The sequence below is a fragment of the Shewanella sp. HN-41 genome (genome assembly GCF_000217915.1).
Taxonomy (GTDB): Bacteria; Pseudomonadota; Gammaproteobacteria; order Enterobacterales; family Shewanellaceae; genus Shewanella.
The window spans coordinates 115,343-173,013 of sequence record NZ_AFOZ01000043.1 but is presented as its reverse complement, the minus strand read 5'-3'; the positions used below and the strand labels follow the sequence as shown (position 1 = coordinate 173,013).

The 57,671-nt window shown below is 47.5% G+C and carries 52 protein-coding genes, 1 other RNA gene and 2 pseudogenes (1 of these 55 cut by a window edge); 25 read left to right on the top strand and 30 right to left on the bottom strand.

All coding sequences use genetic code 11. From position 1 onward, the window contains the following. The 3 genes in view from rpe to trpS are tightly spaced (at most 44 nt apart) and all read left to right on the top strand, a layout consistent with a single transcriptional unit that may run on beyond the window. On the top strand, positions 1 to 116 hold the final stretch of the coding sequence (gene rpe / locus SOHN41_RS17275) for a ribulose-phosphate 3-epimerase (RefSeq protein WP_007651537.1). The gene continues 559 nt to the left of window position 1, outside the view; 116 of the gene's 675 nt are visible here — the last part of the coding sequence; its start codon lies beyond the left edge, outside the window; the stop codon is at positions 114 to 116. A 3-nt stretch (positions 117 to 119) separates the two neighbouring features. Continuing rightward, a complete protein-coding gene (locus tag SOHN41_RS17270) occupies positions 120 to 800 on the top strand; it encodes a phosphoglycolate phosphatase (RefSeq protein ID WP_007651535.1) in 681 nt (226 codons plus the stop codon). 44 nt (positions 801 to 844) lie between these two features. Continuing rightward, positions 845 to 1,843, top strand: a complete 999-nt coding sequence (gene trpS / locus SOHN41_RS17265) for a tryptophan--tRNA ligase (RefSeq protein ID WP_007651529.1) — start codon at positions 845 to 847, stop codon at positions 1,841 to 1,843. Between the two features lie 56 nt (positions 1,844 to 1,899). Here trpS and SOHN41_RS17260 read toward each other — a convergent pair whose 3' ends face one another. Then, positions 1,900 to 2,772 (bottom strand): LysR substrate-binding domain-containing protein, encoded by an 873-nt coding sequence (locus tag SOHN41_RS17260; RefSeq protein WP_007651526.1) that lies wholly within the window; start codon positions 2,770 to 2,772, stop codon positions 1,900 to 1,902. A gap of 120 nt (positions 2,773 to 2,892) precedes the next feature. Between SOHN41_RS17260 and SOHN41_RS17255 the strand changes: the two genes are divergently transcribed. Continuing rightward, the gene (locus SOHN41_RS17255) at positions 2,893 to 3,813 is read left to right on the top strand and encodes a DMT family transporter (RefSeq protein ID WP_007651524.1); all 921 of its coding nucleotides are present in this window, start codon (positions 2,893 to 2,895) and stop codon (positions 3,811 to 3,813) included. Positions 3,814 to 3,833: 20 nt separating this feature from the next. Here the strand turns inward: SOHN41_RS17255 and dolP are convergent, their stop codons facing one another. The 4 genes from dolP to SOHN41_RS17235 form a co-directional block, all read right to left on the bottom strand. Then, positions 3,834 to 4,400 carry a division/outer membrane stress-associated lipid-binding lipoprotein gene (gene dolP / locus SOHN41_RS17250; RefSeq protein WP_037459525.1) on the bottom strand — a complete coding sequence of 189 codons (567 nt, stop codon included), beginning with the start codon at positions 4,398 to 4,400 and terminating at the stop codon, positions 3,834 to 3,836. After that, on the bottom strand, positions 4,397 to 4,990 hold the full coding sequence (locus SOHN41_RS17245; protein ID WP_007651521.1) for a phosphoheptose isomerase: 594 nt from the start codon (positions 4,988 to 4,990) through the stop codon (positions 4,397 to 4,399). Before SOHN41_RS17245 ends, dolP begins: the two co-directional genes overlap by 4 nt. Before the next feature lie 93 nt (positions 4,991 to 5,083). After that, entirely contained in the window at positions 5,084 to 5,410 is a 327-nt protein-coding gene (locus tag SOHN41_RS17240) for a YraN family protein (protein ID WP_007651519.1), read from the bottom strand. Further along, entirely contained in the window at positions 5,407 to 7,281 is a 1,875-nt protein-coding gene (locus SOHN41_RS17235) for a penicillin-binding protein activator (protein ID WP_007651517.1), read from the bottom strand. The genes SOHN41_RS17240 and SOHN41_RS17235 overlap by 4 nt, the downstream gene beginning before the upstream one ends. An 88-nt stretch (positions 7,282 to 7,369) precedes the next feature. On the opposite strand from SOHN41_RS17235, the gene rsmI reads away from it, so the two are divergent. The 4 genes and pseudogenes from rsmI to SOHN41_RS17220 all read left to right on the top strand — a co-directional run bounded on the left by rsmI (position 7,370) and on the right by SOHN41_RS17220 (position 9,826). After that, the gene (rsmI, locus tag SOHN41_RS17230) at positions 7,370 to 8,212 is read left to right on the top strand and encodes a 16S rRNA (cytidine(1402)-2'-O)-methyltransferase (RefSeq protein WP_007651514.1); all 843 of its coding nucleotides are present in this window, start codon (positions 7,370 to 7,372) and stop codon (positions 8,210 to 8,212) included. A 64-nt stretch (positions 8,213 to 8,276) separates the two neighbouring features. Then, positions 8,277 to 8,630: RNase P RNA component class A (gene rnpB / locus SOHN41_RS19650), an RNA gene on the top strand. Positions 8,631 to 8,800: 170 nt separating this feature from the next. Then, positions 8,801 to 9,037 (top strand): annotated as a pseudogene (locus SOHN41_RS17225) (transposase); the annotation flags it as partial. Positions 9,038 to 9,292: 255 nt separating this feature from the next. Next, positions 9,293 to 9,826 (top strand): arsinothricin resistance N-acetyltransferase ArsN1 family B, encoded by a 534-nt coding sequence (locus tag SOHN41_RS17220; RefSeq protein ID WP_037459523.1) that lies wholly within the window; start codon positions 9,293 to 9,295, stop codon positions 9,824 to 9,826. A gap of 165 nt (positions 9,827 to 9,991) precedes the next feature. Here the strand turns inward: SOHN41_RS17220 and SOHN41_RS17215 are convergent, their stop codons facing one another. The 4 genes from SOHN41_RS17215 to SOHN41_RS17200 all read right to left on the bottom strand — a co-directional run bounded on the left by SOHN41_RS17215 (position 9,992) and on the right by SOHN41_RS17200 (position 13,906). Continuing rightward, complete coding sequence (locus tag SOHN41_RS17215; protein WP_037459521.1) at positions 9,992 to 10,489, bottom strand: GNAT family N-acetyltransferase; 498 nt, start codon at positions 10,487 to 10,489, stop codon at positions 9,992 to 9,994. Next, the gene (locus tag SOHN41_RS17210) at positions 10,486 to 10,758 is read right to left on the bottom strand and encodes a DUF1778 domain-containing protein (protein ID WP_007651503.1); all 273 of its coding nucleotides are present in this window, start codon (positions 10,756 to 10,758) and stop codon (positions 10,486 to 10,488) included. Before SOHN41_RS17210 ends, SOHN41_RS17215 begins: the two co-directional genes overlap by 4 nt. 103 nt (positions 10,759 to 10,861) lie before the next feature. Beyond that, positions 10,862 to 12,505, bottom strand: a complete 1,644-nt coding sequence (locus tag SOHN41_RS20180) for a hypothetical protein (protein WP_037459519.1) — start codon at positions 12,503 to 12,505, stop codon at positions 10,862 to 10,864. Between the two features lie 180 nt (positions 12,506 to 12,685). Further along, a complete protein-coding gene (locus SOHN41_RS17200; RefSeq protein WP_007651499.1) occupies positions 12,686 to 13,906 on the bottom strand; it encodes a threonine/serine ThrE exporter family protein in 1,221 nt (406 codons plus the stop codon). A gap of 158 nt (positions 13,907 to 14,064) precedes the next feature. Between SOHN41_RS17200 and SOHN41_RS17195 the strand changes: the two genes are divergently transcribed. After that, the gene (locus tag SOHN41_RS17195) at positions 14,065 to 14,463 is read left to right on the top strand and encodes an MAPEG family protein (RefSeq protein WP_037459516.1); all 399 of its coding nucleotides are present in this window, start codon (positions 14,065 to 14,067) and stop codon (positions 14,461 to 14,463) included. Positions 14,464 to 14,673: 210 nt separating this feature from the next. Beyond that, entirely contained in the window at positions 14,674 to 17,043 is a 2,370-nt protein-coding gene (locus SOHN41_RS17190; RefSeq protein ID WP_007651495.1) for a YgiQ family radical SAM protein, read from the top strand. A gap of 184 nt (positions 17,044 to 17,227) precedes the next feature. Here the strand turns inward: SOHN41_RS17190 and SOHN41_RS17185 are convergent, their stop codons facing one another. From SOHN41_RS17185 to speFL, 4 genes are all read right to left on the bottom strand, one after another. After that, positions 17,228 to 18,382 carry a porin gene (locus SOHN41_RS17185; RefSeq protein WP_007651494.1) on the bottom strand — a complete coding sequence of 385 codons (1,155 nt, stop codon included), beginning with the start codon at positions 18,380 to 18,382 and terminating at the stop codon, positions 17,228 to 17,230. A 103-nt stretch (positions 18,383 to 18,485) separates the two neighbouring features. Then, the gene (gene potE, locus SOHN41_RS17180; protein WP_007651493.1) at positions 18,486 to 19,805 is read right to left on the bottom strand and encodes a putrescine-ornithine antiporter; all 1,320 of its coding nucleotides are present in this window, start codon (positions 19,803 to 19,805) and stop codon (positions 18,486 to 18,488) included. 84 nt (positions 19,806 to 19,889) lie between these two features. Next, positions 19,890 to 22,052: an ornithine decarboxylase SpeF gene (gene speF, locus SOHN41_RS17175; RefSeq protein WP_007651492.1), complete on the bottom strand. Its 2,163-nt coding sequence runs from the start codon at positions 22,050 to 22,052 to the stop codon at positions 19,890 to 19,892. 322 nt (positions 22,053 to 22,374) lie between these two features. Beyond that, on the bottom strand, positions 22,375 to 22,458 hold the full coding sequence (gene speFL, locus SOHN41_RS20665; protein ID WP_224022194.1) for a leader peptide SpeFL: 84 nt from the start codon (positions 22,456 to 22,458) through the stop codon (positions 22,375 to 22,377). A 564-nt stretch (positions 22,459 to 23,022) separates the two neighbouring features. Between speFL and SOHN41_RS17165 the strand changes: the two genes are divergently transcribed. From SOHN41_RS17165 to SOHN41_RS17145, 5 genes and pseudogenes are all read left to right on the top strand, one after another. Beyond that, positions 23,023 to 23,373, top strand: coding sequence for a YkvA family protein (locus SOHN41_RS17165; protein ID WP_037459513.1), 351 nt, complete (start codon positions 23,023 to 23,025; stop codon positions 23,371 to 23,373). Positions 23,374 to 23,571: 198 nt separating this feature from the next. Then, positions 23,572 to 24,969, top strand: coding sequence for a hypothetical protein (locus SOHN41_RS17160; RefSeq protein ID WP_007651486.1), 1,398 nt, complete (start codon positions 23,572 to 23,574; stop codon positions 24,967 to 24,969). 1 nt (position 24,970) lies between these two features. Beyond that, positions 24,971 to 26,008 (top strand): acyltransferase family protein, encoded by a 1,038-nt coding sequence (locus SOHN41_RS17155; protein WP_007651484.1) that lies wholly within the window; start codon positions 24,971 to 24,973, stop codon positions 26,006 to 26,008. A gap of 99 nt (positions 26,009 to 26,107) precedes the next feature. Next, complete coding sequence (locus tag SOHN41_RS17150; RefSeq protein WP_007651483.1) at positions 26,108 to 26,719, top strand: hypothetical protein; 612 nt, start codon at positions 26,108 to 26,110, stop codon at positions 26,717 to 26,719. 209 nt (positions 26,720 to 26,928) lie between these two features. Continuing rightward, positions 26,929 to 28,070: pseudogene (locus SOHN41_RS17145) on the top strand (GGDEF domain-containing protein). 80 nt (positions 28,071 to 28,150) lie between these two features. Here SOHN41_RS17145 and SOHN41_RS17140 read toward each other — a convergent pair. The 4 genes from SOHN41_RS17140 to SOHN41_RS17125 form a co-directional block, all read right to left on the bottom strand. Continuing rightward, the gene (locus SOHN41_RS17140) at positions 28,151 to 28,735 is read right to left on the bottom strand and encodes a YSC84-related protein (protein WP_007651478.1); all 585 of its coding nucleotides are present in this window, start codon (positions 28,733 to 28,735) and stop codon (positions 28,151 to 28,153) included. Between the two features lie 151 nt (positions 28,736 to 28,886). Continuing rightward, positions 28,887 to 29,813 (bottom strand): hypothetical protein, encoded by a 927-nt coding sequence (locus SOHN41_RS17135; RefSeq protein WP_007651476.1) that lies wholly within the window; start codon positions 29,811 to 29,813, stop codon positions 28,887 to 28,889. A gap of 54 nt (positions 29,814 to 29,867) precedes the next feature. Next, positions 29,868 to 30,269, bottom strand: coding sequence for a nitrous oxide-stimulated promoter family protein (locus SOHN41_RS17130; RefSeq protein ID WP_007651474.1), 402 nt, complete (start codon positions 30,267 to 30,269; stop codon positions 29,868 to 29,870). Between the two features lie 103 nt (positions 30,270 to 30,372). Beyond that, complete coding sequence (locus tag SOHN41_RS17125) at positions 30,373 to 30,732, bottom strand: DsrE/DsrF/TusD sulfur relay family protein (RefSeq protein WP_007651472.1); 360 nt, start codon at positions 30,730 to 30,732, stop codon at positions 30,373 to 30,375. A gap of 273 nt (positions 30,733 to 31,005) precedes the next feature. Here SOHN41_RS17125 and SOHN41_RS17120 point away from each other — a divergent pair, with 273 nt between their 5' ends. The 7 genes from SOHN41_RS17120 (at position 31,006) to SOHN41_RS17090 (ending at position 36,492) form a co-directional block, all read left to right on the top strand. After that, positions 31,006 to 31,842, top strand: a complete 837-nt coding sequence (locus tag SOHN41_RS17120; RefSeq protein WP_007651470.1) for a hypothetical protein — start codon at positions 31,006 to 31,008, stop codon at positions 31,840 to 31,842. Positions 31,843 to 31,966: 124 nt separating this feature from the next. Beyond that, positions 31,967 to 32,272 (top strand): hypothetical protein, encoded by a 306-nt coding sequence (locus SOHN41_RS17115; protein WP_037459511.1) that lies wholly within the window; start codon positions 31,967 to 31,969, stop codon positions 32,270 to 32,272. A gap of 10 nt (positions 32,273 to 32,282) precedes the next feature. Next, positions 32,283 to 33,737, top strand: coding sequence for a protein adenylyltransferase SelO (locus tag SOHN41_RS17110; RefSeq protein ID WP_007651467.1), 1,455 nt, complete (start codon positions 32,283 to 32,285; stop codon positions 33,735 to 33,737). Between the two features lie 13 nt (positions 33,738 to 33,750). Beyond that, a complete protein-coding gene (locus tag SOHN41_RS17105; protein ID WP_007651464.1) occupies positions 33,751 to 34,044 on the top strand; it encodes a DUF3630 family protein in 294 nt (97 codons plus the stop codon). Positions 34,045 to 34,054: 10 nt separating this feature from the next. Further along, positions 34,055 to 35,095 carry a serine/threonine protein kinase gene (locus tag SOHN41_RS17100; RefSeq protein ID WP_007651463.1) on the top strand — a complete coding sequence of 347 codons (1,041 nt, stop codon included), beginning with the start codon at positions 34,055 to 34,057 and terminating at the stop codon, positions 35,093 to 35,095. Positions 35,096 to 35,201: 106 nt separating this feature from the next. Next, positions 35,202 to 35,810 (top strand): thiol:disulfide interchange protein DsbA/DsbL, encoded by a 609-nt coding sequence (locus tag SOHN41_RS17095; protein ID WP_007651462.1) that lies wholly within the window; start codon positions 35,202 to 35,204, stop codon positions 35,808 to 35,810. A 469-nt stretch (positions 35,811 to 36,279) separates the two neighbouring features. Beyond that, entirely contained in the window at positions 36,280 to 36,492 is a 213-nt protein-coding gene (locus SOHN41_RS17090; protein WP_007651458.1) for a DUF1107 domain-containing protein, read from the top strand. Here SOHN41_RS17090 and SOHN41_RS17085 read toward each other — a convergent pair. Beyond that, positions 36,489 to 36,710 carry a cell division protein ZapB gene (locus SOHN41_RS17085; RefSeq protein ID WP_007651456.1) on the bottom strand — a complete coding sequence of 74 codons (222 nt, stop codon included), beginning with the start codon at positions 36,708 to 36,710 and terminating at the stop codon, positions 36,489 to 36,491. The genes SOHN41_RS17090 and SOHN41_RS17085 overlap by 4 nt on opposite strands. A 179-nt stretch (positions 36,711 to 36,889) precedes the next feature. Between SOHN41_RS17085 and SOHN41_RS17080 the strand changes: the two genes are divergently transcribed. Beyond that, positions 36,890 to 38,413, top strand: coding sequence for a Na+/H+ antiporter NhaC family protein (locus SOHN41_RS17080; protein WP_007651454.1), 1,524 nt, complete (start codon positions 36,890 to 36,892; stop codon positions 38,411 to 38,413). 80 nt (positions 38,414 to 38,493) lie between these two features. Next, positions 38,494 to 38,847, top strand: coding sequence for a RidA family protein (locus SOHN41_RS17075; protein WP_007651452.1), 354 nt, complete (start codon positions 38,494 to 38,496; stop codon positions 38,845 to 38,847). Positions 38,848 to 39,007: 160 nt separating this feature from the next. Here SOHN41_RS17075 and SOHN41_RS17070 read toward each other — a convergent pair whose 3' ends face one another. Then, complete coding sequence (locus SOHN41_RS17070; RefSeq protein WP_007651449.1) at positions 39,008 to 39,349, bottom strand: hypothetical protein; 342 nt, start codon at positions 39,347 to 39,349, stop codon at positions 39,008 to 39,010. Positions 39,350 to 39,361: 12 nt separating this feature from the next. Further along, a complete protein-coding gene (locus tag SOHN41_RS17065; protein WP_007651447.1) occupies positions 39,362 to 39,631 on the bottom strand; it encodes a Rho-binding antiterminator in 270 nt (89 codons plus the stop codon). Positions 39,632 to 39,848: 217 nt separating this feature from the next. Between SOHN41_RS17065 and SOHN41_RS17060 the strand changes: the two genes are divergently transcribed. After that, positions 39,849 to 40,940, top strand: coding sequence for a branched-chain amino acid aminotransferase (locus SOHN41_RS17060; protein ID WP_007651445.1), 1,092 nt, complete (start codon positions 39,849 to 39,851; stop codon positions 40,938 to 40,940). Positions 40,941 to 41,005: 65 nt separating this feature from the next. Here SOHN41_RS17060 and SOHN41_RS17055 read toward each other — a convergent pair whose 3' ends face one another. From SOHN41_RS17055 to SOHN41_RS17010, 10 genes are all read right to left on the bottom strand, one after another. Then, positions 41,006 to 45,526, bottom strand: a complete 4,521-nt coding sequence (locus SOHN41_RS17055; RefSeq protein WP_007651443.1) for an EAL domain-containing protein — start codon at positions 45,524 to 45,526, stop codon at positions 41,006 to 41,008. Positions 45,527 to 45,842: 316 nt separating this feature from the next. After that, positions 45,843 to 46,706, bottom strand: a complete 864-nt coding sequence (locus SOHN41_RS17050; RefSeq protein ID WP_007651440.1) for an isocitrate lyase/PEP mutase family protein — start codon at positions 46,704 to 46,706, stop codon at positions 45,843 to 45,845. Positions 46,707 to 46,761: 55 nt separating this feature from the next. Further along, positions 46,762 to 47,976, bottom strand: coding sequence for a 2-methylaconitate cis-trans isomerase PrpF (gene prpF / locus SOHN41_RS17045; RefSeq protein WP_007651438.1), 1,215 nt, complete (start codon positions 47,974 to 47,976; stop codon positions 46,762 to 46,764). A 148-nt stretch (positions 47,977 to 48,124) separates the two neighbouring features. Further along, positions 48,125 to 50,728 carry a Fe/S-dependent 2-methylisocitrate dehydratase AcnD gene (acnD, locus tag SOHN41_RS17040; protein ID WP_037459553.1) on the bottom strand — a complete coding sequence of 868 codons (2,604 nt, stop codon included), beginning with the start codon at positions 50,726 to 50,728 and terminating at the stop codon, positions 48,125 to 48,127. An 81-nt stretch (positions 50,729 to 50,809) separates the two neighbouring features. Then, complete coding sequence (gene prpC / locus SOHN41_RS17035; protein ID WP_007651433.1) at positions 50,810 to 51,937, bottom strand: bifunctional 2-methylcitrate synthase/citrate synthase; 1,128 nt, start codon at positions 51,935 to 51,937, stop codon at positions 50,810 to 50,812. Positions 51,938 to 52,080: 143 nt separating this feature from the next. Further along, positions 52,081 to 52,959, bottom strand: a complete 879-nt coding sequence (gene prpB, locus SOHN41_RS17030; protein WP_007651432.1) for a methylisocitrate lyase — start codon at positions 52,957 to 52,959, stop codon at positions 52,081 to 52,083. 51 nt (positions 52,960 to 53,010) lie between these two features. After that, complete coding sequence (locus SOHN41_RS17025; RefSeq protein ID WP_007651431.1) at positions 53,011 to 53,772, bottom strand: GntR family transcriptional regulator; 762 nt, start codon at positions 53,770 to 53,772, stop codon at positions 53,011 to 53,013. 361 nt (positions 53,773 to 54,133) lie between these two features. Next, positions 54,134 to 55,078 (bottom strand): acyltransferase, encoded by a 945-nt coding sequence (locus SOHN41_RS17020; protein ID WP_007651426.1) that lies wholly within the window; start codon positions 55,076 to 55,078, stop codon positions 54,134 to 54,136. Between the two features lie 13 nt (positions 55,079 to 55,091). Next, positions 55,092 to 55,988 carry an acyltransferase gene (locus SOHN41_RS17015; protein WP_007651425.1) on the bottom strand — a complete coding sequence of 299 codons (897 nt, stop codon included), beginning with the start codon at positions 55,986 to 55,988 and terminating at the stop codon, positions 55,092 to 55,094. Positions 55,989 to 56,088: 100 nt separating this feature from the next. After that, positions 56,089 to 57,615 (bottom strand): YifB family Mg chelatase-like AAA ATPase, encoded by a 1,527-nt coding sequence (locus SOHN41_RS17010; protein WP_007651424.1) that lies wholly within the window; start codon positions 57,613 to 57,615, stop codon positions 56,089 to 56,091. Between the last annotated feature and the right edge of the window lie 56 nt (positions 57,616 to 57,671).

Genomic DNA, 57,671 nt, shown 5'->3' with positions numbered 1-57,671 from the left:
AAATCGCGGCGGCGGGTGCCGACATGTTTGTCGCGGGCTCTGCTATTTTCGGCAAGCCAGATTACAAAGCCGTAGTTGATGAAATGCGTGCCGAACTGGCTAAAGTTGAGGCTTAGGATATGTGGGATCAGATTAAAGCCATTGCATTCGATCTCGATGGTACCCTTATCGATAGTGTACCCGATCTTGCCGTTGCCACTCAGGAAGCCTTAGCCGAATTAGGGTTGGCGACTTGTTCTGAGACCCAAGTGCGCACTTGGGTTGGTAACGGTGCCGAGATGTTGATGCGCCGTGCCATGACCAATGCACTCGGTGCCGAGGTCGAGCAAGCAGCACTCGATGCTGCTATGCCGGTTTTTATGCATCATTATCAAGAGAACCTTGAGAAACACAGTGCGCTGTATAGTGACGTCCATCAAGTGCTACAAACCTTGTTCGATGCCGGCTTTAAGCTGGCCGTAGTCACTAATAAACCCTACCGCTTTACGTTACCCTTGCTCGAAGCCTTCAACATAAATGGCTTTTTCAGCTTAGTATTAGGCGGTGATTCGCTTGCGAAGATGAAGCCAGATCCTTTGCCGCTGCAGCATCTGCTGAAGGAATGGCAGTTAGATAAAGCCGAGTTATTGATGGTTGGCGACTCTAAAAATGACATTTTAGCGGCGAAAGCGGCAGGTGTTGCATCAATCGGCTTGACCTATGGCTACAACTACGGTGAAGATATCGGGCTCGCTGGCCCAGATGCCGTCTGTGAGCAATTTAACGATATTTTAAACTGGATAAATCCAACGAAGCGTTAATTTAATAGATTCTTTTTATTTATAGATAGTGGAGTAATGACGTAATGACCAAACCCATAGTACTCAGCGGTGCACAGCCGTCCGGCGAATTAACCATAGGTAACTACATGGGTGCATTGCGTCAATGGGTTGCGATGCAAGATAGCCACGACTGCCTGTATTGTGTGGTCGACTTACATGCCATTACCGTGCGTCAAGATCCTAAAGCGTTGCGCGAAGCTTGTTTAGACACTTTAGCCCTGTATTTGGCCTGTGGCGTCGACCCGAAAAAGAGCACAGTGTTTATCCAGTCACAGGTGCCGCAGCACACCCAATTAGGCTGGGCATTAAACTGCTACACCCAAATGGGTGAACTGAGCCGCATGACGCAGTTTAAGGACAAGTCACAAAAGCACGCGAATAATATTAACGTCGGGCTATTTGGTTACCCCGTGTTAATGGCCGCAGATATTCTGCTGTATCAAGCGAACGAAATCCCAGTAGGCCAGGATCAGAAGCAACACCTTGAGTTAACGCGTGATATCGCGACTCGCTTCAACAACGCCTACGGCGATACTTTCACTATTCCAGAGCCGTTTATTCCTGAACATGGCGCTAAGGTGATGTCGCTGCAGGAGCCGCTAAAGAAGATGTCTAAGTCGGACGAGAACCGTAACAACGTCATCGGCCTGCTAGAAGATCCTAAATCAGTGCTGAAAAAGCTGAAAAAAGCCATGACGGATAGCGATGAGCCGCCTGTTGTGCGTTTTGATGTGGACAATAAACCAGGCGTTTCTAACCTGTTGAGTCTAATGTCGGGTGTGACTGGCCAAAGCATTGCCAGCCTAGAAGCCGAGTTTGAAGGCAAGATGTATGGCCATTTGAAGGTTGCCGCCGGTGAAGCGGTAGTGGGTATGTTAGAACCACTGCAAGAGCGTTACCGAGCAATTCGTGCCGATCGTGCTTACTTAGATCAAGTGATGAAAGCGGGCGCCGAGAATGCACAGGCACGCGCCGCAGTGACGCTGAAAAAAGTCTACGAGAAGATAGGTTTGCTAGTCTAATCAATCGATATCGATAAGCTAAGCCGACGTTCGCGTCGGCTTTTTTGTGCCTGTAATTAGGCCTGGGATTTTAGCCAAGAGGAGAAGGCGGCAATCGCCGGTTCCGATAAGCGGCGTTGTTTACAGAAGAAGGTAAATTCAAACCCGGTATGCACATCGGGTAGATTTACAGCAACCAGTCGTCCGGTTGCAATATCCCCCGCCACCATAAAATCGGGTGCGAGCGCGACGCCCTGGCCCGCTATCGCGGCTTCAATTGCCATCACTATGTGGCTAAATATATGTTGTTGCTCATTATTGAGCGGAATCGCATGGGACGATGACCACTTGCGCCAGTCGAGCCCGAGCGGTCCTTCATCCACAACCAATAAAGCTTGCTGCTGAAAATTATCTAGGCTGATATCACGCCATTTAGGGTAAAGATTAGGACTGCAGACAGGGATTAAACGCTCCTTATGCAGTAATTGTTGCCAATATCCCCGTAGATTCAGTTTGCTGGCGATGAAGATATCCGCGGAGCTAGTACTCAAGTCGGGATCTTGGGTGATCATTTCGAGGCGGATCTTCACACTTGGATATTGGCGGCGAAAATCCGTTAGGCGTGGGATCAACCACTTCACTGCAAATGAGCTATATACGGCTAAACAGAGTTGCTGGTTGGGTGTATCACGCAGCTTAAGATTGAGATCACCCAACTCATTGAAAATACGTTCTAACTCAATAAATAAACTCTGGCCCTTTGGGGTGAGTTGTAGCTTACGGCCTTGGCGATCAAAGAGTTGTTCAGCAAAATATTCTTCCAGTACCCGCACTTGGTGGGATACCGCGCTTTGGGTGATGCACAGCTCATCTGCCGCTTTAGAGAAGTGGGCTTGTCTCGCGGCGGCTTCAAATACCTGTAATGCGCGTAATGGTGGAAGTTTTCTCATATTTTTCAATGTATAAAAAATTTAGTATGAATTTAATTCATTCAGCATGAGAAAGCATCATTTCAGCTTACCTTTTGTGGGCTCTATCATGCAGCCATTGAAATCTATGGATGTTATAAAATGCAGCGCCCTGTCGTTATCGGTTTGATTTTATTGATAGTGGGTAATCTATTTAGCGCATTCTACGATGTGTCGATTAAGTGGTTACCGGACGATGCCAATGCCGCTACTTTCCTGCTGGTAAGGCAAATCAGTTCAGTCTTCATGTTGTTGCCTGTGTGGCTATACGCACAGAGGCCTATGACTACGCATATTTCAGTTCACCTTTGGCGCGCCAACATAGGCTCAGTTGGCGCGCTATTTTTAATTATCGGCTTAATGGCGCTGCCGCTCGCCACTGTGAGTTCGCTGTTTTACTCGGCACCCTTGATGATTATGCTAATGGGCTATTGGTTTCTTAAGGAGCGCATTACCACGGGGCAGGTCATCTGCGCCTTATTGGGGTTCGTTGGGATCTTGATTATCCTGCGCCCGAGCGAGATCAATTGGTTTGGTCTGGCGGTACTGTTTTCGGCTTTTACCTTTGCGGTGAACCAACTTACCATAAAAAAGGTGCCAAATACTGAGCATCCCTTGCTCACCCTCATGCTTTATAACTTGCTCGGTATTCCGGCCACATTAGTCATCGCCGCCTTCCAAGGCTTGCAGGGGATGAGTTGGGGATTATTCGGTATAGCCTTACTCAGCAACGCATTTTTATTAATTTACCACTGGTTCTGCGTACTCGCTTACCGTAAGGCGCAGGCGAGTGATATTGTGATTGCGGAATATACTGGGCTGTTGTTTATCGTATTTCTGGGCTGGTTACTGTTCGATGAATGGCTCGATAGTTTGAGTTGGGTCGGTGCCGCTCTGATAGTGTTACCGTCGTTATTGTTGCCTTGGATAGGGATGTGGATGGCTAAGTCGCCAAAAGTGATGGATAACTTGCAGGTGAAGTCTTTACATATTGAGGCGGTAGAGGGTGAGCCTAAACACTAATCGCTTAGGCTCAACCGAGATTACTCGACGTATTCGAAGACTTTAACCACTTTACGTACGCCCGCGGTGTTGCGGGCGATATCGACGGCTAAATCTGCCTGTGAGCGGTGGATAAGCCCAAGCAGGAAGACCTCACCATTTTCGGTGATCACTTTGATGCGGGTGACATCTAAATCCTTCTCGTTGAGCATGCGCCCCTTCACCTTAGTCGTGACCCAAGTGTCGTTGCTACGGGTGGTAAAGGAGGTGGGATTACCAATGCGGATTTGATTGTGGATTTTGCCGCCAAGCTTAAGATCTTGCACGACTTTAATCGCCTTGTCCCTAAGCATAGAGTTAGGGGCTTGGCCTATCATAAGCACATTGCCATTCACCGATACGCCCGTGATATTGGTTTGTTTTTTAAGATCTTCTTGCTCCAATAATGCGCTAGTGATCTTAAAATCCGTGTTGGTATCATCGAGTTGAGTTTTTACTGTACGCTCATCATTGGCCATCATGGCGCCGCTCACTGCGCCCACCATAACGGCACCAGCGCAGCCCTGCAGCAGCAAGCAAACCATTAATAACGGGGCAGCGTGCCTCATTGTTGCTCATCCTGTGGGAAAAGCGTGCGGTCGATATTGTCACACAGGCAGTGGATCACCAGCAGATGCACTTCTTGAATGCGGGCCGTGACATTGGAAGGCACGCGGATTTCTACATCGCCAACGCTCAATAAACCCGCCATCGCGCCGCCATCTTTGCCCGTGAGGGCGACTATGGTCATATCGCGGCTTAAGGCTGCTTCCATTGCTTTGATCACGTTGCCTGAGTTACCGCTGGTGGAAATGGCCAGCAGAATGTCACCAGGTTGGCCTAACGCTAAGATTTGCTTTGAGAAAATCTCATTATAGCTGTAGTCATTCGCAATAGCCGTGATGGTCGACGTGTCGGTTGACAGGGCAATAGCAGGCAATGGTGGACGTTCAATCTCGTAGCGGTTTAAGAGCTCGGCCGAGAAATGCTGCGCATCGCCGGCACTACCGCCGTTGCCGCAGGCGAGGATTTTATTGCCGCCCAAAAGACAGTGCACCATCATTTCGGCCGCTTTGGCGATGGATTCTGGCAGTGCTTCGGCTGCATCGATTTTAGTCTGGATAGATTCAGTAAAGCTGTCTTTAATGCGTTCTAACATGGATACATCCTTTCAGGATAAAGTGTTGCTATCATGCCATATTTCCACCGGGGAGTTGAGGCATAGGCGTTAAAAAATAATTCATCTGTACGTTCAAAAGGCATCGACCAGCCAGTGGATTTGCCCCTCATCCATGGCGATAACATCAAAACGGCAGGGGACATCGAGTCGTTGAAGTTGCAAATAATGGCTAGCGGCCTTACGAATTCGGCCGATTTGGGCCTTGCTCAATGCCTGCAATGCGCCACCAAATTGGTTTGCCGATCGGTATTTCACCTCAACAAATACCCAATGTTTCTGATGGCGCATCACTAAATCAATTTCACCGAAGGGATAGCGGACATTGCGCTCGACAAAGGTTAATCCTTGTTGTTCGAGGTAACGTTGGGCGAGTGTTTCTGCCTGCTGTCCGAGTGTCATAGCTGACGAAAACTACCTCTTTGATAACGTCCCCAGCTTAATTGACGGTTGAGGACCCCATCGGGATTAACGGATAAGACACCACTACGGCCGTTAAACTGGAAGCCCGGAAATGAGCGCATTTGGGCGAGTTTGCTGATCAAATCCATTGCGTCATAACCCATGATAAACAAGCGCTTTTGACCATTGTTCCAGCCTGACCATAGGGTCTTGACCAGCAGGTTTTCTTCGCCATTTTGCATTAGCCAAGGGGCATCGCTCATGGTTAAGTTATTTAAATCCTGTGCAGTTTGGCTCGATTCGTTATCGATACGGCTACGGCTAGAGGTGTACAAAGGCACTGGCTGGGTAAAGACGCTAAAGTTGACATCGATAAAGGCTTTGAGCAGGGTTAACTCCTGCGGCGTCGAGATCATGTAAATGGCATCTATATCTTGGCGCGAGCGAAAATCTGCCTGTACTGAGTTGCCTAAGAGTTCCTTAATGCGGGCAATGCGTTCTTGGCTATCGCGCACCCCAAGGGCATCCTGCACAGTGGTTCGCATTTTGTCACCGCCATCGTAATAATAGACTTCGATGGGGGTGTCACTCTTTTTCTTCCACGCCTGAATAAAGCTCTCGGCCATACGCTTACCTATGGCATCGTTGCTGGCGAGTAATAGTGGCATGGTTACGCCATCTTGGTACATGCGAGTGGCTGCGTCGGCAGCTTCCTGCGCGGGGGAGAGTGCAAAGTAAAACTTATTGATATCAGGTACAAACTTGTCGGTCTGATTTAAAAATAACTGTGGAATTGGCGCAGTCGGTACAACTGGTGTTGCAGGTGCTGTGCTCGTTGGGCTCATGCTGTTGTTTAGCGCCAGTAATTGGTCGATTTCATTCGGCAGTAAGGGGCCAATAATAAATTCGGCACCCGCGGTGACCGCCTGTTGATAAGCTGCCGTAGCGTCGTTGGCTGTGTCGTAAAAATTCACAGAAACCTGTTCATTGGGTTTTGCTAAGTAACTGGCCAAAATACCTTGGCGAATCGCATTGGCGGCATTGGCTCTTGGACCAGTAAGCGGCAAGAGTACGGCAATATTCTTGGGCGTAAATGGCTTAGCATTTAAGGCCCGATCTAAATCGGCGGGCAGTTTGGCCGCGGCAGGATGGTAAGGATTTTGTTTTTGCCATTCGCCTAAATAGCGTACCAGTTGTGTGGGATCGACGGCATAATGTTTTGCAATATAAGCCAGCTGCAACCAACCCGCAAAGACGGGACTCTTAGCATCCTGGGTAAAGGTCTGCAGGGTTTGCTCATGCATAGGTTGTAACACTTGCCAAATTTGGTTGTTGACCTCATTTGCCTCGGCGGGAGGTAAATAACCGGTCAATAAACTCAGCTCGCGTACTTGCTCAATTGGCTGTTTATTTAACTGATATAAGTGAGCTTTAAATTGATGATAGGTGGCCATTTGCCAGCTGGGTAATACCCAAGTGCTTGGATAGTTAAGCGTATTAAGGGCATCAAGGTAAGTCGAGGTGTGTTCAAGTACCCGGGCCGTGAGATATTTATGCTCGGCCAATAGGGTTGGGCTTTGGGTTAAACTTGGCACCATAGACTTAAGCAGCTTTTGCGCTGCGGCATAATCGTTGGCATTGATATAGGCATGTGCCGCCAGCAATAAATTGGTATCCCGTTGCTGCGAGTCTTTGCTGTTGCTTGCCTGTGCTAAATACACATTGGGCGCCAAGGGCGCAGAAGCTAGCGAGGTGGCCGCTGTGGGGGCAGTCCCCGTAGAGGTTGTGGGCGCTTGAGTGCCACAACCCGCCAAAACTGCCGATAAAATGGCCACGGAAATAAACTTAGTTGTATTCAGGCTTTTTAACACTGGGCTTCACTCTGGTAAGATGCTGCCTCTAGTTTAACCTTCTCTCGCGCTTGACGAAAGTCTTGGCACTGTCATTACAGAGGTATATATGGACCAAAGCGTCGCACTCTACATAGTTCCCACTCCCATAGGTAATTTGGGCGACATGAGTTCACGGGCCATAGAGGTGCTAAATCAGGTTTCGTTGATCGCCTGCGAAGACACGCGCCACAGCGGCAAGTTATTGAGCCATTTTGGTATCACCACTAAAACTATTGCACTTCATGACCATAACGAGCGTGCAAGGGCCCAGTGGATTGTGGATCAGCTTGCTGCGGGGCAGTCAATCGCGCTGATTTCCGATGCGGGTACGCCGCTGATTTCCGACCCTGGTTATCATTTAGTGTCCCATGTGCGTCAATCGGGCTTTAATGTTATCCCGCTCCCTGGCCCCTGCGCCGCGATTACCGCATTGAGCGCTTCCGGTTTGCCATCGGATCGCTTTTCCTTTGAAGGTTTTTTACCCTCAAAGGAAAAAGCCAGAGCCGACAAATTATTAGAATTAAAAGAAGATCCGCGCACGCTGATTTTTTACGAGTCCCCCCATCGCATCGAGCACAGTTTAACGACTATGGTCGAGGTACTTGGCGGTGATCGCCATGTGGTGATGGCGCGGGAGGTCACTAAGACCTTCGAAACTTTTTTATCGGGCCCCGTTGCCGACGTGCTGGCGACCGTGAGTACCGATCCCAATCAGCAGAAGGGTGAAATCGTGCTGATGGTGCATGGTTATCATCTCAATGACGATGAAGCCATTCCCACCGTCGCCATTAACACCCTAAAACTACTTTGCGAAGAATTACCGCTTAAAAAAGCCGCCGCGATTGCCGCGCAAATCCACGGTCTTAAAAAGAATGCCCTGTATAAATACGGTTTAGAGTCTGATTTATAAGCGCTGGCACTCGGTACTTGGATTAACTGTGGTACATAAAGGAGGCTTAGGCTATAATCCGCGCCGAGTTGGCCAGACAGTCGCCGCGTTCGCAAGAACGGGGAGGAAAGTCCGGGCTTCAAAGAGCGGGGTGCCAGGTAACGCCTGGGCGGTGTGAACCGACGACAAGTGCAACAGAGAGGAGACCGCCATCATAGCCTCGGCTAAGGTGGTAAGGGTGAAAGGGTGCGGTAAGAGCGCACCGTGCGGCTAGCAATAGTCCGTAGCAAGGTAAACTCCACCCGAAGCAAGACCAAATAGGGTTCCGTATGGCGTGGCTCGCGTTGGAACCGGGTAGGTCGCTTGAGCCTGTGAGCGATTGCAGGCCTAGATGAATGACTGTCCAAGACAGGACCCGGCTTATCGGCCAACTCAAACCTTTCGATATAGAAGGCCTCGCAGCGATGCGAGGCCTTTTATTTTATCCATATCCCGTCAACGCTCACAGAAATGACTGTACTAAATTTCTCACTCCCACCATTAATCTGAATACCTTTTTATAAACATACACTCTGCAAATTTAACAATGGGTGGCGCGTTAAACTTTTGGATGATATCGGCCGAATTATCCGCAATGATAAACGTGGAAGCATCAGTGATAATAGCGCCAAGTTACTGACAAGATTAAATATCCCCCATGACAATTGGCTTAAGCTCACTACTGAGTTTGGCAAGCTATTTCATGGCCCAGTGGGAACGCTGCAAGAACTGACCGATTACTGCGAACACTTAGAAAAGCGACGACAGCACTTTGCGACAAACTGCCAGCACTTACACATCAACTGATAGCGACTTAATAGCAGTTCGAAAATAATCACCACCTAATATCTCTCAATCACAATGGGATGGCTTGCCATGCCTGAAATGCACCATTTTTGAATGAATTAGCTCAATTTATTGCCTCAGATTCAGTCCTCGCCACGTTTGATAGCTCTCGTTCAAACCATTTGAACCAGAACGGGTTGTAGGTAACCTAAAAGTGCATTATGTTGTTGATCTAAAATGGATGGCCAGATTTATTTGTCGGCATAGGATAAGCAAATGATTCGAAATGCTCGAGGTTCTGACTCAGAAGCAATCTGCACAATTTACAATCACTATGTCCTGCACTCAGTGATTACATTTGAAGAACAGGAGGTCTCTGTATCGGAAATGCATGGACGAATTGTGGAGACATCCAAGGATCTGCCTTGGCTTGTGTTTGACAACGGCGAATCCATTCTCGGGTATGCATATGCCAGTAGATGGAAAAGCCGATGCGCCTATCGTTTCTCGGTAGAAAGCACCGTGTATTTATCTCAAGATGCAATTGGCAATGGTATCGGAAGTCGGCTTTACAAAGCGTTGATTGAAAGACTTAGGGATCTATCGATACACAGCATTATTGGTGGAATTGCGCTGCCGAATGCCGCGAGTGTTGCACTGCATGAAAAACTCGGATTTGAAAAGGTCGCACATTTCAAAGAGGTTGGCCGAAAGATGAATCGATGGATAGATGTAGGCTATTGGGAAATGGTTTTACAAGATGCCGAACAAGGCGCCACACCGGACGCCTTCGGTGCCGATGGGCTTTAACGTTATGCATAAGAACATTATCGGAAGCTTCAATGGATGAAAAGTACATATATGCGTTGATAGGCATCGCTCTTGGTTCATTTCTAACAGCGGTATTTTCAGTTGCACGAGAGCTATATGCAGAAAAAAGATCGAAGCGTTTTCGCTGCCAGCCATTTATTACAATTAGCCTAAACTTGCCCTGATATCTGCAATAGTCATAAAGAGTTTGTTTTCAGCATCTTGAAACGCTTGAAATCTATAGTGTTCATAGAAGTGTTTTGCACCGTCTTTGGCATCAACGATAACAAAGGGGAACGCTACGCTGTCACTGGCAGCTAATAGTTTTCGGAGTGCATCAATAAGCAGCCACTCGCCAAAACCTTTTCCTTTATATCTGTCATCAACAGCTAAACGAGCAATAAGACCACCGGAGGTTGAAGATTGGTGTTTCTTCTGTAACTTCTCGGGCAATGCTTTTAAATCAATGGGGGTCATCGTTAGGGTGTAAAAGCCGATGATATGGGTGTTGTTATTATCATCTTCCAAAACGAACGTTCTGGTGTTGTCTTTCTTGGCTTGCTGACTCGCCATGACTTTAAAGTAATTGTTGAGGGCGTCGGTGCCACAATTGAAACGGTTCCTATCGTGCTTGTCTTTGTCGAGAAGTACCGTGTTCATTATTGGGTTTTACTCTCATAACGCTCTGACGCCAATTTGAGTTTGGTATTGACTACTGCTGGCTTATCGAGCGCTTCCATCAGCAATACCGCATCAGCTTGGTTTAGCTTTAGAGTTTGCTCACGTTCAATCACTTGTTTTGCTTTTTCGATTGCCGCATTCAAAACAAATGAGTTAATACTGGACATGCCAGCGAGAGCAGCAGCCTCTGTGAGCAAATCTTGAGTATCGACATCAACTCTAGCGGTGATGCGAGGCAAAGTCGTTGCCATATTTTATCTCCTGTTGTGTCAAACTGTCACATGGGTATTATGGTGTCAAAGTGTTCAATACGCAATCCTTGTGTCACTTTGGCACGCGAACTAACCAAACCGCTTAAAAGCTTTGTTTTACTAAGAAGCGCCATTCCCAGCTATTCACTGAGTCGCCGCCGGTATAGGGGATGGAAAGGTCGATATGGGCGACGTTGCCGTAGCTGGAGCGCGAGGAGTAAATGCGGGCTCCAATTCCAACACTGCCCAGTGGGCCGCTGACTTCGTTGTTTTCGGCCAGTGGTCCGCCCGAGGCTTGCCCTAGGTCGGTAAAGACCGCCCAACCAAGCTCTGCCAACTGATATAAATTAATATTGGGATAATTGCGTATTTCGGCGGTCAGTAACCATTGATTGTCACCCAATTGGTAATCGTTGGGATAACCGCGCACACCTGTCTCATCCCCAAGCCCCTTAGTGAGATCCAGATAGGTATTGTTGGATATGCTGCCCCATGCCTTGGCATAGGCAGTCCATTTGGGATTGATTTGATAGAAGTATTCGGCTTGGGCATTGACTTGATAGGTGTCTGCTTGAGTGGTCCCTAGTGTACTGGAACCGCCCATTTCGAGTAACCACAGCTGATTGTCAAACTTGTAGCCAGCGCTACTTTGCCATTTAAGGTGATAGCCTAGGGGACTGTTATCCTCTATGTCTTTGGTTTCTATGCCAAATTGTAAATAGTGATGCCAGCCTAAGTTAAAGTCCTCGTTATTCGTGATCAGGTGGACATTGTTCAGAACATGAAAATCATCTTGGATAAACTCATAGGCCACCCAAGGGTACATAAAGTCTCTGTCCTGGGGCAGATCAGAGTTGGGGTAGGTGTCAAAGTTAGCAAATTCATGTTTATCTTGGGTAAAACCTGTGATGACACGGGAGAGACTGTCAGCATTCTTATCGATTAACCAGCCGTATTTCAGGTTGAGGTAGTCGACACTGTGTGCAAACTCATTCATATCATGGCCGTTCTGTCGCAGGGTATCGATACGGCTATCATCCAAAAACTCCACCGAGTACATGGTTTGCGTATTAAGGGCATAGAAGGGTTTGCTTACATACACATGTTTGGCTTGGCCGTCGCTGTTATCGTAAAACTCGGCCGCGACTATGCCATGTTCGATAATGCTGACTGGGGCTTCAAAGGCAAATTTGTAACCCGTGCGCGACTCATCTGATTGATACTTTAAGCGGGTGCGAATACCAGTACCGAACAGGTTATCTTCCTTTATCCCGAAGGAATACCGAGTATCGCCTCCCGAGCTACTAAAACTCGCCGTGGGTAATAATGACCAGTTATCCCAAGTCTCGATGATGATGGATTCATCCCCTAGGTTGGTGTCGGCTTGCGGATCTTTTTCGGCAATATAAATTTTAGCGTCACGAATATAGGGTTCGGCGCGTAGCAGGCGCTGGGATTCGTCGAGATCTTTTTGAGTGACTTGGTCATTTTCACCGAAGGTGAGCCTATCTCGAACGACATATTCCTTGGTGTTGATATGCAGGTAGTTTGCCCAGCGGTGAATAAAAAAGGCATCGGGGTCGGATTCATCGAAGATGGGATTACTCACGACCACAATTTTACTGACGTTTTTAGTCTCTTGGTTTTTGGGTGTTGCAGCGCCGGTGGCATCATCTGCTCTAGCGGCACCCATTAGGCTGCCAACGCAACAAGGTAGGATGCATGCATACTGGATTAATTTCTGCATAAAGGCTCACTCCCATGGAATTGACGACTGCAGCGGTATCACACTCACTCTGCAATTCACAATTTAATAACACACAGGAAATGGCCGTTAGTCAAGGAAACATTTTAATAAGATTATGATTTTGCTTAAGGTTAACTTAAGAATGAGGCTGGGCATGGGCTCCAGCCCGAATCACATTTTCTATAATGTTCGTCTGGGAGGGACGGCTACGTTAGCGAAGATGAGTCCGGCGACCAGCGACATAAAGATTAAAAAAATCTGCGAGCCAATATGGGACTGGTTGAGCATAGTCTCGCCGGAAATAAGTGCATTGAGACCGATATAGGTTTTACTGCCTGGCACTAAGATCACTATCCCCTGTAACAGGGCGATAGAGGCGGGCGCCTTCATCCAGCGGGCGAATAGATTAGAGTAAATCCCCACCGCGAGGGCGCCGAAGAAAATCCCCACCGAATCACCAAAAAAGTGCCCACCCAGCATGGCGGAGAAAAAGGCGACGATCCCCGCGAGCACTCCCCAAGGGGAATCTTGCATGCGCGCCTTGAAGATAAATACCAGTGCCATGGATAAAATGGGCACCGCCGACCAAATTGCCCAACGGGGTAACCCCTCTGGTTCGATATGAATCGCTTCGCCAAACACGGCTTTACCAATCGCCATGCCGAGCACTGCACCAAAGTACAGTTTAAACAACAGCATACTCGCGTCCATAATCCGCGCCGTGCCGGAAATCAAATCCCGCGCGGCGAGTTCGGCCAGACCTAACGTTAACGCTAAGCCGGGAATAAAAATAATGATCGATGAGAGGATCACTACGGGAATATTGATATTGGGATCGATGCGAGCAATGGCGCAGGCGGCGATGGCGCAAAGAATGGTGGCGAAGGGTTCAAGCACTTCTGCCATGCGTGCCGAGCGTTCGGCACGGTATACCAAGCCATAGACAAATAAGCCTAATAACCCCGACCAAAATACATCGTTCCAACCTGTGCCCATCAACATGGCGAAGGCCGCTGCCGAAGTGCCAAAGGAAAAACAGGTTAAGGCTGGGCCATAGGGGTTGGGTTTATTGGCGATTTCCTCGAGCCTGTCCAAGGCTTCGGCTAGGGTGCGCTTTCCTGAGGTGAGTTCGTCGACTAACTCATCGGTACGGGCGAGTGAGCCTAAATCGAGTTCGCCGGGTTTAACCCTAGCCACATGGTTATATTCTTGATCGGTATCGTGCTGTAATACGAAGGTCATCGACGTCGGGGAAATCAGAAAATAACCCTCGATACCTAAGGTGCGCGCAACGGTTTGCAAGTGGGTTTCAAGGCGGTAAGCGGGTGTGCCAAACTTATGCAAGGCTTTACCTAGCTTTATGATAAATTTACGCTTTTCGATAAACTCTTCGTTATCCAATCGAGGTATTCACTGTTTCTAAAGTTGTTAGGGAGCACGGGCGCATATTAACCTATCTTGTCGCTAAAAGGTTAACGGCTTTTAACCTTAATACAAATAAATTGCTGAATTTTTGCGGTTCGGGCTATAGTCGATTTTTTTCAATGGGGAAATGGAACATGCCTTTGATGGTTACCGGTTTGTACGCCAGCTTGACTGGTTTATTGATAGTTGCTTTGGCCTATCGGGTGGTGAAATTAAGACGAAGCCAAAAAATTGGTTTGGGTGACGGTGGCAATAATGCCCTCGTATTGGCGGGGCGCGTCCATGCGAATTTGATAGAAAATGCACCTATCGCATTGATCCTAATGATACTGGCGGAAACGGGGGGCTTAGCGCATTTCTATTTGCATTGTTTTGGGACTGTATGGATTGTGGCGCGTTTACTCCATGCTATTGGCCTTACTCAAGGCAAGGGCGGTTATCATTTTGGCCGTTTCTGGGGCGTGTTATTGACCTGGGTGGTGATCATCTCGCTGGCTTTGGTGAATCTAGTGCATTTTGCACAGACCTTATAAGCCCCATGGCGTTGCTCCTTCGCCCTAAGCCATATCCATAGCCGATTTAAGGGTATTACTGCCGAGGTTGAAATACCCTGAAAAACGCCTTGATTGGTGTTTTTTTAATCGCACTTAACCACAGTTGCCTGCTATACTCCGCGTCCCTAAATCGGTGCGGCGCTTTTTCGCTTCGCCTTTGTTTGACATTACGCTTTCGGGTCAAAATCGATGCAAGTTGAATCCACACTTTTTAGTCATCCCAAATATTGGGCCGAGTGTTATGGCACTGCGCCTTTCTTACCTATGTCCCGTAGGGAGATGGATAAGCTTGGCTGGGATAGCTGCGACATTATTATTGTCACAGGTGACGCTTATGTGGACCATCCAAGCTTTGGCATGGCGGTCATTGGCCGTATGTTAGAAGCCCAAGGCTATCGCGTGGGGATTATTTCCCAGCCCGATTGGTCGAGCAAAGACGCCTTTATGCAGTTAGGTCGTCCAAACCTGTTTTTTGGTGTCACCGCCGGTAATATGGATTCGATGATTAACCGCTACACCGCCGACCGCCGTATCCGCACCGACGATGCCTATTCCCCTGACGATATCGGTGGTAAGCGCCCCGATCGCGCCGTGACTGTGTATACCCAGCGCTGTAAAGAAGCCTTTAAAGATGTGCCAGTAGTTATCGGCGGGATTGAGGCGAGTCTGCGCCGTATCGCCCATTACGATTATTGGTCAGACAAAGTGCGCCGCAGCGTGATTTTCGATGCCAAGGCCGACATTCTGATGTACGGCAATGCCGAGCGGCCATTGGCCGAAGTGGCGCGCCGTTTAGCGGCGGGGGAGTCGATTAACGATCTGCATGATGTGCGTGGCACTGCGGTTATTCGTCGCGAACCTTTGCCTGAATGGCGGGGCATGGATTCACGCAAGATCGATCAATTACATAAGATAGATCCTATCCCGAATCCCTATGGTGCCGATGATGTAGGCTGCGCCAATTTATCTGGCCCTTCGGATGTAAAAATCTTCGATAACGAGGCGCCAAAACCTATCAGTGTGCAGCCACCACGTCCTAAGCCTTGGGATAAAACCTATGTGCTGCTGCCCGCCTTTGATAAGGTGTCTGAGGACAAATACTTATACGCCCATGCCTCACGGATTTTGCATCAAGAGCAAAACCCCGGCTGTGCGCGAGCGCTATTCCAGCCCCACGGTGACCGTGGTGTGTGGGTCAACCCGCCCGCTTGGCCGCTCAATACCGACGAGATGGATGCCGTGTTCGATTTACCCTACCAAAGGGTGCCGCATCCTATCTATGGTAAGGCGAAAATTCCCGCCTATGACATGATCAAAACCTCGATCAACATCATGCGCGGTTGCTTTGGAGGCTGCTCTTTCTGCTCGATTACCGAACACGAAGGGCGGATTATCCAGAGTCGTTCACAAGAATCTATTATCAAAGAAATCAAAGATATTCAGGATAAAGTGCCCGGCTTTACTGGGGTGATTTCCGACCTTGGCGGCCCCACCGCCAACATGTACCGCCTCGGCTGTACCAGCGAAAAAGCGGAGAAAACCTGCCGCCGTTTATCCTGTGTGTTCCCCTCGATTTGCGGCCATTTAGGCACAGATCATAAACATACGATCGACTTGTACCGCGCCGCCCGCGCCGTACCCGGCATTAAGAAGATCTTGATCGCCTCGGGCGTGCGTTATGATCTGGCGATTGAAGACCCCGCCTATGTCAAAGAGTTAGTGCAACACCATGTAGGTGGCTACTTGAAAATCGCCCCTGAGCATACCGAAGAAGGGCCGCTCAGTAAGATGATGAAACCTGGCATGGGCGCCTACGATAAGTTTAAAGAGCTATTCGACAAGTATTCGAAGGAGGCGGGTAAAGAGCAGTTCCTGATCCCTTATTTTATTTCGGCGCACCCAGGCACGACCGATGAAGACATGGTGAATTTAGCCCTGTGGTTGAAGGAGCGTAAGTTCAAGCTCGACCAAGTGCAAAACTTCTATCCATCCCCGATGGCGAATGCGACCACCATTTATCACACTGAGCTCAACTCGCTGAAAAACGTCAAGCACACCAGTGAAGTGGTGCCTGTACCGAAGAAGGGCCGTCAGCGCCGCCTGCATAAGGCGCTGCTGCGTTACCATGATCCTGCGGGTTGGCCGATTATCCGTGAAGGCTTGATTGCCATGGGGCGTGAGGATTTGATCGGCAATAGTCCCCATCAATTAGTGCCGCCAGAAGGGCGCAATGAGCGCGGGCCTAAATGGATGAAGGATGCCAACCAAGGCCAAAAAGCCTTTACACGTTTCTCGGGTAATCAATTCGATGACCGTAAGGGGGAGGGTAAATCCAAAGCTTCGGCTAAAGGTGCAGCCCAAGGACAGGTGAATGCCGAGTCAAAGACGGGTGCTAAAGGGGGTAAGCCCACATCCGCCAAGCCAAATGCACCTAAGTCGAGCCGTCCCGGAGCCAAGGCGCCATTCGGTCAGTCAAGTGTTAAGGCGGGCGGTCAAGCTAAGGGCGGTGCTCCATCTCGAGGCGGCAAAGCATCATCGGGACGCCAGCAAGCTAAGTAGTTAGCTTTATTGTAAAAAGGCCACTCCATCACCTTGATTTGGAGTGGCGTAGAGATGATGGCAAACCAGCAGGACCATCCAATGAGTGTGCGGTGAGCGTTTGTAGACGGAACGTGCACTGCGCCTCAGTCTCAAAAAGGCTCACGGATATGAGTGACGTGAGCCGTTATTCTCAACCCCAACGTTAGAAGAAGTAGTTAATCCCCACCGCAAAGCCGTTGTCTTGCTGTGCTTCTTGGGCTATATCATCCATATTGCTAAAATCCAGCTTCATTTCGGCAAACATCACAGTGTCGTTGCTATAACGATAGTGCAGGCCCAGCATGGCAAATTGGCGGGTCCATTTACCTTGGATTGGCGTGCTGGCATTGGTATCTAAATCTAAATAACTGAGAACCAGCATAGGCACAAAGCCGTTATCAAATTGATAGGCCGTCATCAACTCGGTACCTGTGGCATCGTAAAGGTCGCCGCCAACTAACTCATTATTCTTGCTTTGATGGGCATTAAAACCAACGTAAAGTCCACTGGCTTGGCGATTTTCGGCATAGTGATAATAATCACCGTACATGGCACCAATACCGACAATCTCATTGGTTTCATCGACTTGAGTGTTACCGAGATGGCCTTCAAAATCACCACGGTTAAAGCCTGCGAGTAGCTTGAACTTTTCAGTTACCGAATAGGTGATGCTGGCACCGTAGCTGCTATCGAAACTCAGTTCAGAGTCTGCCATTTCGCTGCCGTCATCATTTTTAAGGACCACATCGCCGTTGGTTTTGGCGGCGTATTGCAGGGCAATTTGCACTGGGCCAAAGTTATTACGATAGATAAAGGCGGAGTCGGCACGGCCTGTACCAGTTAAACCGCCATCGCTAAAGGCGTAGGCGCCCACGCTATAACCGGCGAAGATGTTCGGTAGATCCGTTGTGCCTGCGACATCATAGTAGGCGCCCCATTGCTTACCAAAGCTGAGGCTACCCCATTCCTCGTGTGACATGCCGACATAGCCTAAGCGGTTATAGAGGAAGTCCTCGGTTTTTTCGGCGGCGAGTTTGCCACCTTGCATCACTAGGCTGTCGTCGCTAGAAACCATATTGATGCCCCATTCCGTGGTGGCAAAGGCGGTCCAACCATGTTTTTCATTGCGTTCAAAGCTAAAGCGTACCCGGGATGAATCGTCGATCACCGAAGTATCGTGGCTGTCATTTAGGGCGGCAAAACCTAGCCAACCACTTAAATCTAATGTGTTTTTTGAATCTTTATAGAGTTCAACAGCTTGGCTGCTGGTGGCCGCCAATAGCATGGGGAGCAGTAACGCGATGCGGATCTTATTCATAATTTCACCAAAATGAGCAAGTGTCAGCTCTGGGCCCTAGCATTGATTCTAGGGCTCAGTCTGTGTTTTTTAAGGACGGAGATTCAGTGCTAGTCAGCCGTATTTAGGCTGGACGGGCATTAGCAACTGGGGTTTTATTGGAGATCACCCCGTAAATCGTCCAACCAAAGAAGGTGGCTATCGCACCGAGCATAACGGCGGTTTCACCTGAACTATAAAGGGCATAGAAGCTGTACAGGGCGCCAATCACGGCAATGACGTTTGTCACACGCGCTTTATTGGTAGGCACTTTGAGCTGTTTCTGCATAATGCCAAGGGCGGCCATCGATAGGATATAGGGCACAATATTGGTCACTACGGCGAGGTTCACTAAGGCTTCAAACTGTTTACTGAGTGAGGGGCTAATGGTCATGAGCGACAGAAAAGTTTGGATAGATACGATAATCGTCATGCCCCAAATTGGCGCATCGACCTTACTGACCTTAGAGAAGATTTTCGGGAAGAAACCCTCATCGGCCGAGGCTTTAAATACTTGGGCAATGGTGAACTGCCAACCCAACAGTGAACCTGTACAGGAGATAATGGCGCAGGCCATGACGATTTTACCGACCGTAGGATTAAACATTTGCGCGAAGGCTAAACCAAAGGGGGCGTTGGATGAGGCAAGATCGGCGTTAGGCACGATACCGGCAATCACGTTAGTCGAAATGATATAGATAAGCGCCGCACCTAAGGTGCCACCCATTACGGCGATAGGTACGTTTTTCTCTGGATTATCAACCGTCTCAGAGTTAGCGCAAGCGGATTCTAAGCCAAGGAACGCCCATAACGTCATCGCAATTGAGCCACCTAAGGCCTTGAAGAAGGGCAGTTCATGGGGGTTCCATGCGCCTTTGTAGAGGTCAATATCAAACCAGAACCAGCCGATTAACGATACGCCAATGACGGGAATGATGATGCCCCATACGGTTACGCTACTGACGCGGCCAGTAATGCGGGCGCCGCCAAAGTTAGCAATCGTTGCCAGCCAAAGTACGCCAATAGTGGCAAGACAGATGGCCATAGGGCTTAAATTGACTTCAAACAACACGGCGGCATAACCCACAGCCGAGATGGCAATAGCGACGTTGGCAATGAGCAGCGAAACCGCATAGGTGTAGTTGGCCATAAAGTTGCCCGAGCGCCCAAAGGCATACTCGGCATAACCACCCATGCCTCCGGATTTTTTACTGAACATACCGCATTTAGCAAAGGCAAAGGCCAGCGCAGTAGAACCTGCGGCAGTGATCAGCCAAGATAAAATCGAAATAGTGCCCACTTGGGCTAATTGGGTGGGCAACATGATAATGCCCGAACCCATCATATTGACTATGGTGATAATAGTTAATTGGACGACGCCAATTTTATTCTCTGATTTACTCATAATAACGACCTAATTCATATGACTCATAATAAAGTGTGAAACTGGCTGCAGCGCGGGGTTATTTAACGCCGCAGCCAATATTCGTTATTTAGCTAATACATAACCTAATGCTTGGATTTTTCCTGCTGGGGTATTTTCGAGATAAACTCCCTGTAATTCGGGTGAGAATCCGGGTAATAAATTGATACCTTCTTCTAGGGCTAAGAAATAACGCTGCACCGCGCCCCCCCAAATTTCTCCTGGCACCATACATAGCACGCCAGGTGGGTAGGGCAGCGCGCCTTCGGCGGCGATGCGACCTTCAATTTGCGATAGCGGCACTAATTCCACTTTGCCGCGGATAAACTCGAGATTAGCCTCCTGTGGGTTCATCACTTTTCTCGGGAAATGCGCTTGGCGGAACATTTCCTTTTGCAGTTGTTTTACGTCGTGGCTGACATAAAGGTTGTGCATTTCTTGGCAGAGTTGGCGGATGGTGTAATCTTTGTAGCGGGCTCTATTGGCGTTATAGACGTTAGGTAAGACTTCGGATAATGGCGCATCCTCATCGACTAATTTCTCGAAGCGAGCGATTTGCGAGACCAGATGTTGCATCTTGGCCATATCTTCCGCGGGCGTCATCAGGAATAAAATCGAATTTAAGTCGCACTTCTCGGGGATAATATTATTTTCCCGTAAGAAGTTAGCCAAAATAGTCGCAGGGATACCAAACTCGGTATATTTACCCGTTTCTGCATCTATGCCCGGTGTGGTTAATAGGAACTTACAAGGGTCAACAAAGTATTGGCCTTTTTCATAGCCGTCGAAGGAGTGCCATTTTTGCCCTGGCTCAAATTCGAAGAAGCGTAAATCGTCAGCCATTTGCTCGGTTTCATACTCTTGCCATAGGCGACCATCGATCATAGTTGGGATGAAGGGTTTGATATATTTGCATTTTTTAAGCAATAACTTGCGGGCTTCAATCCCAGCTTTCACGGCCTCGCGCCACAGAAAACGGCCGCTGGCGCCTTCGTGCATTTTCGCGTTCACATCCAATGCGGCAAACAGGGGATAGAAGGGGCTGGTAGACGCATGCATCATAAAGGCGTTGTTGAAGCGCTTATGGTTGCAGTATCTTACTTGACCTTTGATATGCTTATCTTTTTTATGGATTTGTGAGGTTTGTGAAAACCCCGCCTGCTGTTTGTGTACCGACTGAGTCACGATAATGCCGGGATCTTCGGCGGTCAGTTCGAGTAGTAGCGGTGAGCAGTCATTCATCATGGGAATAAACTGTTCATAGCCCACCCAAGCCGAGTCAAATAGGATGTAATCACATAGATGGCCAATACGATCAACTACTTGGCGAGCATTGTAGATAGTGCCGTCGTAGGTGCCGAGTTGGATAATGGCTAAACGGAAGGGACGTTTTTCATCGGCACGTTCGGGGGCTATTTCGCGGATTTGTTCCCTTAAATAGGATTCTTGGAAACAGTGAGCATCAATACCTCCGATAAAACCGAAGGGATTACGCGCCGTTTCTAAATAAATGGGGGTAGCCCCTGCTTGAATTAGCGCACCATGGTGGTTCGATTTATGGTTATTGCGATCGAATAGAACTAGATCACCTTTAGCTAATAACGCATTGGTTGCCACTTTATTTGATGATGAAGTGCCGTTCAGCACGAAATAGGTTTTATCGGCATTAAAGACTTTGGCTGCATATTTTTGAGCGTCGAGCGGAGCACCTTCATGGATCAGCAAATCACCTAATTTGACATCGGCATTACACATATCGGCGCGGAAAATGGTTTCGCCAAAGAAATCGAAAAACTGACGACCTACTGGGTGTTTACGGAAAAATTGACCACCCTGATGGCCTGGGCAAGCGAAGGTAGAATTACCCATTTCAACGTATTTTTTCAATGTGCCAAAGAAGGGAGGTAATAGCGCTTGCTCATATTTATTGACAGCAGTTTCAACCTGTTTTCCGTAGAAGTCAGTATTATCACCACAGAGTTCAAATACCCCAGTAATTGATGAACAAACATCATCTGGGAAAGTTTCTTCACAGCAAACTGAAACGAAGATGGGTAGTTTCAATCCGGTGTTTTTAATCTTTTCAACGATACCATTTCTAACATCATCAACTGAAACTACCGCTGCACCAACATCACAAAAATCTGTGGTTAATACATTGACTACTTCTCTGTCTATATCGAAACAAGATCTAACAGATAAGCTGGCGGCAACTTTTAATGATTTCATCGTTAATTTCCTTTTACTTTAAATAATTTGGATGCAACAGTGCCTACACCTAATTAAATTGCATTAGAGGCGTGAAAATTAGATATAGCAATTCCGTGTGTAGAATAGTTGTGACTATGCTTAAACCGCTAAATTAAATAGAAGTAGAATAATATTCTATTGGATAAGCGGATTGCTTAGCCGCAGTTAAACTGCACTAATAAAAGAATGCTTTGATAGCGATGCGAGATAGTGAGCCTATAAACTACAGTAATGTAAGTGTCTGGTACTATGAAGATAGTTCCATGTCTTAGCTATAGCTTTGCCTACTACCTACGCGGGATTAGCGGAGGAAGATAAATGAGTGATCGAAATAGTCACGCTGGCTTGGCATCATGATATGCCGCGTGCGCCTAATATGCGCCATGATTTTAGATTTCCTCTTCATATACGACTCCATTATGACTTAGAGAAAACAATTATATTTTATTGTGGAGTGAAGTTTATATGCGAGTTATAAATAAAATCATGACCGATGTCTTACTTTTTAATACTCATATCTTAAATTTAACTTATTTTATCGATATTGAATTGAGTTAATAATACTTAACTATCTTTATCTAATTAATTAAAGTAAATATAGGTGGTGCTATTTAAATGATACTTCCTGCATAAAATATCTTATTCCTTTATTCTAATTTTAATTAAAAGGCCGCTGTGATAAGCGTGTTGATTTATACCGCACGACACACTTGCATGGTTATGCGGAAATTCTCTTTACAAAATCACTTGCATGCTTAAAGATTGCAAAAATGACAGTTTCTTTCTCACATTTGAGTATTTAGGGTGGAAAGTTGCCATTTTAGAGCTGATGTTATTTTTGGGTTTGCGTAAAGTAGTTATATCGAAACATCAATGGATGAAAGATATAAATAAAGGGTGAGAGAGTTTAGTATTGCCCAAACAATCTTCAAGCGACAGGAGCTAAATGATGACAGATGAGCAATTTACCGACAGTGGATTTTGGAACAAGATCAAACTCTTTAGCCGTCAGGCGGGCAGGGAGGTGATCGAACGTGCCCTGTGGCTTTATTATGCGGCGCAAAAGCCTAATACCCCTAAATGGGCCAAGTCTGTCATCTTCGGCGCCTTGGCCTATTTTATTTCTCCCTTAGATGCGATTCCCGATCTTACACCTTTGGTGGGTTTTACCGACGATTTAGGGGCTCTTGCTGCAGCCTTGACTATGGTGACTTTATATATCGATGATGAAGTCAAATCCCTCGCGGCGGATAAATTGGCTCTTTGGTTTGGCGATAAGTCTGCCACACCTAAGGATTAATGGCTCTGGCTGGGTGATTAACAGATAGGATAAATGAACATTTTGACGCTAAAAATATGATTTTATTAGCAGTCGCTGATTTGGTTTTATCTTAGCTTTTTTAAGGAAAAAATATTTTTTTGCAAACGTTTCACTATTGCTTGATTGCGCTATATGCTAGCGCTGTTTTGTAAACCCATTGTGTGTTTAGGCAAATAAATGAAAAATATTATGGTGGTGATCCTGTGGTTTTTAGGAGTCTCTGCCGCTACCCCTGCGTCCGCCGATAAGGCTTCTCCGGAACAACTCGCCCGTTTGTACCTCGATTACATGACTCAAAATAGTCGCCGTAGTGAAGCCCTATGGCCGGGTTTTCGCCTCGACGACAAAGTGCACCTCTTCAGTTATGGTGGTAACGTCTGGCTACGTCAGCCCGGTGGCGAAATCATCCAAGATAATAGTGTCTTAGAGTCAGTCAATCTGCAGTCTGGCCTGTCGATCAATTTCGGCTTTCCACAGTATCAGGGTCAGCCTGGGGTGTTAATCCAACTCGAAGCGCCGAATATTCAATTTGCCAGTGACACTAAACCCACAGATTTGCCCTTTTTAGTGTGGGCGGGTAATAGTCTGCATGAAGCGTTTCATTTTTATGCGCAGTCCGAATGGCGCGTGTTAGAGGAAGGGCGCCGCTACGAAGGCGAAGTCTTTCCGCTTAATCTGGAGGCACGCTTTTATCGCTTACAGTTATTTAATGCCTTGATGGCGGCATTAACTGAGCCAGAGCGGCAAACGGTGCAATTGGGGTATGCCGCCTACTGGTTGCAGGAATGGCGTCAAGCCGCGCCGAATGAGGACAGGGTCGGCTATTTAAACGACTTAGTCGAAGGCAGTGCCAAGTATGTGGAGTTAGTCGCGGGGGCTCGTTTTTTGAGCCAAAACCAAAGCTATTTAGAATATCAGCAGATCCTGTTGCAGTATGTCCACAATTACTATCAACAACAGCAGATGTTAGGCGGTTGGACCGCCGAAGCCGAAAATATCGGCGCATTGGCGGGAATATTATTGGATTTAACTCAAGATCCCTATGTCTGGAAGGAGTCTGTGATATCGGGCATGCTACCCGTGGATTTATTGCTCAATCGCGTTAAACCCATTACGCCACCCGTTGGGCAACATAATTTGCAAAAGAAACGCTTACAGGAAATGTTGGCTTACTACCCCGCGACTGAGCAAAAATTGGCGCAGTTACTCAAGGATGTGCAGGACCCAAAGGTGCCCTTATTAGTCATGCCGAGTGTGAGTGATAGCAGCAGTTTTATCGATGTAGGAGATGTCCGCTCTGGTTTTTATGTTGTGCCTTATCAAGGCGACGTAACCCAAGCCTATCTTGGTATGAGTTCACAATTCAGTAACTTAAATGTGAGCGGCAGTGCGTTACTCGATGTGCAGATACAAAATTTTTGTGAGGGCATTGAGTCGGCAACTCTGTTACCTTTGGCATTTCCCTTCCAACGCGAAGGGCAGTATCTAGTATTTAATGAGTCGGAAGTCCATGGCACGATAAGGGTTTCTGCGAGTGTTGTTGAGGGACGAACCCTCTACTGTGCGATGAATTAATATGAGAAAAAATCAGCTCGAATTTACCTACATGCGCGGCATAGCGATTATTTTTATCGTACTTGGCCACAGCATTTATAACTCAGGAGAAGGGTTCCCACTGCTGCTGGAGAATTTACTCCGGGGGGGCACGGCTTTATTCGTATTTATCTCTGGGTACTTTTTTCACCGGATTTTTTACAAGGACTTCGACTACGGCAAGTTTATGAAGAATAAAGTACAAAACGTACTTTACCCCTTCTTGGTCGTCTCCTTAGTGGGCCTGTTTTTCCTGTGTTTGCGCTGGTTTTTCATGGAAGAACAGCCGCTTAGCCAAGTATTACTTAGCATTTTTTATACGGTACGCAACGGTTATATCCTGTACCCGCATTGGTATATTCCATTCATCATGGCGGTATTTTTATTCTCGCCAGTATTTTTGTGGTTTATCCGTTGCTCACAGCAGATGCGTTGGACGCTATTTATACTGAGTTGTGTGGTGGCGATTTTGCTCCACAGACCCATAGGCAACGTCAACTTTATCCACTCGGTGGTGTATTTTATGCCTTTCTATTTGATAGGTATTTTATATTCCCAAGATGAACATATTGTGACGCGCTACGGCTCCATTTTAACCGCATTGGCAATGATTTTCTTGGTGGTAAGCCTAGTTGAGCAGAGTTACATTGTGCAGCACATAGGTAACTACCATAAGGCTCCGTTTGAATATAACGGTATCGATTGGCAGTTTATTCAAAAACTCTGCCTGTGCGTACTGACATTGAATTTTTGCGAGTGGTTGTCGGGGCGCAGCCGCTTACCTTGGTTGGTGGCCACCGCCGAGATGAGTTTTGCGATTTTCTTTATCCATCCGCTGTTCGATATGCTGTTTAATACAGTGGCGACTGTGCTGCGCTACCGCCTGCCTCCAGGGTCTTGGGTGACGAGTGTGTTGTTTTCTGCGGGGATTTTTACCTTCCTCATGGTAGGCAGTATTATTACGGCTCGCTTTATCAAGAAGCATTTGGGCAACCGTTCCCGGACTTATATTGGTTGGTAATCGGTTGGGTTATTGCTAAAGCACGCATAAAGGGATAATTCAGTTTGAATTTATCCCTTTATGCTAGGTTGTTTTCTCGTGAATAAAATGGAGAACACAATGAAGTCCATTCCTACCCTGCAGCGTTTAGGGCTTGCCGCACTGTGCTTGTTGGCCATGCCAGTCATCGCGACTCAAGCCGATCCTCAATCCATGCTAACGCAACAGCAACGCAGCTTTTTCGCGCAAATAGCGAGTCACTGCGGCCAAGCCTTTGCTGGCAAAGTGGTTTCTGGTGATAGTGCGGATTCGACTTTTAGCGGTAAATCCTTGATTATGCACGTGCGTGAATGCAGTGATACTGAGCTTAAGATCCCATTCCATGTGGGTGATGACCATTCGCGCACTTGGGTGATAACCAAGACAACGCAAGGGCTCAGGTTGAAGCATGATCATCGTCATCAAGATGGCAGTGAAGATGCAGTGACTATGTATGGCGGCGATACGACAAATGTGGGGACGGCCCAACGACAGTCTTTTCCTATCGATAAAGATTCCATCAATAACTTCATCAGAAATGGCCTGACCCAGTCGGTGACGAATGTATGGCATATCGCGATTACGCCAACGATTTTTAGCTATCAGCTCACCCGTGAAAACCGTGATTTTAAAGTCGATTTCGATCTTACCCAGCCAGTTGCCTTACCGCCAAAACCCTGGGGTCACGACTAAATTGTGACTGAATCCATAGATTGACATCATGTTCCGATAGGCTGATGTATCGATTTTCACTGGCTTGCAGTGAAAAGGTTTTGCTACAACATACTGTGAAGGATTAATCCAATTTCCAGTGTGCATACTGGGATGATTTATTATGTGATGAGCATAGGCTCTGATACTATTTCTTTCTATATCTAGGCATCAACCTACTAGTTCAAAATATGATCGAACTCGATTCACCAACACTTATTATCACGCAAGCGATTATCCAATGGTTGCTTGCAATATTACTTATGGCAGAGAGGGGAACAAATCAGGGGACTAAATATTGGGTTATAGCGCTGTTCATCCATGGAATCGCTAATTTACTGCTTTTTGCTCGCCCCCATTTACCTCCACTTATTGGCATTATTTTTTATAATTTTTGTGTCAGCCTCGCGTTTTCATTCGGCTATTTGGCGTTTGCTCGCTTAGTCGATAAAAAAGTCTCATTCTGGCTATTTTTATTCCCCATATTGCTGATGCCCATTACGATGTTGATTTATATTGATGACATTATAATGCGAGTCATCTTTGCCAGTATTATCTTTGGTATACAGCTGATATTAATGTCATTTACCTTAACGAGAGGCTTTTGGTCTGGCAGTGAAAAACTAAAGGGGTGGCTGATTTATTCGACAGGATTATTGGGGCTAGGATTTATCGTAAGAGCTTTATTTTGCTATATAAAACCAGAATTATTTATTCAAATGATCGCCAAAAGTGCTCTTCAAGGGAGTTTGGTTATTGCTGGCATCATTTATATGATTCTCAGTACGGTTGTTATTCTTTTAGTTAGATTGGATGTATTAAACAAAGAGTTATCTGCATTAGCTTCTCAGGATAGTTTGACTGGTCTATTTAATAGAAGGGCGTTTATTGATAATGCAAAGCATATGATTGTCAGTGACAACTTACCCGTTAGCGTCTTGATGTTAGACCTTGATAATTTTAAAAAATTAATGATGCCTATGGACATAATGTCGGTGATACGGCGCTCAAGCTTTGTTCCCATGCTTTGCAAGATGGACTAAAGCAACGTGGCATTATTGGCCGTTTAGGCGGTGAAGAGTTCGCCGTGATTTTGCCCCGCACCGATAGTAAACATGCATTAGCAGTGGCTGAAAAACTTCGGTTTGCGATTGAATCGATTAATGTCCATCCTGATATAAAGTTATCAATTAGTATTGGCGTAGCAACATCTAGTCATATTCCTAGCATTGAACCTTTACTCGTTAGCGCAGATAAAGCGTTATATGATGCTAAAGCTAAAGGTCGAAATCGGGTGGTTCATTCAGATTTTCTGAATAAAAACTTCTTTTAAATCAATATTTTTAGAGTGAAAATGTAAAAACGGCGAGCACTGAGGCTCGCCGTTAGAGTTAAGCATTTCACTTTTCTGGGTTAGTTTGCTTTTGGCTCGAAGCTAAAGCTTTGGCCCGCGAGGGCGGCTTCAAACATTAGGCCGCCCTTGGCCGCAGTAAATACCGCCATACCATTAATGTATGCGCCGGTGGCCGATTGATTACCACCGGATTGTCCTGCGCCCGCAGAATTCCCCGTCGTACCCACCTGCGCGCTTGCGCCTACATTAATGGCAACCGCCGAGGCCTGGGCGTCAAACTCAAAAGTGCCGCTGGTGAAGGCATCATAGGATTTAGCATCTTTAAAGAAGATGATCTCGCTGTAGGCTTGCCCACCGAGCTGGAATCCAATAGAGATTTGGGTCAGGCTAGAATCCCCCATATAAACACTGCCCTTGTAGACGCGACCTTTACCATAGGCTGCGCCTATTCCTATGCCGCCTTTACCCACAGTCGGGAACAGGGCATAGCCATAGGCGGTATCAAAAAATTTGCGCGTTTCTTTCGCTTGATGAAAATTGGCTACGGCTTGATCGTAGCTTTCATCCGCTTGCGCCGCGGGGATGCTAAACAGGCTTACGAACAGGCATGTGGATGCGGCAATGGCAGTTAAAAATGATTTCATGGGTTTTCTCCTCGAGTCTTTGTGCTATCAGACTACTCTTTGTGGTAACAAATGACAGCGTTAGCTGAAGAAATATCAGCTTAGGTTCAGCTTGTGTGGATGAGTTTATGAGCGCGCTATAAAGTTTGAGGCTGTATTGATCTTTTAGTTCTTAGTGTCGGGGAGGCGTCTCGGCAGATTTGTTGTTAGCTTCATTTGATTCTTTCTGAAGCTGTTGAATAAATTCAAATTCCTCTGACGTTAACACTTCTGTCATTGGGGACTCAATTTTAGGTGCTGGTGCCGCTATATGACCTTTTAAGTAGGCCGTGCGGGTAATTTGTTTAAGACCATATGCGGCTAGGAAATAAAAACTCAGCAGTAAGCTTAACCGCGGTAATGCATGGGATAAGGGGGAGAGTATGTCCCCTAGATAGAAAGGCAGCACCACCACAAATACGCGAATTAACCAGTTCAGCAGCATGGCTAAAGTCAGGCCAAATAACCAGCGGAAATGAATTAGCCTTAGGGTTTCCTGTGGCGCATTAATGGATCGGGGCTGCTGCTGTTTATGTTGCCTGAACAGAAACCAGAGTGCGACAAAGTAACTACTGGTTTGAATAAAGAGTAGTAAGGGGAGTGCTAAGCCCCAATGGCTAAGATCTATGTGTTGGCGATATTGAAAGAACTCAGCTTGGAACCAGATAGCATCATTATGCAGATTAAACCTCAAAGCAGTATCCAGTATGGCAAGACAAAAGGTGAAGAGCGAAGGCCAATAATGTCTAGAAAACCCAATGGGTTCAGTGCATTGCTCTAGGCTGCGTTTGCAGTATAGATACAGCAGGGGCATGAGTAAGAAGTAAATGGGATTAATCAGGTTAAATAGAATATGTATGGGAATGGGTGAGTTATCGCGATTGAGCATACCTGTTAGGAAGTAAAGGGCGATAAGACTTAAGAAACCTGCAAGCAGCTTTTGATTACTATCGGCGTGGTAAAAATAGCGAATATAAATAGCTAATGCGAGGCAATGTAAGCCTCCAAATAATGATAACCACCAGTAAGCTTGAGCGAAAAAAGTATTAAATTCGTTCATTTTTGACTCCTCGAGCCCTGTTATAACAGGGAAATTCGAGGCGCAAAAGTGTTACTAAGCTTTTTTCTGTGAAATAGCGATGCGTTGATGTCGATTGGATGCAGCTTCGGGTACTGATTCAGGTACGGGCGCACGCTCTGCCAGTAAGTGTTTGATTGCACGAATGGGATGCGGTAACAACATGCGGGGACCTGAGAAAATCATGATCTCTTTGACCATTTTCTTCTGTGCGGGTTTGTAGCAATGCACAGGACATTTATTGCAGGTTGGTTTGTTCTGGCCATAGGGACAGCGATCGAGACGGGTTGCGGCATAATCTAATAGTGTTAGGCAGTCATCACACAGACCCGTTGCATCTTGGCCTTGGTGCTTTGCCCGGCAGTAGATTTTCATCATGGCGGCAATTGTTTGGTGTTCGTAAAGCAGTTTACCCGTCAGTAGTTCGGCTGAGCCCATGGGAATACCTTAGTGTGTTACTCGGATATCCCATAATAGGCAGTGAAATTGATGCTGACAAAACAGAAACACCAAATTATGAAGATGCGCACAAAATAATGCTTTAAATATGCATGACCTTATCTGCATCTAAGGTCCAGCGGGTAAGATCCTGCAATGTCCCTATCTGCGCGCCTTCAATAATCATTTCTTCAGTAACACCTCGCGCTTGAGCACAGGTCTTACAGAGTAGAATCGGAACTTGCTGCGCCGAGAGGATTTCGAACATCTGCTGTAGGTTGTAGCTTAAGTCGGGAGTAGTTTGATGCTTGAGCACTCCCCATACGGCATCTGACATTAAAAATAGCTTTAGATCAACAGCTTGCTCTTCATAATCCTTAAGGGCTAATGCTATACGTAAACTATTAAATAGTTTTTCAGTCCCATAGGGACTCGCGTGGGCGACGATCAGTATTTTTTGCATAAGCTTTTCCTACTTTAAATGGGTCATTCTCTAAGTCATAGATAAAGAGCGGGGTAAAGCGTCAGTCTACTGCAGTTTACTATAACGATTTGAGCGTAAGATCGTATAAAAAGGCATAAATACTTGATTTATACTGACACTATGGACTTTAATAGCGGTTAATCTCTGCTCAATTTTTGGAAAGACCCCGTTGCCAGCCACCTTATTGGTTCCGGCTTGGCAAGCCAATTGACATGGCTTCAGATGAGAAGCGGCCATCAAAGGTGAACAAGAATGAAGATTTTAGTCGTATTTATACTGATTGCAGTTGGCGTGTTTTTATTTCGTCGCGCCCAGCGTTTGGCGAAGGAAGAACAAGCGGCAAGGATGTCTAAAAAGACGGCGGAAAAACCAGTTGTCGATGTGACGCCTGTCGATTCAACTGAAGAAATTGTTTCAGATGAGGATGTAGGTCAATCTTTTACGGCAAAGACTGAGGCGGTGAGCATAAAAACCGTGGAAGCCGAGTTGTTGCCCCGTGAATCCCAGGAGCAGATAAATAATTCTGCAATGGCATCCGATATTATCGATATCGATATACCTGCGGCTCACCATAAAGATACAGTGCTCATCCTAGATGAAACGCCCGATGAGTTTGAGACTCCAGCCACAACAGAGTCAGTAATGCCAGAGTCGGTCATTTCAGTACCCTCTCAGCCAATGGATATTACCACGCCAGGCACTTGGGGTAATATCACGCTACAGCGCGCATTCGAAGAGTACCAACAGGCTGCATCTGTGCTTGAGCGTTACACTGCGCTGCAAAACATCATTGCTGAATGTTATAAACAGCGAAAATCCACCGACTATCTTAGCTATGGGGCTCAACTCGCTCAGCCTTATCTTATTCTGTTCCGCGATGCTTGCGCCGAAAAAGGTCAAGATGTCGAGCTGAAAACCACGGGTTTTTTACACCTTGCCACACTGCTTAATGATACCCAAGCCTTCGATGCCGCCATCGCCCTGTGCCGTGAGGCTTTAACCCTTGGGCTCAGCGACGGCACTGTCACTGGATTTGAGGGACGCATAAGCCGCATCGAGAAAGCTCAGGCAAAGGCTATCACGGCATAATTGATTACAGGGATAAATCCTTAGACGAAAAGCGGTTATTTCCCTCGCTTAGGCAGTGTAGAATCCAAGCTAACTGAATGCGCAAAAGGCGAACTAAGGTTCGCTTTTTTTATGGGTTAACACGATGAAACTAAGTTTTGCCATACCGAGGCTGTTCTTTATGCTGGGGTTATTGTTTTTGAGCGCTTGTACTAAAACGCCAGAATGGACCTTATTCTACTATCCCGATGTGAGCGCCCTCCCTGCGGTTCCACTGCAAGCTGAAGATATTCATGGCTATTACGACACTTTGGAGCAATGCCAGAGTAAAGCTCTTGGTATGCAGCGTTTAAGGCAGGGGGATTATATGGGTGCGGGTGCTTATCAATGTGGGCACCTCTGTGGGCTCGATGATAAGTCGGTGTTGGTATGTAAACGCTTGAGCCAATAGGCGGATAGAGATGAAGTTCAAACAGGATTTTTTTAACCAACTGCCTGAGTTCTATTCCCAAGTCTATCCCCAGGGGATCAGTCATCCCCATTGGCTTGCCTGGAGTGACGATGCCGCACAATTAATTGGCTTAACTCAACCCAGCGACGAGTTATTGCTGGGGCTCTCTGGCAATGCGGCCCTTGATGGTGCAACTTACTACGCCCAAGTGTATAGCGGCCATCAATTTGGTGGTTATACACCGCGTTTAGGGGATGGACGGTCGATTATTCTCGGCGAGGCGATAGGACCCAATGGCGCATGGGATGTGGCTTTAAAGGGCGGAGGTCCTACGCCATACTCGCGTCATGGCGATGGCCGTGCCGTGATGCGCTCAGCGGTGCGGGAGTTTCTAGTCTCAGAAGCCTTACACTATTTACATGTGCCAACGGCCAGAGCCTTGGCGGTGATTGGCTCTGACCTACCCGTGTGGCGTGAGAGTCAAGAAACCGCTGCCATCACGGTGCGCTTAGCCCGTAGCCATATTCGCTTTGGTCACTTTGAATTTTTTTGCCACAGCGAACGTGGCCGTGCCGATAAGCTGACCCAACTACTCAACTTCACTATTACTCAGCATTATCCGCACTTGAGTTGCGATCCATCAGGCTATAAAGCGTGGTTTTTACAGGTGGTGCAAGATACTGCAAGAATGATTGCCCATTGGCAGGCAATAGGTTTTGCCCATGGCGTGATGAACACGGACAACATGTCGATTTTAGGCGAGAGTTTCGATTTTGGCCCCTTCGCGTTTCTCGATACCTTTCAAGAGGATTTTATTTGTAACCACTCGGATCCCGAAGGCCGCTATGCCTTTGGGCAGCAGCCCGGAATTGGCCTATGGAACCTGCAACGCTTAGCGCAGGCGCTCACGCCCGTGATCCCATCCGATGATCTGATCGCCGCACTCAATCAATACCAAGATGCCTTAGTACAACCTTATTTGCGTTTGATGCGGGCAAAATTAGGTCTGCCAACCTTAGCAACACAGGCGACGGAGCAGGATAAGCAGGATCTGGAGCTTATTGGCCGATTCACTGTGTTAATGGAGAAAAATCAGCTCGACTACACCCAAACATGGCGCCGATTCGGCAACATAGATCCAACCAGCCAATGGAGTTCACTACGGGATGATTTTATCGATACCAGTGAATTTGATGCCTGGTATCAGGCTTATCAACAGCGATTGGGTGCTGTTGCAGATATTACCGCTTGGCAAGCCGAGCGTAATAGCGTAAACCCCAAGTATATTTTGCGTAATTACTTGGCCCAAGAAGCCATTATCGCGGTAGAAGAGGGGAATTTGGCACCGTTGCATAGACTGCAAACGGTCCTGAGCCAACCCTTTGCCGAACAAATCGAACATGAAGACTTGGCTAAGCGTCCACCGGACTGGGGCCAAGGTTTAATCATGTCATGCAGCAGTTGAGCGAATAGTCAGCATGAAATTACAAGCCATTCATTTAGATAAAGCCGCATTAAGCCTAGCCATTAATGCCGAAATTGATTTCGATCGCTTCACCGATTTTGCCGAACCACTGGTAGCCGCATTAGATTGTCATGTGCGCGAGCGCCAATGGGGTGCCGACAGGCATCAATGGTTATTGGAGTTTGAAGGGAGTCAGTTATGGCTCAATTATGAATTTTACGGCAACATTTGCTGGCTCTCGACCGAACGAGAGGCCGATTTCGAGGTGTTGGAATACCTAGCTACTTTGCTGAAACCTTACCTATAAGTGAATCAATATGAGTCAAAATCTGGTTAACCAAAACAACTCATTATCTGGGGGTCAAAGCGATAAGGGGGCAGAGTTTCATTTTCAAGCCCTCACACCGGATTTGATCTTAGATGCCATAGAGAGTCTTGGCATTTATCCTGAGACTGGGCTACTGGCACTCAACAGTTACGAGAACCGCGTCTATCAATTTCGCAGCGACGAAGGGTTGCGCTTTGTGGTGAAATTTTATCGCCCAAATCGCTGGAGTGACGCTCAAATTCAAGAAGAGCACGACTATGCGCTAGCCTTAGCCGCGGAAGATATTCCCATGGCTGTGCCCGTTGTTCTAGAAGGTAAAACCTTGCACTACTACCAAGGTTTTCGATTTACTTTGTTTCCCTCCCTCGGAGGGCGAGCCTTTGAAGTCGATAATTTGGAGCAATTGGAATTAGTTGGCCGTTTCATCGGTCGTATGCATCAGTACGCGGGGCAGGAAGCGTTCAGTGAGCGTGAACCACTTAATCCACAAATATTGGGCGCTGAGCCGCTCGCGTGGTTAAAGCAATCAGAGCTTGTACCGACCAATCTGCGGGTGGCATTTTTTACTGTGGTAGAACAAGTGTTAGCTAAGGCGAATGCCATTTGGGCCCGTCAAGGTTTTACTGCTATTCGACTCCATGGGGATCTGCACCCTGGCAATATCTTATGGACGCCCGATGGCCCTGGTTTTGTGGATTTGGACGATGCTCGTATGGGGCCTGCGATCCAGGATCTGTGGATGATGCTCACGGGTGACCGAGCGCAACAACTTATGCAGCTTGAGATTTTACTCGAGGCCTATGAAGAGTTTTGTGAGTTTGATACTAGGCAATTGGCCTTGATTGAACCGCTGCGCGCGCTGCGTATGGTGCACTATAACGCTTGGATTGGCAGACGTTGGCAGGATCCTGCTTTCCCGATGAACTTCCCTTGGTTTGGGGATGAAAAGTATTGGGAGCAACAGATCTTGGCTTTTAAGGAACAATTATTTGCCCTCGATGAGCCACCATTGAGCCTAATACCCTATTAAAGATGCATCTTGTGACATTAGATTGAACTCTTAGGCTTGAGTTACACTCGAAAAATAGAATATGTTAGGCTCCAGCTCATTTATACAATTGATTTAAGGAATTTTCATGAAAAAAGTATTGCTCATGGCCGCAGCGCTATTATTGGCGCCACTGGCTGCATCGGCTGTGGAATACCAAGAAGGTGTACATTACACAGTGATTAACGATGGCCCAGCGACTGCCAAGCCAGAGATCACTGAGTTTTTCTCTTTCTATTGTCCACATTGCTACAATTTTTCCAAAACGGTAGTACCAAAAATCTTAGCCGAGAAGCCGGATGGCGTTGCTTTCAATCAGGCACATGTCGATTTTATTGGTAAAGAAATGGGGGCCGAAATGTCACGTGCCTTTGCCGTGGCGCATCAGTTAAATGTCGATGAGAAAATGGATGCGGCGTTGTTTGCAGCAATCCATGAGAAGAAGCAACACTTCACGAGCCTTGCCGATATCCGTGCACTCTTTGTGGCTAATGGTGTCGATGGTAAAGCCTTTGATGCCGCTGCCGAGTCTTTTATGGTGAAAGCGCAAATGGCAAAAATGAAACGTGATACGGAAAATGCCAAGCTGACAGGAGTGCCAGCCCTAGTGGTTAATGGTAAGTATCGCGTTGAAACAGGAGCGATTAAGTCCTACGACGAGCTGCTGGATATCGCCTACTACTTAGCGAAAAAGTGATTCCTTTCTGATTATCATCTTGCTGCCATATGGGTGAGTGATAAGGCCGATCGTACGATGTTATCAAAGGAGCCTGTGGGCTCCTTTTTTATTGCGGCAAAGGGAACTGCAAATGAACTGCCACTCAGTTGGATGTTAATTGCTTGAACTTGTTGAATAAAGCCGAACCCAAAATGGGTAAAAAAAAACCGTACCCCCGATAACGAAAGTACGGACCTGAGCCATAGGGCTCATTTTTACCCTGAGTAACGCAGTTAATATAATGGAGCGTCAAAAAAATGGCAAGCGTCAATATTATGACGTTTTGAGATGGGTGAAATAGATAGACATATAAACTAATTAAATCATGCAATTAATGAGTTTTGCTATGAAAGATCGAAAAAAAGAGTGTGAGAAATGAAACTCAATGGATAAACCTTCTGTCAAACAACTGTAATTAAAAACAACAAGAATACATGTAGGGGGTCATATGAGAGTTTTCCCTGTCTACGCACCAAAGCTTATTGTTAAGCATGCGCGTATTTTCCTGACTGGCGTGATATGGGTTAAAGACTTAGGACGATTAGAATTTGAGAAAGGACGTTTCTTATTACCAAGAAAAAGCCTGCCAAAAGTGAAGCAGGCTGTTTTAGAACTGAACGAATTAATTGAAGCGCAGAACCATCAAACCAAAACAGCTTAGATTTCGCTGTTGAGCAGGCCAACAAGTCCTGTGACTTTTTCGTTCCAAGACGTGAGTTCTTGTTGCAGTTGTTGGTTTTGCTCGTTCAGTTGTTGATTATGCTCACTCAAGGTTGAAGCTTTTTGCTTCTCTTCTTCAAGCTCCATTTTTAGAAGCTCGATGGTTTCGAGTGCAGCCTGGATTTTGGTTTCCAGTTTGGACAGTAATTCAAGGCTCATCTGGAGAGTCCTATGGTTTCTGGATGGGACTGTGATTCTAGCAGTGCCAAGAGCATAAGGAATAGTGATTCTTACCGTTTGGCGAAAAAACGTCCGATAACTGAGTTCTAATGCAAGTTTTTTTGCATTTGTTATTAACTCGTTAGTATTCTTGGTTTTATTTATTATCGGAATGGCTTATGTTGCCTAGCCTGCTCGCCATGCTTCCCCTGCTGCTCACCCTCATTTTGGCTCTGTGGTTACGTCGAACCCTGATTGCCCTCGGAGTTGGCATTATCTCAGGCGCCTTGATTATTGCCCATTTCGATATTATGCAAACCGGTGGCTACTTAGCCGAGATTGGGATTAGACAGTTTTATAGCCAAGGCGCTTGGCAGTGGTGGCATCTTAATGTTCTGCTCGCCATGTTATTGCTTGGCAGCATGACGCAGCTATTGGCTCGGGGCGGGGCTGTTGGACAGTTTGGCGATTGGTTATATCGCCGAGTTCGCACCGATCGTCAGGCGCGTCTTGGGATCGTTTTTCTCGGTTGGTTGGTCTTTATCGATGGCATTTTTAGCTGCTTGGCCGTTGGCCATGTTTGCCAGCCCTTGAGTCAGCGTTATGGCATTCGCAATGAGCAGCTTGCCTATCTGGTCGATTCGAACGCTTCACCCCTCTGTGCTTTGTTACCTTTTTCGAGTTGGGGCCCCTATGTGATGGCCTTACTCGCGGGTATAAGCTTTCTACCCATCTCACCGCTGCAGGCCTTTATTGAGATCGCTTTACTTAACTTCTACGCAATATCCACCTTAGGATTATCCGTACTGGTCGCTTGGTTTGGGCTGGGATTTCGCCCCTTGAATGTGGGCAATAATCAGCCCCAGAAAAAGGGGCGTGCGGTAACGATTTCTACGGAGGAGGATGCAGTGGTAAGGGGCAATCCTTGGCTATTGGCTTTGCCTATGTTAACTCTGCTGGGAGCTTCGGTGGGGCTAACTCTATGGTCAGGGGCACAACAGGTGGCTTCGTGGGATTTGGCAGAGTGGCTAGCTAAGGCCGATATTGGTGCATCTATGCGCAACGCTTGCCTGCTGGCGACACTGGTTACCTTAGCCATGCTTAGTTTTTCCGGGCGACGAATGGGTGAGCTAGTCGGGGATCTTAGTCATGGCGTTTGTATGATCACCTTTGCGATCGCCATCTTACTCTGCACTTGGATGATAGGTGCAGTGATCCAAGACTTAGGGGTGGCAACTTTACTGGCCTCATGGGCCAAATTGTATCTGTCGGCGCAATTGCTGGTGGCGGGAATGTTTTTGCTCTGTGCTCTCATGGCGTTTGCCACTGGCTCGAGTTGGGGGACCTTTGCGATTATGATCCCGATTGGCGGCGAGATTGCCTACACTATGGATGTCGGTCTGTTGCTTCCCGTATTAGGAGCAGTGATGGCGGGCTCGGTATTTGGTGACCATTGCTCACCCATTTCGGATACCAGTGTACTAAGCGCAACCAGCTCAGGCTGTTTACCCCATGACCATGTCGTGACTCAATTACCTTTTGCCCTGATGGCGGCGTGTTCAGCCCTGATTGGATTTCAATTGGTCAACTTAGGTGTGGCGTTACCTTTAGTCTGGTTGGCCGTGATGGGGATGAGTCTTGGGCTATTATTTCTGCTGTCACGTTTTTACGCCCCTTGGCCAAAACTTGCGTCGCAGACATAAAGTGTGTTTATCGCTAAAATGATTCATTCGGTTTGAACTGAACCCTTTATTCACGTGTACTGATTTAAGAGATGATCAAGATGAGCATTACCCGTTTAGATGTTGGCACCCGTATGAGTAGCATAGTGATCCACCAAGGAACTGTATATTTATGTGGCCAAGTGGCAAAGGACAAATATCAAAATATTACCGAGCAAACCACGACCATGCTAGAGGAGGTCGACAGCTTGCTCACACAGGCGGGGAGCTCTCGTGAGCATTTATTGTCAGCGACTATCTATCTGAAAGACATGGATGATTACGGTGCTATGAATGCTGTATGGGATGCTTGGGTGCCTAAGGGCTATGCTCCCGCCCGGGCCTGTGTACAGGCCGCCATTGCCGAGCCGGAATATTTGGTCGAAGTTTCTATTGTTGCGGCGGTCGCGGTTTAAGCACTAAAGTCGCTTTTTAGCCCAGTTTAGAAACCTGTTTAGATTCTTATTTAAAACCCGTCACCGAGCGTCTCTGCTCGGTGAATCTTTACTTGTAATACAGCCTTTATAGCCAGCCTTGTTCAACAATTCCACTCTCTTTCTACGAAATCCTTCAGCTTCAACGTAATAAGTATTCCATTAAGTGTGTAGGGACAAGGGGTGGATGATCCACATATTGCATTGAAAGTGCCGCGGCTATCGCATCAATATTCTGTTGCGCTAAACCCTGTTCGATAATGGTAAACGCCCAAGGAGCCTCGGTTTTGAGTTTGAGGTAATAAGGCGTTTCGACAAATTGTGCGAGTGAGTAAGCCGCGCCACCTAAACCATGCCCCCAACCTTCGCTGACATGAAAGGGCCTATTTAGATGCGCCATAGTAAACTCAATGAGATGGGGATATTGGCCGTTATGCCCACCAGTCCAGTGACCTATTTCAACCGATAATATCATCCTTGCCACGTCATCTCCTTGCTAAGGTTGTTTAGTGGTAATCAACACCCTGCCAAACTCAGCATTCGCATCGATAGGCGTGATGGCCACGATATGGTCGAGCCTAAGGGATTGTTTAGCTTGCTGTTGGATAATAAGCCACTCGGTTTTGTCGGCTCTTGTCTGCGTGGTGATGGCTTGGCCTTGGCACTGCGTGCCATCAATCAACTCAAGCTTGAGCTGATAACCGCGCAGGCAGGCAAGTTCGAGGTAATCGTAGTGTTCGCAGGGGATTATCTTATAATCAGACATAGATTTATCTCATCGGGAGTTCGACCCTATTGTGGCAAAAATACTTGTCGTTGGCATTATTGCGGATTGTTTTATCTTCTATCTAAGGCCGTGTGGCAGGCAAAGCTAGGCATGTTAGTGAGTTTTTTATTTGCTTAGACCTTTAGATAGGAATACCCCCTTGACTTTATTCCTGTCGCTCCCTAGTCTGCTTGTTCAGTAATCAAGGTGGTATGCGATGGAAATAAAATACAATTTAAAACCTGCGTCCGAGCGCCGTACTGAGCAATTCAAGCCCGAGGGGAATGTGGGCTTTGGTAGCCTCAGAACCGATCATATGTTTTTAATGGATTACCGTGATGGTGAATGGCGTGATCCGCGAATTGTGCCCTATGGCCCATTTGAAATGGCTCCGGGAGCAATGGCATTACACTATGGTCAGTCAATCTTCGAAGGTGCGAAGGCCTTTATGCATGAAGATGGCGAGATTTATACTTTCCGCATCAATAAAAACGCCGAGCGGATGAATCGCTCCGCCGATATTGTCTGTATTCCGAATATCGATGAGCAGATGCAAATCGATGCGATCAATGCCTTGATCGATGTGGATCGTCTCTGGTTTCCGATGCAAGAAGGTGCGTGTTTATATATTCGTCCCTTTATTTTTGCGACCGAAGATCGACTTTCAGTCAGCCCAAGTTCACGGTATACCTTCTGCGTAGTATTGAGCCCTAGCGGTGCTTACTATGCCGCTGGTGTGAACAAAGGCATACGTTTGTTGATCAGTAAGACCTATCACCGCGCAGTATCGGGTGGTACTGGGGCATCTAAGGCGGCGGGTAACTATGCTGCCTCATTGCGTGCGGGTAAAGCAGCTGCGCAGTTTGGTGCATCCCAAGTGTTATATCTCGACTCGACTAATCAGCAGATTGAAGAAGCGGGCGCGATGAACCACTTCCATATTCTGAAAGACGGCACCGTGATTATCCCAACGTTCACCGATACCATCTTAAAATCCATTACCTCGCAATCCATTATGGAGTTAGGTGAGTTGCTCGGCTGCGAAATTCGCCAAGAAACCGTGATGCTGGATAAGTTTATTGCCGATATCGAATCCGGCGAAATTATCGAAGCGGGGGGCTTTGGGACTGCGGCCGTGGTATCTGCCGTGGGCTCTTATATTTTTGAAGATGGTCGCGTTGTGACTGTGGGTAATGGCGAAGTGGGTGAGCATATTCAGCGCATTTACAAACTCTATACCGAAATCCAGAAGGGTCATATCAACGGCCCCGAAGGCTGGGTGAAGCGAGTCGAGCGCATCGCACCTTAAGCACACATGAAAAATGCAACCGGAAGACTCCCTAGGGAGTCTTTTTTATGTCCACTGTTTGCCCTTTAGGATGGTTGCGACAGTGGCTTAGATTGACTGCCGAGCAGTATGAGGCAATCTTTTGCGCTAAGGGGTTTGCTGAGTAAGAAGCCTTGAACCTGATCGCAACCCTGTAGGGCTAAGAAATTGAGCTGCTCTTGGGTTTCCACCCCTTCTGCAACCACATTGAGTTCGAGACTGTGTGCCAAGGCGATAATGGCGCTAGTAATGGCCGCATCATCGGGATCATTGGTGATGTCTCTGACAAACTCCCTATCAATTTTTAGGGTATCGATGGGGAAACGTTTAAGGTAACTCAGGCTTGAATAACCTGTGCCAAAATCGTCTACGGCAATGGTTAATCCTAGGGCTTTGAGCTTAGCTAGGATAGTCACAGATTCCTGCGGGTTACCCATGATCATCGATTCTGTCAGCTCGAGTTCGAGTGATTTTGCGGGCAGTCCCGACACCGCAAGGGCAACTTCAATCGTCGAAATAATATCCGCTTTGAGTTGGCGGGCTGATAGGTTAATAGCCATGCTGAAGTCTTTAAAGCCCAATTCATTCCATTGAGCTAATTGTTGGCAGGCGTGGTTAATCACCCAGAGACCTATTTGATTAATGATGCCCGTCTCCTCTGCCAGTGGAATGAATTCTACCGGAGAAATAGGGCCGAGCTCTGAATGGTGCCAGCGTAGCAAGGCTTCTAAGCCCGTGAGCGAACCATCGCGTAGGGAGAATTTAGGTTGGTAAACTAGGCTCAACTCGTTGCGTGCAATGGCTTGTTTTAACCCAGCTTCGAGCTGTACATGGCGGGTCGCCATCTCGTTTAGTTCATGGGTATAAAACTGAAAATTATTTCTACCTAAGGACTTAGCATGATACATGGCGGTGTCGGCAAACTTAATTAATGAGTCCGCATTGTCCGCGTCGTTGGGATAGAGACTAATTCCTATCGACGTTGAGATGGTCAGGGATTTATCGTCTAATAAAAAGGGTATCTGAAAGGCCCGCAGTACTTTCTCTGATATCAGTGTTGCCGCTTTAGTTTTGGCTACACCTTCTAAAATAATGGTAAATTCATCACCACCTAAGCGCGCAACAGTATCACCTTCTCGCACGGCATTTTGCAGCCGTCTTGCAACTGCTTTGAGCAACAGATCGCCTATATGGTGGCCCATGGAATCATTGATATGTTTGAATCGGTCGAGATCTAAAAACAGTAGTGCAACAATATTATTCGACCTATGGGCCTGGGAAATGGCATGGTTGAGTCGATCTTGGAAAAGAGTACGGTTAGGCAGGCCAGTTAAAGTATCGAAGCTGGCGAGGAAACGCAGATCTTCTTCGGCTTTTTTACGCTCGGTAATATCGGTAAATACCGCAACAAAATGGCTAGTTTCACCTTTGATATCTATGACTTGGTTGATCTCAAGCCAGACTAACAGTGCCTTGCGCCCCTTATTGCGGATCCAAATCTCTCCGGCCCAATGTTTATGGCGTAATAGTTGTTGTTCTATGCTGCTAAATAGGCCTCTCTGTTGCCTGCTATAGGCTAAATGCACAAGATATTTATCGCAAATTTGTCGCTCTGTATAACCCGTAATGGCACAAAATGCCGGGTTCACCGAGCGGATCCGATAATCTAAACTGGCCACGACCACTGCCTCGTTCATGCTGTTGAGCACTTGAGAGGAGAGTATTAGCTCATTCTCAATCAGTTTACGGGAAGTGATATTGCGGCTTGTGCCCGTCATGCGTATGGCTTGATGATTACTGTCACTTTCTACGACTTTGCCGCGTTCTAAGATCCAAACCCAATTGCTGGGCGAGCGTTCAATGCGATACTCCACTTCAAAAAAGGGAGTGCGGCCTTGAAGATGTTCGGCTAATTCATGTTTAAACTTTTCTCTATCCTCAGGATGGATGCTTTCATGTAACAGATGATGGCTGCTCCACTGGGGAATAGAGGTATCCATGTTCGTTCGGTAGACTCGGTTTTCTTTGATATTCCAGTCCCACATGCCATCCCCAGATGCCCATAGGGCGAGTTTGAGACGTTCCTCCGAAGCACGGATACTGGTTTCAAACTCCCGTTGCCGTTGGCGTTTTCGCTTGCGCCAGAGAATGCTCCACACCAATAAGACAACAGCGATAAGATAGTAAAGGGCATAGGCAAGTTGAGTGCGATAGAAAGGAGCCTGTACTTTTAGATCGACGAGTAGAGCATAAGTGCCCCCACTGTTATATTGCAGTGAATGGCGGACATGTAAGACGTAATTCCCTGGGGTTATATTGGTAAAGGTGATTTCATTGCCCGAGGGTAAGTCGTGCCATTGAGTATCAAAGCCTTCTAGGAAATAGCTAAAACGGTTTTTACCCGTATAACTAAAGTCCAATGACGTCACTTCAAAACTCACCAGTTGATCATCGTAGTGCATCTCTATTTGCGGGGGGCGACTGAGATCTAAGATAGTGTGGTTTTTACCTGCAATCTTATAAGCGGTTAAAGCGACTCTTGCCTCACCCCGTTCATCGGGAATGACACTGGGATTAAAGCGGTTTATGCCATGGATGCCACCAAACCAGAGGTCGCCATCAGGGTCCTTAAGTTTAACACCACCATTAAACTCCAATGCCTGTAGGCCTTCTTGCTCATTGAAATTAATGATCTTGTTAGTGATAGGGTTCAGCTTGCCAACCCCAGCATTACTGCTAAACCAAATATCATGTTTTTCATCTTCGAGCAGGGCGTAGATAGTATCGCTGGGTAGGCCCTGCTTACGGGTGTAGTGGCTAAAATCCGCATTGGCTGCATTAGCCGAGAGCTTGCTGATCCCGCCATGGGTCGCAAACCAAATATCACCATTGGCGGTGACCAAAATATCCCGTATGCGGTTATTGATAATGCTGTTTTTGTCATCGGGTTGATGTGTAAAAGCTTGACCCAATTCCGTTTGCATATCGAGCTTAACTAACCCGTTGAGTGAACCTATCCACAGGATGTTTTTGTCTGCTCTGAGGGTAAATAACAGATTTTGTGCGGGATAAAAGCCCTCAATATCGGTGAGCGGTACAGAGATAAACTCATCTTTATCTATGGTTTTGCGATAGAGTGCATGGGAAGTGGCAATCCAAAGTCTGTCTTGGTTGTCCATTTCTAAGCTGCGGATATAGTTTGCTTCTGAGTTTTGATCCCGACTGTTGCTGACGTTAAGCAGAGTGAACTTACCATTGGAGGTTAACTTTCCTAAACCATAGTTGCTGGCAAACCAAATGCTCCCCTGCTTATCCTGGACAATATCTCGCAGTATTAAATTTAAATGAGGTAGCTCGACCCCGAGCGCCTTAGCAAAATGAGACGAATAATACTCGTACTGATGGCTATTGAGTGGTAGCCGCTTAAGGCCTGCACCGTCAGTGCCTATCCAGAGTGCACCATCCTGGCTGCGAAATAGGGCGCGTATGTTATTACTCTGTTGAGGTAGTTCGGTAGTATATTCAAATAGATGCTGAAAATACTGGCGGCGAGTGTTGATCTTATTGAGCCCTGAGTAGCTGGCGCCGAGCCATAGATTACCGAAGGGATCCTGTAACAAACTTAATATATTGTTTTCACTGATACTGTCTGAGCGTTTCGTATCGTATTTATGATAGGTTGCCGCTAGTTGTCCTCCCTCTCTATCCAGTTGGATGAGGCCTGTCTCTGGGCCTACTGCCCAAAAGCGTCCTAGGGGTGTTTGGATAAAATCTTTAATATAAGCAATGTTATTTTCGGTTTGCCATAGCACTTCACCCTGTTGGCTGATGAGATCGTAGTGCCATAGTTGATTACCGAGTGCCAAGGTGATGGACCGTGTCGAATTAGCTTTAATCTGATGGGCAGTCAGGTTTTGTGGCACATTGAGACGGGTAATGGTATTACTGCTTACCGCAAAGGTACCGCTATTCTTTGTTCCCGTGAGCAAATAGGTATTTTCAACATTGGCGAGACTGGTGATATAGGGCTCGACACTGTTACCTAAGTCGACTTGGCTGATCCGCTGCGTTTTTGTTGATAGGGAAAATAGCCCACCTTGAGTGCCAATCCAGAGGGTATTGCCAACGATATTGAGTCTAGTCACCCTAAGATCTGTTAGTCCTTGCTCCAGCCCAAAACGCTCAAAGGAGCCAGTCTTGAGATCGAGTCGATTTACCCCTTGGTTAAAGGTGCCCACCCAGATGTAGCCATCAGTATCTTGGATGATATCTGAAATATAACTTTCAGAAATGCTAGTAGGATCATTAGGGGAGTGGATGAACAGGTTAAAGTTATGGCCATTGTAGCCATGCAGGCCATCTTGAGTGCCAATCCAAAGCATACCAGCACTGTCCATAAATAGACTCGTGATAGTGTTTTGATTGAGCCCGTTCTCGCTGCGGATATGTTCAAACTTCAGTTGAGTGTTAGCTGCACTTAAAGGTTGGGTGACCCCTTTGAATGGAAAGCTAAATAAACTCAGGACGCAAAGAGCGATCAGCACTAGTCGATGGATTTGTAGACTCAAATTTACCCCTATTAAATAACCCTTTTATCCCATAGTGTGGGTGTTGTTCACCTTGGTTTATTGGGGATTAGCGTATAACCGAGAAAACACACCCATTTGGTAAAAACAAAGACAGATCATCGCAACATTGGCGTATTCACAGGGTATTAGTATGTTTATTATTTTTTATTACGGCCTAAGAAGCTTAGCATTTTTTACAGTATGCCAATATACAATTAGTCATTCTTTTGTGGGAGATATAAATAAAAAAGACCTTGCCGGAAGGGGGAGAAGCAAGGTCTTTGGTTGAACTATTTAAGGCTATAGCGGATGGATCTCAATCATTCATATAACCGAGATCCAGATCGAGATACGCCTGTGTATTTATGATTTGTTCACGCTCTGAGAACGACACCATTTGTTCAGCAATGCTACTACTGTCACCGTATTCTAAAATGGTGTCCAAGGTGTTCTGGCAAGCATGGATAGTCGCTCGTTGTAAGTCAGAGGGAATAATAATGAACTTGTATCCTAACTCTTGCAGTCTGCTCTTCGATACTAACGGTGTTTTACCACTGTGGAACATATTGATGAGTTTAGGCTGCTTAATATGTTGAGCAATTAATTCAATTTGCTCAACGGTTTCGGGAGCTTCTACAAAAATTACATCGGCCCCTGCTGCTAAATATGCATGTGAGCGTTCTATCGCGGCTTCAAATCCTTCAACCGCGATTGCATCTGTGCGGGCAATTAAGATGAAATCTGGGTCAGTTTGGCTATCCTTGGCTACACGGATCTTGTGCACCATTTCCTTGGTACTAACTAAAGATTTATCATTGAGATGGCCACAACGCTTGGGAAAGGTTTGATCTTCCAAGTGCAATGCTGCGACACCCGCTCGCTCAAAAGCTTTAACGGTGCGACTGACATTGATGGCATTACCAAACCCAGTATCCGCATCCGCTATGATGGGTACTTGGGTCACTTCGACCATTTGCTCTAGTCGATGTAACACTTCGCTAAAGCTCAGCATGCCTATATCGGGAAAACCACAACTCCTTGCAATCGCACCGCCACTGGCATAAATCAGATTAAACCCTGTTTGTTCGGCTAAACGTGCCGTCATGCCATCGTAAACACCGGGGGCGACGTGAATATCGCTACCACTGAGCATTTGTCGTAATGCCGTTGTTTTTTTCATTTGAATCCTCTTCCTTGTACGCCTTTAGCGATTGAATCCAGAACCAGATAAACGATTAGAAACTATCACTCGGTACTCGTACAAAACCTTCCATCAGCACGCGGGCGCTGCGGCTCATAATGGCCTTGACCACTGTCCATTCGCCATCAACGAGTGACGCCTGCGCACCAACCCGTAAGGTGCCTGAGGGATGGCCGAAGCGCACCGCACTTTTTTGACCGCCACCTGCGGCGAGATTGACTAGGGTGCCGGGAATTGCCGCCGCTGTACCAATGGCTACCGCCGCTGTACCCATCATAGCGTGGTGCAATTTACCCATGGAGAGGGCGCGTACCAGCAGATCTATGTCCTCAGCATTGACGGTTTTGCCGCTAGATGACACATAGCTCTTAGGTTTAGCAACAAAGGCTACTTTGGGAGTGTGCTGGCGTGATGCGGCTTCATCTATATGTGCAATCAACCCCATACGCACAGCACCATAGGCTCGAATGGTTTCAAACTTAGCCAGCGCGGCGCTGTCGCCGTTGATATCATCCTGCAGTTCAGTGCCCGTATAACCTAAGTCTTCGGCATTGATGAAAATGGTGGGTATGCCAGCGTTGATCATAGTGGCGTTAAAGCTGCCAATGCCCGGCACTTCAAGTACATCCACAAGATTACCCGTGGGGAACATGCTGCCACTCCCACCGTTAGAATTGGCATCTTCGTCCGCAGCCGGGTTCATAAACTCGATTTGCACTTCGGCGGCGGGAAAGGTTACACCATCGAGCTCAAAATCGCCGGTTTCCTGTACTTCACCCTGGGTGATGGGCACATGGGCGATAATGGTTTTGCCTATGTTGGCCTGCCAAATTCGCACTGTGCAAATGCCATCCTGTGGAATGTGTGCAGCATCAATTAAACCATTGCTGATAGCGAAAGCGCCGACGGCGGCGGTTAAATTACCACAGTTGCCACTCCAATCGACAAAGGGTTTGTCTATGGCGACTTGGCCAAACAGGTAGTCGACATCGTGATCCGAGCGTGTGCTCTTAGAGAGGATCACTGTCTTGCTGGTGCTCGAGGTGGCACCGCCCATGCCATCGATCTGTTTACCGTAGGGATCTGGGCTACCAATGACTCGCAGTAATAAGGCATCGCGGGCAGGGCCTGGTACTTGGGCTGCCAGAGGTAAATCCTGTAGACGGAAAAACACGCCCTTACTGGTGCCGCCGCGCATGTAAGTTGCGGCGATTTTAATTTGCGGCGCGAGGGTTGTTGAAGCATTCATACATTGACTCCAAAAGGACTCCCAATGGACTCCAAATGAGCGCCAGCAACATCATGGCGAAGTTACTGGAGCTCGGTTTAACTAACTCATATTGAGCTGATATTCGATTGTTCGAGCCTTGATTCTTAAACAAGACTCGAGCATCGATTTAAGCCTGATTCGATTCGAGGAAGTCCTGGGCGAAGCGTTGTAGCACGCCGCCAGCCTCGTAGATTGAGACTTCTTCCGCCGTATCGAGACGACAGGTGACGGGCACTTCAACGCGCTCACCATTTTTACGGGTGATGACGACGGTTAAATCCGCCCGTGGTGATGGCGTACCGAGCACATCGAACACTTCCGTGCCATCTATGCCATAGGTTGTACGGTTTTCACCCGCCTTAAATTCCAGCGGCAACACGCCCATACCCACTAAGTTGGTGCGATGAATGCGCTCGAAGCCTTCGGCGACGATGGCCTCTACACCCGCTAAACGTACACCTTTTGCAGCCCAATCGCGTGATGAGCCTTGGCCATAGTCGGCGCCAGCGATAATGATCAGTGGTTGCTTGCGATCCATATAGGTTTCAATGGCTTCCCACATGCGAGTCACTTGACCTTCGGGCTCGATACGGGCAAGCGAACCTTGCTTCACCTTACCGTCGACAATGGCCATTTCGTTTTTCAGCTTAGGGTTGGCAAAGGTCGCGCGCTGGGCGGTTAAGTGATCGCCCCTGTGGGTGGCATAGGAGTTAAAGTCTTCCTCCGGCAAACCCATTTTATGCAGATATTCACCCGCGGCGCTGTCCATCATAATCGCGTTAGAAGGCGATAAATGGTCGGTGGTGATGTTGTCACCCAGTACCGCTAGTGGACGCATGCCCTTGAGGGTACGTTCGCCCGCTAAGGCGCCTTCCCAGTAAGGGGGGCGACGAATATAGGTAGACTGTGGACGCCAGTCGTATAGGGGGCTGATTTTTTCGCCGTAATCGACGACTAAATCAAACATGGGCTCATATACTTTGCGGAACTGCTCTGGCTTAACGCTGTTCGCAATTACGGCATCGATTTCTTCATCCGATGGCCAAATATCAATGAGTTTGATTGGGTTACCGTCTTTATCTAAGCCCAGGACATCCTTTTCGATATCGAAACGTATGGTGCCCGCAATCGCGTAGGCGACCACTAATGGCGGTGATGCTAGAAACGCCTGTTTTGCATAGGGATGGATTCGGCCATCGAAGTTACGGTTACCGGATAATACTGCGGTGGCGTATAAATCGCGGTCGATCACTTCCTGCTGGATCACAGGATCCAGCGCGCCGCTCATGCCGTTACAGGTGGTGCAGGCAAAGCCGACGATCCCAAAGCCAAGTTGCTCAAGCTCGGGCAACAGATTGGCTTCTTCTAAATAGAGTTGTACCGCTTTGGAGCCAGGGGCGAGTGAGGTTTTGACCCAAGGTTTACGACTCAAGCCCTTCGCATTGGCGTTACGGGCAATCAGGCCCGCGGCAATCACGTTACGTGGGTTACTGGTGTTGGTACAGCTAGTGATGGCGGCGATGATCACGGCGCCATCAGGCATCAGACCAGGCTCATTCTCGACCACTCCGCTAATTCCACGCTCGGCGAGTTCCGAGGTAGGCACGCGAGCATGTGGATTAGAGGGGCCCGCAATGGTGCGCACCACTGATGAGAGGTCAAAGTGTAATGTGCGTGGATATTCGGCCTGTTTTAAGTCATCGCTCCACAAACCTGCTGTCTTGGCATAGGTTTCTACCAGTTTGACTTGTTCGGCTTCGCGACCCGTGAGGGTCAAATAATCTAGCGTTTGTTGATCGATATAGAACATGGCTGCGGTGGCGCCAAATTCAGGCGTCATGTTCGAAATCGTCGCGCGATCACCTAGGGTCAGTGCCGCTGCGCCTTCGCCGAAGAACTCAAGGTAAGAGGAAACCACTTTTTCCTTACGCAGGAATTCGGTCAAGGCTAACACTATGTCAGTCGCCGTGATGCCAGGTTGAGGCTTGCCAGTCAGCTCGACGCCGATAATGTCCGGCAGACGCATATAGGATGCGCGGCCTAACATCACACTTTCTGCCTCAAGACCACCCACACCGATGGCGATAACGCCCAGCGCATCTACGTGTGGAGTATGGCTGTCGGTACCGACTAAGGTATCAGGGAAGGCAACGCCGTCACGGGCATGGACCACGGGTGACATACGTTCTAGGTTAATTTGATGCATGATGCCGTTCCCTTGTGGGATAACATCGATGTTTTTAAAGGCCTTTTGAGTCCAATTAATAAAGTGGAACCTGTCTTCGTTGCGTCTGTCTTCGATGGCGCGGTTTTTTGCAAAGGCGTCTTTATCGTAGCCGCCATATTCCACTGCGAGGGAATGATCCACAATCAATTGTGTCGGCACAACAGGGTTCACTTTGGCCGGATCGCCACCCTTAGCAGCAATCGCATCACGCAGACCCGCAAGGTCAACGAGGGCGGTTTGCCCTAAAATATCGTGGCAGACCACGCGGGCGGGAAACCAAGGGAAGTCCAGCTCCTGTTTAGATTCAATGATTTGTTTTAGCGAGTCGGTTAATGCGCTTGGCTCACAGCGACGGACTAAGTTTTCCGCCAGCACGCGTGAGGTGTAAGGGAGCTTGGCATAGGCGCCGGGGGCAATGGCTTCAACGGCCTCGCGGGTATCGAAATAATCGAGTGCAGTGCCTGGTAAGGGCTTGCGATACTGGGTATTTATGATAGTGCTCATAACATCGGTGCTCATCACATGATCCATTCGGGGATCTTAAAGAGAAACTGACGCCTTAGCGCCAGTTCATGTTGTTAAACATTAACGGTTAGCAATCGGCACCACTTTACGGGGTGCTACGCCCACATAGTCGGCACTTGGGCGAATGATGCGGTTGTTAGAGCGTTGCTCCATCACATGTGCAGTCCAACCCGTTACCCGTGAACACACGAAAATGGGGGTAAACAATTTAGTCGGAATGCCCATAAAGTGGTAAGCGCTGGCGTGGAAGAAGTCAGCATTACAGAAGAGTTTTTTCTGTTCCCACATCAGGGCTTCGCAGGCAACCGAGACGCGGTAGAGGCGATCATCACCATAATCGGCGGCCAGCTTTTCAGACCATTCTTTGATAATGGCGTTACGTGGGTCAGATTCGCGGTAAATCGCGTGACCGAAGCCCATGATCTTGTCTTTACGTTCTAACTTGCCCATCAGAATATCGCGGGCATCGGCTTCATCTTTCATATCTTGGATAAGTTCCATGGCCGCTTCGTTTGCGCCGCCATGGAGTGGACCGCGCAGTGAACCGATCGCGCCTGTCACGCAGGAATGCATGTCCGACAGGGTTGAAGCACACACTCGGGCGGTAAAAGTGGATGCGTTAAATTCGTGTTCTGCATAAAGAATGAGGGATACATCCATCACTTTTGCGTGTAACGCAGAAGGAGCTTTACCGTGCAATAGGTGGAGGAAGTGAGCACCTATTTGATCGTCTTGGGTTTCGGTTTCGATACGCACGCCATCATGGCTAAAGCGATACCAGTAACAGATAATCGATGGGAAGGCCGCCAGTAAACGGTCGGCAATTTCACTCTGCTCGCTAAAGTTATGCTCGGCTTCTAAGTTACCTAACATTGAACAGCCAGTACGCATCACATCCATTGGGTGAGTGTCGGCGGGAATGCGTTCTAACACTTCTTTTAATGCCTGTGGCAGACCACGCAGACCTTTGAGTTTGGTCTTATAGGCATCTAATTGGGCCTGAGTTGGCAGTTCACCATAAAGAATAAGGTAGGCGACTTCTTCGAAGGTGGCGTTTTCGCCAAGATCCTTCACATCATAACCGCGGTACGTGAGACCACTGCCTGAAACGCCCACTGTACTTAATGCGGTTTCCCCTGCGCTCTGGCCACGTAATCCTGCGCCACTTAACTTTTTCGCTTCTGACATGATTCTTCCCTTCCGTTAACTCTGTTTAGTATTGCCAGACCTTATTAGGCTACTGACTTTTATGGGTTAATGCTGCAAGGCATAAGGCCTGAACGGTTGAGTGCCTATTGGCTTCAACCGAGTGTAGGGTTGCAGCTTGTCGGTTATTTATCTTGGTTAAACAGTTGATCTAGCTTGTCTTCAAAGGCGTGGTAGCCCAAATACTTATACAGATCCGTGCGGCTCTGCATAGTGTCCAACACATTGCGTTGATGACCGTCATTCATCAGCGCTTGCATCACCTTCAATGCCGCTTGATTGGCCGCACGGAAAGTGCCGAGGGGATAAAGCACCATATCGGCGCCCGCTTCGGCGAGTTGTTCTTTATTGAATAGCTGGGTTTGGCCAAACTCGGTCATATTCGCCAGGATCGGGGCGTTAACCTGCGCCTTGAAGTGGCGATATTGGTCCAGCTCGGTTAAAGCTTCGGCGAAAATCATATCGGCACCGGCGGCAATATAGGCCTTGGCGCGCTCGATTCCGGCCTCTAAACCTTCAACGGCAACCGCATCGGTGCGCGCCATGATCACAAAGTTAGGGTCGGTACGGGCATCGACGGCGGCTTTAATGCGATCCACCATTTCTTCGGTGCTGACTACGGCTTTATTGGGTCTATGGCCACAGCGTTTTTGTGACACTTGGTCTTCCATGTGCACGGCGGCAACACCAATTTTTTCAAACTCTTTAATGGTACGGGCGATATTAAATGCGCCACCCCAGCCAGTGTCGATATCGACTAACAGAGGTAATTGGGTTGCTGAGGTGATGCGGCCCGCATCGATCAGCACATCATTCATCGACGTCATGCCTAAGTCGGGTAAACCGTAGGAAGCGTTAGCGACACCGGCTCCGGAGAGGTAAAGGGCTTGAAAGCCGGTTTGCTCTGCCATTAAGGCAAAGTAAGCATTGGTCGTACCAAGGATTTGCAACGGTTTAGCGTTGGCGAGGGCTTGGCGAAAACGTAATCCTGCACTTTGTGTCATGGTCTTTGTCCTTATCTTTTTATAGGCATATTGGGCCGTGTGTACTTAGCTTTAGTTGGCTAAGGTTTCTTTAGCGGCGGCATTGGCTTGTAATTCAATCAAACGTAATTCGGTGTTTTTGCGGCCTTGTTCTATATGACGGCGCATTAGGAGTCCCGCTAATTCACCATCGCGCAGGGCTATGGCTTCCACTATGCGTCTGTGTTCTGCAATGGCCTTAACGGGGCGATTCTGATTGGTGCATTGGTAACGGTACATCCGCAGTAGGTGATACAGGCCACCGATTAAGGTTTCCTGCAGATGTTTATTGCCACTGGCTTGAATGATTTGGTAGTGAAAATCGACATCACCTTCTTCTTGGAAATAGGTATCCCCCTTAATCAGCGCCGCTTCTTGAGCCGCAAGAAGATCTTCTAACTTAGCGAGCTGTTCGGGGGTGATACGGCTGGCAGCCAGTTCGCAGGCCATGCCTTCGAGTACGCTACGCAGTTGATATAAATCGTTAAGCTCGCTCACTGTTAGCTGGGCAACACGGGCGCCAATATGGGGGGCACGTACGACTAAGCGTTGTCTTTCTAAGGTTTGCAGTGCCTCGCGGGTTGGACCGCGGCTAATGCCGTATTTTTCGGCCAGTGCTTGTTCGTTAATCTTACTGCCCGCAGGCAACTCGCCTTTGATGATGCTGGTTTGGATCTGCACCAAAATTTGATCGGCTAATGTAGTCGAGGTTTTTTCGGGAGTAACAGACTTCACCTTATCGGCCGTTTGGCTTTGGGTGTCATCATTATTGAACCTCGCATCTTGCTTTAACATATAGCGCATCACTATTCAGAGGATTGTCGACAATGGAGAAAAAATAGACCTCTATCGGAACATTGTCAACAATGTGGGTGGTTGGGTAACTGCCTATATCATGGAGGTTCTTTGTTATTTTATTGATTTATATAAATTTATTTTTATAATGTAATTTTATTATTTTTTGATCTAAAGTTTTAAATGCAGGATTGTCGACAATTAATGCTTTTATCGCAATGAAAAGGTGATGTTTGACTAGGGCAGGACTGAGTCCAGTCATGGTGCAATAACGTAATGGGGGAAATGCTATTAGCGGCATGGGCTATATACCCAAACAGCCTTTAGGCATGATTGGGTATATTGGGGGGGAACTAGTGAATTAGTGAGCCTGGGTATGGTTGGTGCTGGTGGCACTATCGCTTTGTGTTTGTCGGCTATGGAGCAGACTATGGATCTGTTGATCTTTTTCTGCCCAAAGTTGATTTAACCAGCGCTGAAATTCGACACGGTATTCGGACTCGGAAAAATAACGGTTAGCATCGACTTGGGGAACGGGCAGAGCACGCACTCGTACTATGATTTTATTCACTTTACCATTCATCACACCAAACAAAATATCCTCTGGCGCATCTGGATACACTAAGGTGATATCCAACAAATTGGTAAATTGCTCGCCCATAGCCGACAACGTAAAGGCAATGCCTCCAGCCTTGGGACGTAATAAATATTGATAGGGCGAATCCTGACGCTGGCGCTTATCCTCTGTAAAACGGCTACCCTCTACATAGTTGATAATAGAGGTTGGCATATTCTTAAATTTTTCACAGGCACGGCGAGTCGTGGCTAAGTCCTTCCCCTTCAATTTAGGGTTCTTTTTGAGTTTTGCTGGGCTGGTTCGGTCCATAAATGGCATATCCAGCGCCCAGCAACCTAGGCCCATAATGGGCACGTAGATCAGTTCTTTCTTGAGGAAAAACTTCAGCATAGGGATATGGTTGCGCAATAAGTAAGTTTGCGCCGCGATATCAAAACCGCTCAGATGGTTGCTGATCAGTAAATACCAGCCATTTTTGTCTAGTCCGTCAAGCCCTTGAACATCCCATTCGATTTTGGCGATCAAAAATAAAATGCCGCCATTACAGCTCGCCCACGCCCACATAAAGCGGTTCATTAGTGCTGTCACCGCATTACGAGCCCCTTGCACTGGCATCAGTATTTTCACTAAGCCGCCGAGGCAGACGAGCGTACCCCAAATGGCGGTATTAATGATCAATAGGCTCAAGCTGAGAATAAACAGCACGGGACCGGGAAGGAAATTCAACATATTGGCGCCACCCTTATTCTTTATTCACTTGGCCAGCGAGCTGGCTTATCACTCGATCCTTGGTGAGCCAGAGCTGATTTAACTGTTCTTGAAAGCCAATCTTGAAATCGCGGTCATTCATATAATCCCCGCGCATGGCGGGATCGATATCGGATATTTTAATGTGCACTTTAACGCTTGGCAGCTTGCCTGTCAGGTAGTCCCAATAGCTGGGAACATGATCTGGGTAGTAGATAGCCACATCCACTAGCTTATGGATCTGTTCTCCCATGGCCGATAGCGCGAAGGCCATACCACCCGCTTTGGGTTTTAACAAATGTTGGAACTGTGAGTTTTGCTTTTTATGCTTAGTTTTGTGGAAACGTGTCCCTTCGACAAAGTTCATCACACTCACTGGCTTAGCCTTAAATTTAGCGCAAGCTTTACGTGTGATTTCAATATCTTTACCCTTTAACTTGGGATTTTTTTTAAGCTGCGCAGTGCTATAACGGCGCATAAAAGGAAAGTCCAGTGCCCACCAAGCTAGTCCGAGTATGGGCACAAAAATCAGTTCCTGTTTTAAGAAGAACTTGAGGAAGGGGATCTTGTGGTTAAAAATGCGCTGCAGGATCAAAATATCCACCCAAGATTGGTGGTTAGCGATCACCATGTACCACTCTTTGGTTGAAAATTGGGTATCGCCCGTTAGTTCGATTTTCACTGGATGCAGTAAACGCTCAATGACACCGTTAACACTAATCCAGGCACTGGCGCAAAAATCGAGCACATAACTGGTGGCCGTTCTTAGTGGAGCAAAGGGGATGAGTTTGATAACACTGCCCAAGATAATTGGGATCGCCCAAAAAATCGTATTAACGACATAGCCTAAGAAGGCTATACAGCCTTTGATCTGTGAAAACAGCGTCACCATTAGCGCCCCCTGACAAAAATTGGAGGCCTATGTTACTCGGTGTCGGCCTTTGGCTCAATCATCGGTCAGCTGGTCGGTGCATTTGTTAACATTTATTGTCTCAATATTGCTGGGATAATCGCGCTAACAATCTGTCCATGGCGCGATAACCTAAGGCTTGGGCTAAGTGACGCCTTTCGGTATTGGGCGCTTGCTCAAGGTCGGCAATGGTGCGGGCAACCCTTTGTATGCGATGAAAACTGCGCACTGAGAGCCCAAGTTTAACCACGCTTTGCTCTAAAAAAATCAGATCGGCCTCACTTAGGCCACTGAAGCGTTTTAGCTGCTTGCCCGAGAGTTCGCTATTGAGCACCCCAGCCCTCGCGAGCTGAATATCCCGGGCGCGTTTGACTCGTTTGGCGACCTCTTGGCTGGTTTCGCTCGGCGCCGAGGCCTGGGTGAGTGTGCCTGGGGGAAGTTTTGGCACCTCGATGGTGAGATCGAATCTATCGAGGAAGGGACCAGACAATCTTGCAAGGTAACGCTGCACTTGATCTGGGGTCGCGCGGTTATGGGTATCTATATCGCCACTGGGGCTGGGATTCATAGCGGCGATCAATTGGAAGCGACTTAAAAAGGTGAGCTTAGCGGCGGCGCGGGAGATCACTACCTCGCCCGTCTCCATCGGTTCACGTAGGCAGTCGAGCACTTTACGTGGAAATTCAGCCACTTCATCTAAAAATAATACGCCGCGATGGGCGAGGGATATTTCACCTGGCTTAGGTATACTGCCTCCGCCAACGAGGGAGATGGATGAACTTGTGTGGTGAGGAGCTCTAAAGGGGCGTTTTAAAAAATGTTGCGGCTTGATATCGAGTCCTGCAACTGAGTGAATCGCGGCGACTTCTAAGGCCTCTTCATAACTTAAGGTCGGAAGTAGTGCCATCATGCGGCTCGCCAGCATGGTTTTGCCCGTTCCCGGAGGGCCTAACATCAACAAATTATGGTTACCCGCGGCGGCAATCTCCAGCGCTTGCTTTGCTTGATATTGGCCTATCACATCGCTTAGACAATGCTCTGACTCCGGTGCGGCTTCACTCACCCATTCGAGGTGGCTATCGAGTTCGGGCAGTGGTGCTTGACCCAGCAAAAAGGCTGCAAGGCTCTGTAAATGTGAGCCAAAAAATACCCTGTGATAACCGACTAACTCGGCATCATGGCGATTTTCTAGCGGCAAAATCAAAGTGTTGTCCTGACGCTTTGCCGCAATAATCGCGGGTAGCAACCCTTGGCAGTACCGAATTTGCCCCGATAGGGCTAACTCACCTACAAACTCGGTATTTTTGAGGCTGTTAGCGGGTATTTGCTCCGAGGCCGCGAGTATACCAATGGCAATGGGTAAGTCGTAACGGCCTCCTTGCTTAGGTAAATCGGCTGGTGCAAGGTTGACGGTTATTCTGCGCATCGGGAATTCAAACCCTGCATTGATCAGTGCGCTACGCACTCGCTCGCGTGCTTCTTTTACAGAGGCTTCTGGCAATCCCACTAAGTTAAATGCGGGTAGGCCATTGCTGAGGTGGACTTCAACTGTGACTTCTGGGGCTTCTACCCCACAACTGGCTCGGGTATTGACGCAGGCAATCGCCATAAACAAATCCTTTTGTAGAGATATTGCACAGAATTTGAGTGTAGCAGCAATTGGGG

Excerpts from the sequence above, each read along its gene's own strand:
- SOHN41_RS17120 (WP_007651470.1), top strand. The coding sequence starts at position 31,006 with ATGAAGATTTTAGTCGTATTTATACTGATTGCAGTTGGCGTGTTTTTA.
- SOHN41_RS17010 (WP_007651424.1), bottom strand. The coding sequence starts at position 57,615 with ATGGCGATTGCCTGCGTCAATACCCGAGCCAGTTGTGGGGTAGAAGCC.
- SOHN41_RS17075 (WP_007651452.1), top strand. The coding sequence starts at position 38,494 with ATGAGCATTACCCGTTTAGATGTTGGCACCCGTATGAGTAGCATAGTG.
- SOHN41_RS17210 (WP_007651503.1), bottom strand. The coding sequence starts at position 10,758 with ATGGCAACGACTTTGCCTCGCATCACCGCTAGAGTTGATGTCGATACT.
- SOHN41_RS17130 (WP_007651474.1), bottom strand. The coding sequence starts at position 30,269 with ATGGGCTCAGCCGAACTACTGACGGGTAAACTGCTTTACGAACACCAA.
- prpC (WP_007651433.1), bottom strand. The coding sequence starts at position 51,937 with ATGTCAGAAGCGAAAAAGTTAAGTGGCGCAGGATTACGTGGCCAGAGC.
- SOHN41_RS17065 (WP_007651447.1), bottom strand. The coding sequence starts at position 39,631 with ATGTCTGATTATAAGATAATCCCCTGCGAACACTACGATTACCTCGAA.
- SOHN41_RS17150 (WP_007651483.1), top strand. The coding sequence starts at position 26,108 with ATGAAGTCCATTCCTACCCTGCAGCGTTTAGGGCTTGCCGCACTGTGC.
- speFL (WP_224022194.1), bottom strand. The coding sequence starts at position 22,458 with ATGGCGCATATTAGGCGCACGCGGCATATCATGATGCCAAGCCAGCGT.
- SOHN41_RS17050 (WP_007651440.1), bottom strand. The coding sequence starts at position 46,706 with ATGAAAAAAACAACGGCATTACGACAAATGCTCAGTGGTAGCGATATT.
- SOHN41_RS17020 (WP_007651426.1), bottom strand. The coding sequence starts at position 55,078 with ATGTTGAATTTCCTTCCCGGTCCCGTGCTGTTTATTCTCAGCTTGAGC.
- SOHN41_RS17060 (WP_007651445.1), top strand. The coding sequence starts at position 39,849 with ATGGAAATAAAATACAATTTAAAACCTGCGTCCGAGCGCCGTACTGAG.
- SOHN41_RS17095 (WP_007651462.1), top strand. The coding sequence starts at position 35,202 with ATGAAAAAAGTATTGCTCATGGCCGCAGCGCTATTATTGGCGCCACTG.
- SOHN41_RS20180 (WP_037459519.1), bottom strand. The coding sequence starts at position 12,505 with ATGCAGAAATTAATCCAGTATGCATGCATCCTACCTTGTTGCGTTGGC.
- SOHN41_RS17260 (WP_007651526.1), bottom strand. The coding sequence starts at position 2,772 with ATGAGAAAACTTCCACCATTACGCGCATTACAGGTATTTGAAGCCGCC.
- SOHN41_RS17195 (WP_037459516.1), top strand. The coding sequence starts at position 14,065 with ATGCCTTTGATGGTTACCGGTTTGTACGCCAGCTTGACTGGTTTATTG.
- SOHN41_RS17255 (WP_007651524.1), top strand. The coding sequence starts at position 2,893 with ATGCAGCGCCCTGTCGTTATCGGTTTGATTTTATTGATAGTGGGTAAT.
- SOHN41_RS17085 (WP_007651456.1), bottom strand. The coding sequence starts at position 36,710 with ATGAGCCTTGAATTACTGTCCAAACTGGAAACCAAAATCCAGGCTGCA.
- SOHN41_RS17270 (WP_007651535.1), top strand. The coding sequence starts at position 120 with ATGTGGGATCAGATTAAAGCCATTGCATTCGATCTCGATGGTACCCTT.
- SOHN41_RS17125 (WP_007651472.1), bottom strand. The coding sequence starts at position 30,732 with ATGCAAAAAATACTGATCGTCGCCCACGCGAGTCCCTATGGGACTGAA.
- SOHN41_RS17115 (WP_037459511.1), top strand. The coding sequence starts at position 31,967 with ATGAAACTAAGTTTTGCCATACCGAGGCTGTTCTTTATGCTGGGGTTA.
- SOHN41_RS17240 (WP_007651519.1), bottom strand. The coding sequence starts at position 5,410 with ATGACACTCGGACAGCAGGCAGAAACACTCGCCCAACGTTACCTCGAA.
- SOHN41_RS17190 (WP_007651495.1), top strand. The coding sequence starts at position 14,674 with ATGCAAGTTGAATCCACACTTTTTAGTCATCCCAAATATTGGGCCGAG.
- SOHN41_RS17245 (WP_007651521.1), bottom strand. The coding sequence starts at position 4,990 with ATGTTAGAACGCATTAAAGACAGCTTTACTGAATCTATCCAGACTAAA.
- SOHN41_RS17165 (WP_037459513.1), top strand. The coding sequence starts at position 23,023 with ATGACAGATGAGCAATTTACCGACAGTGGATTTTGGAACAAGATCAAA.
- SOHN41_RS17220 (WP_037459523.1), top strand. The coding sequence starts at position 9,293 with ATGATTCGAAATGCTCGAGGTTCTGACTCAGAAGCAATCTGCACAATT.
- SOHN41_RS17140 (WP_007651478.1), bottom strand. The coding sequence starts at position 28,735 with ATGAAATCATTTTTAACTGCCATTGCCGCATCCACATGCCTGTTCGTA.
- SOHN41_RS17080 (WP_007651454.1), top strand. The coding sequence starts at position 36,890 with ATGTTGCCTAGCCTGCTCGCCATGCTTCCCCTGCTGCTCACCCTCATT.
- SOHN41_RS17135 (WP_007651476.1), bottom strand. The coding sequence starts at position 29,813 with ATGAACGAATTTAATACTTTTTTCGCTCAAGCTTACTGGTGGTTATCA.
- prpF (WP_007651438.1), bottom strand. The coding sequence starts at position 47,976 with ATGAATGCTTCAACAACCCTCGCGCCGCAAATTAAAATCGCCGCAACT.
- SOHN41_RS17160 (WP_007651486.1), top strand. The coding sequence starts at position 23,572 with ATGAAAAATATTATGGTGGTGATCCTGTGGTTTTTAGGAGTCTCTGCC.
- dolP (WP_037459525.1), bottom strand. The coding sequence starts at position 4,400 with ATGAGGCACGCTGCCCCGTTATTAATGGTTTGCTTGCTGCTGCAGGGC.
- SOHN41_RS17025 (WP_007651431.1), bottom strand. The coding sequence starts at position 53,772 with ATGTTAAAGCAAGATGCGAGGTTCAATAATGATGACACCCAAAGCCAA.
- prpB (WP_007651432.1), bottom strand. The coding sequence starts at position 52,959 with ATGACACAAAGTGCAGGATTACGTTTTCGCCAAGCCCTCGCCAACGCT.
- SOHN41_RS17090 (WP_007651458.1), top strand. The coding sequence starts at position 36,280 with ATGAGAGTTTTCCCTGTCTACGCACCAAAGCTTATTGTTAAGCATGCG.
- SOHN41_RS17015 (WP_007651425.1), bottom strand. The coding sequence starts at position 55,988 with ATGGTGACGCTGTTTTCACAGATCAAAGGCTGTATAGCCTTCTTAGGC.
- SOHN41_RS17110 (WP_007651467.1), top strand. The coding sequence starts at position 32,283 with ATGAAGTTCAAACAGGATTTTTTTAACCAACTGCCTGAGTTCTATTCC.
- speF (WP_007651492.1), bottom strand. The coding sequence starts at position 22,052 with ATGAAATCATTAAAAGTTGCCGCCAGCTTATCTGTTAGATCTTGTTTC.
- SOHN41_RS17185 (WP_007651494.1), bottom strand. The coding sequence starts at position 18,382 with ATGAATAAGATCCGCATCGCGTTACTGCTCCCCATGCTATTGGCGGCC.
- trpS (WP_007651529.1), top strand. The coding sequence starts at position 845 with ATGACCAAACCCATAGTACTCAGCGGTGCACAGCCGTCCGGCGAATTA.
- potE (WP_007651493.1), bottom strand. The coding sequence starts at position 19,805 with ATGAGTAAATCAGAGAATAAAATTGGCGTCGTCCAATTAACTATTATC.
- SOHN41_RS17105 (WP_007651464.1), top strand. The coding sequence starts at position 33,751 with ATGAAATTACAAGCCATTCATTTAGATAAAGCCGCATTAAGCCTAGCC.
- SOHN41_RS17155 (WP_007651484.1), top strand. The coding sequence starts at position 24,971 with ATGAGAAAAAATCAGCTCGAATTTACCTACATGCGCGGCATAGCGATT.
- acnD (WP_037459553.1), bottom strand. The coding sequence starts at position 50,728 with ATGAGCACTATCATAAATACCCAGTATCGCAAGCCCTTACCAGGCACT.
- SOHN41_RS17100 (WP_007651463.1), top strand. The coding sequence starts at position 34,055 with ATGAGTCAAAATCTGGTTAACCAAAACAACTCATTATCTGGGGGTCAA.
- rsmI (WP_007651514.1), top strand. The coding sequence starts at position 7,370 with ATGGACCAAAGCGTCGCACTCTACATAGTTCCCACTCCCATAGGTAAT.